The following is a 42,764-nucleotide window of genomic DNA, read 5'->3' as shown; positions in this document are numbered from 1 at the left end:
TGATGCGCACCGGCCCTCCTCGTTCACGCTGTGAGACTCAGTCCCCGAAAGGGCCCACGCGCACGGTCGAGCGCGGACGCGAGGCGAGCTCCTCCGCGAGCTTGCGCACGTCGTCGGACGTCACCGAACGGATCCGCTCGAGCGACTCCGCGACGCTCAGCAGCTCCCCGAACACGAGCTCGGACTTGCCCAGGCGGCTCATGCGCGAGCCCGAGTCCTCCAGGCCCAGCACCAGTCCGCCGGAGAGCTGACCGATGCTCCGGTCGAGCTCGGCCTGCGTGATGCCGGACTCGGCGAGCTTCTCGAGCTCGGACGTCATGAGCTCGGTGACCTGGTCGACCTTCGAGGGCGCGCAGCCCGCGTACAGGCCGAACGTCCCGATGCCACCGTGGCCCGACGCGAACGAGTACGTCGAGTACGCCAGCCCGCGCTTCTCCCGGATCTCCTGGAAGAGCCGCGAGCTCATGCCACCGCCGAGGGCGGCGCTGAGCACCGAGAGCACGAACCGGCGGTCGTCCGTCGCGGACAGGCCCGTGCCACCGATGATGACGTTGGCCTGCTCGACGGTGCGGCGGATCGTGAGCTCGACGCCCTCGATCCCGACGCCCTGCACGTCCGCGCTGTCGCGGCGGGCCCGCGGGGTCCCCGCAGGGTCGAGGTCCCAGCCGCCCGTGGTGAGCGCGGTCGCGACCTGCTCGCACAGCGTGTCGTGGTCGACCCCACCGGCCGCGGCGACGACGAGCGTCTCCGGACGGTAGTGCCACTGGTAGTGCTCCCAGACGGCGCTGCGCGGCACGGCGTTGATGGTGTCGGGCGTGCCGCCGATCGGGCGCCCCAGGGGGTGCCCGGCCAGGACGGCCTGCGCGAACTCCTCGTGCACGACGTCCGACGGGTCGTCGTCGTTCATCGCGAGCTCTTCGAGGATCACGCCGCGCTCGGTCTCGAGCTCGTCCTCGTCGAGGCGCGCAGACGTCACCATGTCGGTGATGACGTCGACCGCCATGGGCAGGTCGGAGTCGAGCACGCGTGCGTAGTAGCAGGTGTGCTCCTTGCCGGTCGCCGCGTTGGCCTCACCGCCGACGGCGTCGAACGCCTCGGCGATGTCCATCGCGGACCGGCGGGCAGTTCCCTTGAAGAGCAGGTGCTCCAGGAAGTGCGTGGAGCCGAAGTGGCCGTCGGTCTCGTCGCGCGAGCCGACACCGACCCACGCTCCGACGGTCGCCGAGCGCAGGCCCGGCATCGACTCGGTGAGGACCCGAACCCCGCCGGGCAGGACGGAGCGACGGATCGTCGCACCGTCCTGCCCGGCGGTCAGCTCACCCTCGGGCGAACCCGAGGGGACGAGCGGAAGGTTCCAGGGCACGTCAGGCGTCGTCCCCGGCAGGTGCCTCGGCATCCGCGGGGGCGTCGTCCGAGCCCTCGACGACCGCGTGCAGCGACAGCTTGCCGCGCGGGTCGATCTCGCCGATCTCGACCTGGACCTTCTGGCCGATCGACAGGACGTCCTCGACGTTCTCGACACGCTTGCCACCGACGAGCTTGCGGATCTGGCTGATGTGCAGCAGACCGTCCTTGCCCGGGGACAGCGAGACGAAGGCGCCGAACGACGTGGTCTTGACGACCGTGCCGACGAAGCGCTCGCCGATCTCGGGGACGTGCGGGTTGGCGATCGCGTTGATCGCCGCGCGGGCGGCCTCTGCGGAGGGGCCGTCGGTGGCACCGATGTACACGGTGCCGTCGTCCTCGATGGAGATGTCCGCGCCCGTCTCCTCCTGGATCTGGTTGATCATCTTGCCCTTGGGGCCGATGACCTCGCCGATCTTGTCCACGGGGACCTTGACCGCGATGACGCGAGGAGCGTTGGGGCTCATCTCGTCGGGCACGTCGATGGCCTCGTTGAGGACGTCGAGGATGGTCAGGCGCGCGTCGCGGGCCTGGGTCAGCGCACCGGCCAGGACCGACGCGGGGATGCCGTCGAGCTTGGTGTCGAGCTGGATGGCCGTGATGAACTCACGCGTACCGGCGACCTTGAAGTCCATGTCGCCGAACGCGTCCTCGGCACCCAGGATGTCGGTCAGCGCTGCGTAGCGCGTCTCACCATCGACGGTGTCGGAGACGAGGCCCATCGCGATGCCCGCGACCGCTGCGCGCAGCGGCACACCGGCGTTGAGGAGCGAGAGCGTCGAGGCGCACACGGAGCCCATCGAGGTCGAGCCGTTGGACCCGAGGGCCTCGGAGACCTGACGGATCGCGTAGGGGAACTCCTCGCGGCTCGGCAGCACCGGCACGATCGCGCGCTCGGCGAGGGCGCCGTGCCCGATCTCGCGACGCTTCGGGCTGCCCACGCGGCCGGTCTCGCCGGTCGAGTAGGGCGGGAAGTTGTAGTTGTGCATGTAGCGCTTGCGCGTCTCCGGGGAGAGCGTGTCGAGCTGCTGCTCCATGCGGAGCATGTTGAGCGTGGTGACACCCAGGATCTGGGTCTCGCCGCGCTCGAAGATCGCCGAGCCGTGGACGCGGGGCAGGACCTCGACCTCGGCCGACAGGGTGCGGATGTCCGCGAGCCCACGGCCGTCGATGCGGAAGCCGTCCGTGAGGATGCGCGCACGGATGAGCTTCTTCTGCACCGAGCGGTACGCGGCGGAGATCTCCTTCTCGCGGCCCGCGAAGTCCTCGGCGAGCTCGGCCTGGATCTCGGCCTTGATCTCGTCGAGACGGTTCTCGCGGTCCTGCTTGTCGGCGATGCTCAGGGCCTCGCCCAGGCGGGCCGTCGCTGCGGCCTCGACCGCGGCGTAGACGTCGTCCTGGTAGTCCGGGAACGTCGGGAAGTCCTGCACGGGCTTGGCGGCCTTGGCCGCGAGCTCCTGCTGGGCCTCGACGAGCACGCGGATGAAGGGCTTGGCGGCCTCGAGGCCCTCGGCGACGACCTCTTCGGTCGGGGCGCCGACGCCCTCGTTCTTGATGAGGTTCCAGGAACCCTCGGTGGCCTCTGCCTCGACCATGGTGATCGCGACGTCGTCACCCACGACACGCCCCGCCACGACCATGTCGAAGACGGCGCGCTCCTTGTCGGAGTACTTGGGGAACGCGACCCACTGGCCGTCGATCAGTGCGACGCGGACGGCGCCGATCGGGCCGGAGAACGGCAGGCCGGACAGCTGCGTCGAGATCGACGCGGCGTTGATGGCCAGGGTGTCGTACGCGTCGTCCGGGTGGATCGCGAGCACGGTGATGACGACCTGGACCTCGTTGCGCAGGCCCTTGACGAACAGGGGGCGCAGCGGGCGGTCGATCAGACGGCAGGCCAGGATCGCCTCGGTCGAGGGGCGGCCCTCACGACGGAAGAACGAACCGGGGATCTTGCCGGCGGCGTACTGCCGCTCCTCGACGTCCACCGTCAGGGGGAAGAAGTCGAAGTGGTCCTTGGGGTGCTTGCCGGCCGTCGTGGTCGACAGCAGCATGGTCTCGCCGTCCAGGTAGGCGGCGGCTGCGCCACCGGCCTGACGTGCGAGGCGTCCGGTCTCGAACCGGACGGTACGGGTTCCGAAGCGACCGTTGTCGATCGTTGCTTCGGTGAATTCGATCTCGGGACCCTCCACGGGTGCCCTCCTCACTCTCGAAGTGCCGCCTTCGGTGCCTGTCGAGGGTGCATCCACTCGACGCTCGGCGGTCTTCGATCGAGGCCCACGGTCTTCCCGCTCGAGGCGGGTTCCGGGAGCCACTACCGAGGACCGAACGAAAGGCTGGCGGCGTGGGTTTCTTACGGGTACTTCACACCGGACCAGCCCGGTCCCGTCCGGGACCGGGCTGAGTCAGGGGGTGTCAGCGACGCAGACCGAGGCGCTCGATGAGGCTGCGGTAGCGGTTGATGTCGACCTTCTGCAGGTAGCCGAGGAGACGGCGACGCTGGCCGACGAGGAGCAGCAGGCCACGACGGCTGTGGTGGTCGTGCTTGTGCTCCTTGAGGTGCTCGGTGAGGTCCTTGATGCGCTGCGTCAGCATCGCGATCTGGACCTCGGGCGAACCGGTGTCGCCCTCGCTCGTGGCGTACTCGGTCATGATGCGCTGCTTGGTGGCAGTGTCGAGGGGCACGGCTCTCCTTGTGGTGTTCGTTGCGCGGCGCTCCAGGGCTTCATCCCTGGGCTCTTCGGCAGGCTTGACCAGCCTCCGCGGCCGTTCTGACGGCGCCCATAGTCTAGCAGGGTTGCCCGGAGCCCCGGCCTGACCTCGCGGGACGGCGAGCCCGGTCCCCTCGACGAGCGTACGACGACGCTGCCTGGGCGTGCGACCTCACTCCCCCAGCAGCCCCTGCCGCCTGGCCTCGGCGACCGCGGCCGTGCGCGAGTCCACGCCCAGCTTCTCGTACACATGGACCAGGTGGGACTTCACGGTCGCCTTCGACAGGAACAGCCGCCGCGCGACCTCGTCGTTCGAGCAGCCCTGCGCCACGAGCCCCAGGACCTCGAGCTCGCGCAGCGTGAGCGAGACGCCCGGTGCCCGCATGCGGCCGAGCAGGCGCCGCTGGACGCTGGGCCCGAGCGCGACCTGCCCGCCCGCCGCGGCGCGGATCGCGGCGGTCAGCTCGTCGGTCGGGGCGTCCTTGAGCAGGTAGCCCGTCGCGCCGGCCTCGATCGCGGCGAGGATCTCCTGGTCGGAGTCGTAGGTCGTGAGGATCAGGACGGGCGGCCCGCCCAGGTGCACGACCTCGCGCGCGGCCTCGGCGCCGCCCATGCGGCCTTCGCCGAAGCGCAGGTCGAGCAGCACGACGTCGGCCTCGAGCCCGGCCCCGACCCGGCGCACGAGCTCCTCGGCCGTGGCCAGCTCGTCGACGACCTCCATGTCGTCCTCGGCGTCGACGACGGCACGCAGCCCCGCACGGACCACGGGGTGGTCGTCGGTCAGCACGACGCGGATGGTCACCAGGCCTCCTGGGGGTCGAGCGGGAGATGGACCGCGAGGGCGGTCCCCTCACCCGGCGAGGACTCGATCGAGAACGTCCCCCCGAGCTCGGCGACGCGCGAGCGCATCGCGGTGAGACCGAAGCCGCGGCGCTCGCCGCGCGCGGGGACGCCCGTCCCCCCGGGGCCGTCCTGCGGCCCGACGGCGGAGCCTCCCTCCGCGGCCGGGTGCGGTGAGGGGAGCGCGAGCGGGTCGAACCCTCGCCCGTCGTCCACGACGTCGAGCGCGACGGCGTCCCCGAGGAAGCTGAGCGTGACGGCGGCGCGCGAGGCTCCCGCGTGCTGCACGACGTTGGCGAGCGCGGACTGCGCGATCCGCAGCAGCGCGGTCTCCACCGGCACGGGCAGCGGACGGGGCTGACCGGAGACGTCGACGGTCACGCGCAGGTCGTCGGCGGCGGCCTGCGCCGTGCGCTCGGCGACGCGTTCGAGCGCGCCGACGAGCGTGGCCGACTCCAGGTCGGCGGGCGCGAGGTCGCGGACGAAGCGCCTCGCCTCGGCGAGGTTCTGCTGCGCGGCGAGCCGCGACCGGGTGACGTAGCCACGTGCGGTGCGTGCCGCCGTCGGGCCGGGGGCGCCCTCGGCGAACGCGCCCGGCTCCTCGACCTCCTCGAGCGCGGCGTCCGCCGCGCGCAGCAGCAGCTCGATCGACGAGAAGCCCTGCGCGAGCGTGTCGTGGATCTCTCGCGCGAGGCGCTCGCGCTCGGTCGCGACCGCGGCCTCGCGCTCCGAGGCCGCGAGGTCCGCTCGCGTGCGGACCAGGTCGTCGATGAGCTCCTGGCGCCCCTGCGACTCGCGCACGATCGTCTCGAACCCCAGGACGACGGCGATCGCGACGAGGCCGCCGAACGTCGGGCCGAGGATCGAGCCCACGAGCTGCTGCCCGCCCAGGATCGCGCCGCCGATCGCGCACGCGGTCGTCGCGGCCACGGCCACGGTCCCCCGGCGCGGCCCGAGCACGTGCATCTCGAGGAACATGAGCGGGAACGCGATCCACAGCGCGACCGGCGTCAGGAGGAGCAGGAGCGCCCACCCCACGACGAGAGCCGCGACCCACGCCCCCACGGGCCACCAGGCGCCGCGCGGGGCGTCGACCGCGGTGTCGCGCACGTTGATCCGCGAGCGCCCCACGCCGTAGACGGCCAGGAGCACCAGGCCGCACGCGAGCGCGCCCCACGCCCCGGCGTCCAGTCCCCCGGTGCTCAGGGCCTCGGCCCAGCGGGAGCCGACGGCGAGGCCCACGAGGGCCACCAGGAGCACGTCGAGCGCGATCTGGAGCCCGAGGGCTGCGGAGATCACGGCGCGAGGCTTCACATCGCCACCCTAGCCACGCGGCGGGCGCGACGTGCCGCGGGCGATCCATCGAAAGGTTGATCCTCGGCCCCGCCTCCCGGCCCGGCAGGAGCATCCACGGGCCCGATCCGCGCGGCGCGCTCCGGCGGGAGGCTGGACGCAGATCGATTCCACGCCAACCACCGGAGGCTCTTGATGTTCGTCGCGCTGCGCGACCTGCGCTTCGCCCGGGGACGCTTCGTCCTCATGTCCACCGTCATCGTCCTCATCACGTTCCTCGTGGGCTTCCTGGCCTCGCTCACCGCGGGCCTGGCCCGCGCGAGCACGTCGGGCGTCACCGACCTCCCGGTCGACAGCCTCGCGTTCACCGTGACCGGTGACGCCAAGCCGTCGTTCACCGAGTCCCAGGTCGACGCCGCGCAGTGGGACGCGTTCGCCGCGGTCGACGGCGTCGACTCGGCCGAGCCCCTGGGCATCGCCACGACGCGCGCCTCGGTCACCGCGGGTACGGACGGCGAGGCCGGCACCACCGCGGCCGTCACCGCGTTCGGCTCGCGCGCGGGCTCAGGGCTCGTGCCCGACGACGCCGAGGCCGCCCCCGGGACCGTGCTGCTGTCGAGCGGCGCGGCCGACGACCTGGGCGCCCAGGAGGGCGACGAGGTCGCGCTGGGCTCCCTGACCCTGACCGTCGCGGGCGTGCTCGACACCCAGGCCGACTTCTCGCACACGCCCGTCGTCTGGGTGGACCTGTCGGACTGGCAGACCGTCGGCGCACGAGGCGGCGGAGCGTCCGGTGACGAGGTCGCGACCGTCGTCGCGATCACCGGGGACCCGAGCGACTCCGCGCTCGCCGCGGCGGCGGACGAGACCGGCACCGCGACCCTCACGCCCATGGGGGCGCGCGCCGCCGTCAGCTCGTTCTCGGCCGAGAACATGTCGCTCACCATGATGCAGGGCTTCCTGCTCGCGATCTCGGCCCTCGTCGTGGGCGCGTTCTTCACCGTGTGGACCATCAACCGGGCCGGCGACATCGCGGTGCTCAAGGCGCTCGGCGCCTCGACCTCCTACCTGCTGCGCGACGCGATCGGCCAGGCGCTCGTCCTGCTCGTGCTCGGCGTCGGTGTCGGGACCGCGCTCGCCGCCGGGGCCGGAGCCCTCGCGGCCCAGGTCATGCCCGTCGTCGTCTCCCCCGCCACGACGCTCCTGCCCGCGCTCATCCTCGTGGTCCTCGGAACGGTCGGTGCCGTCGCGGCGATCATCCGGATCACGCGCATCGACCCGCACGCTGCGCTCGCCGCCCGCTGACGCGCTCCGCTCCTTGCTCCTGAACCTGCTCCTGAAAGGCACACCATGGACCTCATGCTCGATCACATCACCCTCGTCTACCCCGACGGCGAGTCGACCGTCACCGCTGTGGACGACGTCTCCCTGACCGTCCCCGCCGGGACCACGACCGCGGTGCTCGGCCCGTCAGGGTCGGGCAAGTCCTCGCTCCTCGCGGTGGCGGCGACCCTCACGACCCCGACGTCCGGAGAGGTGCGTATCGGCGACGACGTCGTCAACGCCCCCGCCGACGGCGGTCCGACGGCAGGTTCGGCCGTGTCCGCGGACGCGGCGCGGCTGCGGCGCGACCGGATCGGGATCGTGTTCCAGCAGCCGCAGCTCATCGCGTCGCTCACAGCGCTCGAGAACCTCGAGCTCATGAGCCACCTGCGCGGCGAGCGGCCCTCGACGCACCGCAACCGGGCGCTCGAGCTGCTCGAGGCCGTCGGGCTCCGCGACGTGGCCGCCAAGCGGCCCGGCCAGCTCTCCGGCGGTCAGCGCCAGCGCGTCGCGATCGCCCGGGCCCTCATGAACCACCCCGAGGTCCTGCTCGTCGACGAGCCCACGTCGGCACTCGACCACTCACGTGGCATCCAGATCATCGAGCTCGTCACGCGACTGACCCGCGAGACCGGTGCCGCGACCATCGTCGTGACCCACGACGAGGCAACCCTCGACTCGGTCGACGCACGCGTGCACCTGGCGGACGGGCGGCTCGTGGGGGCGGGCGAGGGTGCGGTGGCGCGGGCCTGAGGAGGGCAGCCCTCGCGCCGCACGATCGTTGGGCGTGCAGCCGGAACACGAAACAAGGGTGCAGAGCGAGGCCCCTGATCGCCCGCGTCCCGTCAACCCGTTGCGCGCGCCCCTAGGCGATCCTGCTGATTGCCGGCTCCTTCACCCTGCCGAGTTCCCTCACTGCCAGGTCACGCCCGAGCAGGAACTCGAACCCCCAGACGAACGGGCTGAGAACCGCCATGGCTGCGTAGCTCAGCTGCGCGCCGACGAGCGTGACGAGAGCCAAGGAAGAGATCAACGCCAACACATACAGACCGACTCTCCGCCCCTTGCTTTCCGCTCCGAGCTTCGGCCAGCGCAAGACCGCGAGCCTGAGTGATGCCACCCCCACCGGAGCACCTCCCCATAGTCCTATCGCGGCAACCCCCCACTCGCCGCTCGCGAACCCTATGGTCACCATCGTCAACGAGAGCACAAAGTTACCCACTATGGCGACCTTGCGAGTCTTCTCCGCCTGACGAATGGCTCTCTGCCCTAGCTCGTCGATATTCACCGCTCGATACCGCGCAACCTCATCGTCCCCTCACCTGATGCCACCGTCCGGTCTCTGCTGCCCAGAGATCGGGTCCACGTCAGCCACGATCACCTGGATGAACCCCGGTACCCGTCACGCCGCATCCGGGACGTCGACTCGGATCGTGCTGTCGAGCCTGCCCGGCAAGACGGATGCCCGGCGGTCTCAACCCACCGACGCACCACGCGTACACGCGGAACTCTACTCAGTTCGCGTCGACGCTCGCGGCTCTTCTAGATGCCGGTCGGATAGAACTCGAGGTCGTCTGCAGCGATCTCGATCTCGGTACCGACGGCGCTGACCGGTCCTCCGGCCGGCGGGAGCGCCCGTCGCACCCCGATCGCGTTCTACCCGCCCGAAGGAGTCGCTGCCGCGGATCTCTCAGGAAGTGCTCTGCCGCGCGAGCAACGCCGTCCGTGGGGTGAACGACCCGTACCGTGTGATCGCGTCCTGGACCGACAACACTGGCAAGGCCATGGCGCTCCGCTGGGGCTGGTACAGGCAGGTCAATCACGATCCACGGCTCCAGCATGAGAGGCCAATTCTCTCCCCAGGAGAAACTCCATCCCCCACACGCAAACACCAAGAGCCGCCGCGAAGAGATGCCCCCAGATCATCCCACCAGCGGTAGCAAGGATCAGCGAACCACAAAGGAGTGCTCCATAGCGGAGGCGCCTACCTCCCCTACCCCCGCTCTCCCCCCGCAGCTTTGGCCAGCGTCGAACCGCGCCATGGAAAGTCACGAGCCCTCCCGGCACTCCGCCCCACAGGGCGAGAACAACAAGTCCCCACTCTCCAGAGAAGACCCCCATTGCGGCCACAATAATCGACATCGCAAACGCGACTACAGCACCGACCCTGCGTGTCCTTGCCGCACGCAAGTGCGCCACAGCGTAGTGGTCACGGTCCCTCATCCAAACACCTTCCAATGTTCCCCGTGTGTTATTTGGCCATCGTTATACCTCTATCCAGAACCCACCCCATTGCCAATCGCCCACCCCGAAACTTCGATCATTGCATAGTTAAGATATGGCAGTTCCGAGCCAACCGACCGAAACAACGTCGTTGCGCCGGCGCCTACCCCAAGAGTTGTAACCCCCACTCCGCCAGCACCATAGGAAGCCCACATCGCCTGTTCATTTCCCAGCCTTCCGTTTGCACAGCCATTTACGAACGAGAGGCCGCTCGAGGTCAATCCGGCCGAAGTTACCACCGCCGGTCACATCGACCCAACCCAACGTTGCGGGGCACCAGAACATGAAGGCTTGTGCGCGATCGACGCCGAGTCCTGAAGCGCGCCCCATGAACCTATATGCGAGAAGGACGACGAGACCACTGGCCGCCGCTCCGTAAGCCACGCACCCATCATCGATGACCGGCACAGACCGAAACCCACACCCCCTGCGGGCGGGCCCAAGCCGGCTCTCAGCGAAGATCCAGTCAGCGGTGGTGGCAGGACACGAGAACCAACCAGGACTCTTCTGCAATTCCCCGGCAAGCGCGCCTGGCGCGCATCCGGGCGCGCTCAGCCGAGCAGCGGCTTGGCCCCCACGGCCCGCACGTGCGACGCCACGGCGAGCGCGATCCACACCGCGATCCCCTGGAACACGATCAGGGTCGGGGTGGGGGTGCCCACGAGGAGACAGATTCCCAGCGGGATGGCGCCGAGCACAGCGACGTCGGGCCCCTGCGAGACCATCGACATGGCTCCGGTCGGCAGCGCGCCGGCGGGGGTCGCCATGAGCGGGCCGGACCAGTTGGGCGGCTTGCGGTAGGCGGAGCGGACCGCTGCGGCCCCCATGCCCACCGCGACGACCGCGATGAGCGCCACCCACAGCGGGTCGCCCGTGCTCAGCACGAGCGGGACGATCCCGACGACGAGGGCGAGGAGCGCGGTCAGCGCGGGCACGACCGTGCGCGCCAGCCGGGCGTCGCGCGCGGAGAGCGGCATCATCGCGTCGAGAGCGGGCACCATCTCGGCGGTGCGCGCGCCCTCGGCGCCGAGCTGGGCGCCGCGGAAGCCCGCGACGACGAGCAGCACGAACAGCCCGAACCCGCCCTCGAACGCGGGCACCTGCTGGGCGACGATCACCAGTGCGGTCAGGCCCACGAGCTGGGCGAGCGCCGAGGGGCTGCGGCGCAGGAGCGTGAGGTCTGCCGCGACGAGCGCGGTGACCGGCCCGCGCACGGTCGCGAAGCGTGCGAGCCTGCGGTTCCTGCCTCCGCGCGTCGACCCCGCCCGGCTCAGCGCCCGACCGAGCTCGCGCGTGTCGAGCGACAGGATCGCACCGCCCGCCTGGTCGGCGACCGCACTCTGCGCACGCAAGACCTGGGCGCCCAGCGCCTCGAGACGCCGCCACCACACGACCGCGAGGGCCAGGGCGCCGACGCCGAGCGCCCCGATCGCCCACGCCGGGACGGACAGCTCGCGCAGGTCGGACCAGCCCGCGGCGACGAGCACGACGCCGGCGACCGGGACCGCAGCGATCAGGACGTCGCTCACCCGGGCGGCCGCGGCCGCGACCCGGGTCCGGGGCTGGATGAGCCCGGCGACACCCACGAGCAGCAGGCCCGCTGCGGCGCCGAGGGCCGCGCTGCGACCGGCCACCCCGGGATCACCGCCCGACGCGAGCGCGATCATCGCGAACCCGCCTGCTCCGAGGAGGACCGCCACCGCGACCCCGCGCCAGTAGGACGGGGTCAGCAGCCCTCGACGGTCGACGGGCATCGGGACCCACCACCGCACCCCCGCGCTCCCCGTCCCCAGGGGGCCGAGGCGCACGGCCATGCCGGTCATGAGGGCCAGGAGCGCGACCGAGGCGAGGGCCTGGATCGTGGCCGGGGTCAGCACCGGGGGCCGACCGCCCGCGGGCTCGACGAAGAGCGTCTCACGCAGCACGTTCGCGGCCCCCACGACGAACAACGCCGAGATCGCGACCGACACCACGACGTACGCGACGTCGCCGAACAGCTCGCCCGGTCCGGCGTCGGCACGCGACGCCGTGACGCGCGCGGTCAGGCGCCGGATCTCCCGGCCGGAGAACTCCTCGTCGGGGTCGGTCGTCAGGAGCGGCAGGGGCGCCCGGGGCGGGGTGGGCGGCGCGGGCTCGGGCGACGTGCCTCCCGAGGGCTCGCCCGGGGCAGCGCCGTGCGCACCGTCGTGCGACGCGGGCCTCGCAGCCGCGTGGCCCGACGTCGGCTTCCCGCTCGGGTGCTTCCTGCCCTTGCCGCGCGCCGCGTTCATCGCCGGATCCTCAACGGACCTGGGCGAGCGCTTCGAGCGCCGCCTGGTGCCCCAGGCGCACGCACTCGTCGTCGCCGACCAGGAGCCCGCGGGCTCCGGTGCGCTCGACCAGGTCGGGGTCGTGCGTCGCGAAGACCACCGCGGCCCCGCGACCGGCCTCCTCGACGAGGATGCGGGCCAGGTCGGCGCGCATGCCGGGGTCGAGCCGCTGCTCGGGCTCGTCGAGGACCAGGACTTCGCGCGGGCGGGCGAACCCGGCTGCGAGCAGGAGGCGTCGACGCTGCCCCGAGGACAGCTCGGTCGGCATGGCGCCCGACTGCTCGCCGAGACCGAAGCGGTCGAGCAGCTCGTCGACGACCTCGCCCGCACCCGCAACCCCGTGGCCGCGCGCGGTCAGGACCAGGTGCTCGCGCGCCGTGAGTCCCGGGAAGTAGGCGTCGTCGTCCAGGATCCCGACGACCTTCGCGCGGAAGTCGCGCTCGCGCTCGTCCACGTCTCGCCCGAACGCCAGGACCTTGCCGGACAGGGGCGCGAGCACCCCCAGGAGCGCACGCAGGAGCGTCGACTTGCCGCTGCCGTTGGGCCCGATGATCGCCCACAGCTCGCCCGGCCGGACGGCCAGGTCGACGGGCGCGCACACGGGTGCCTCGGCGTACCCGACGCGCAAGGCTCGGGTCTCCAGGACGGGCTGCCTCTTGACCGACACGGCTACTCCCCCGCCCCGGTCGTGGACGCGCCGACGCCGCCCGGTCCACCTGGCCCGCTCGGCTCGGGGGAGGTCCGCGCAGGCGTCCTCGCGCCCGAGGCGAGGATCACGCGGGCTCGCGCGACGTCGTCGTGCATGGTCTCCACGAGCGCGTCGATCCCGTCGAAGCGCAGCGTGGGGCGCAGGTGCTCGACGAACTCCAGGACGACCTCCTCGTCGTACAGGTCGAGGTCGGTGCGGTCCAGGACGTAGGCCTCGACGCGGCGCTCGACGCCGTCGAACGTGGGGTTGGTGCCGATCGAGATGGCTGCGGGCAGCACGCCGTCACAGTTCCCCGGGTCTGCCGCGAGGAGCTGGGGACGACGCAGCCAGCCCGCGTACACGCCGTCGGCCGGGATCATGCCCGTGATGTCGCCCAGGTTGGCGGTGGGGAACCCGAGCTCGCGCCCGCGCGCGTCGCCGTGGATCACGACGCCGCGCACGCGGTGGTGCCGGCCGAGCAGCGCGGCGGCCTCGCGGACCTTGCCGTCCTCGAGCAGGCCGCGGATCTCGGTCGAGGACCAGCGCCCGCTGGGCACCGCCGGCTCCCCGTCGCCCGACGTGACCGTCCCGACGTCGTCGATCGCCCGGACCGCGAAGCCGTACGTGCCGCCGAGCTCGACCATGGTCGCCAGGTTGCCCGAGTTGTCGCGCCCGAACCGCACGTCGTGGCCCACGACGACGGTCTGCGCGCCGAGCCCGTCGACGAGGTAGGTCCGCACGAACTCCTCGGGCGTCTGCCGTGCGAAGTCGAGCGTGTACTCGACGAGCAGCACGGCGTCGAGGCCCGTGCCCTCCAGCAGCTCCATGCGGTCCGCGATCCCGGTCAGGAGCTCGGGCGCCTGCTCGGGCCGGTGGACCATCGCGGGGTGCGGGTGGAACGTGACCGCGACGGCCTGCGAACCCGACTCGCGGGCGAGCGACACGATGCGGCCGAGCACCTCGGCATGGCCGCGGTGGACGCCGTCGAAGTTGCCGATCGTCACGACCGACGGTCCGAATCCCGGCGGAACCTGGTCCAGGTCCGTCCACAGGTGCACGCGTACTCCTCGAGATGTGTGTGAGGCGGGCCCGCTCACCAGGCCCGACGACGGCGCGCACCCACGGCGCGCCTGGTCAAGGTTGCCACGTCTCGCCCGGGTGTTCCCCATCGAACCGGGGGGCGGTCACCCGTCGGACGGGCTCGGGCTCACGCCGGGGCGAACACGATCACGGGTCTGGCCTTGTGCTTGCCCTCGCGCACGACGTTCTCGAGCAGCGCGACGAGGGATCCGTCGTCGCCGATCGCGGCCGTCGTCGCGTCCTGCGGCGACGGGTCGACCCACTTGCCGTACGACAGCGCGTTGCGCTCCTCGGCGGTCAGGTCGCGCACCGGGAACGTGGCGCGGGCGGCGTCCGCGAGCGGGAGCGTCGCGAGCACGCCGTCACGCTCGACCTGCGCCTCGAGCTCCTCGAGCGTCGCGGCGCCGTCGATCCCGTACCCGCCCACGCGCGTGCGGCGCAGGGCCGTGAGGTGTCCCCCGACGCCGAGGTCCTCGCCCAGGTCGCGCGCGAGGGCACGGATGTACGTGCCCGACGAGCACACGACCGTGACGTCGACGTCGAGCGCGGGAGCGTCGTCGGGCCCGGCCGCAGGGACGGGCCGCACGTCGTGGACGTCGAAGCGCGAGATCGTCACGGGGCGGGCCTTGAGCTCGACCTGCTCCCCCGAGCGGACGAGCGCGTACGCGCGCTTGCCGTCGACCTTGATCGCGGACACCGAGCTCGGCACCTGCTCGATGGATCCGGTCAGCAGCGCGACTCCCGCGTCGATCGCCTCGCGCGTCACGGCCGAGGCGTCCGCGCGCGAGGTGGTCTCGCCCTCGGCGTCGTCCGTGGACGTGGCCGCGCCCAGCCGGATGGTCGCGGTGTACTCCTTGTCCGCGCCCACCACGTAGGTGAGCAGCTTGGTGGCGCGCCCGATCCCCAGGACCAGGACACCCGTCGCCATGGGGTCGAGCGTGCCGGCGTGGCCCACCTTGCGGGTCCCGGCGAGACGGCGCAGGCGCGCCACCACGTCGTGGCTCGTGAGTCCCTGCGGCTTGTCGACGATCACGAGGCCGTCGGGGGCGGTGGGGCGGCGCTCGCGCACCGGCTTCTGGTCCTGCGTCATCGGGGTCCTCGGGGGTCGGGCTCTGCGTCCGGCGTTTTCTGCCGGGCACGCGGCGTGCTCGGGTCGGACGGCGCAACGGCCGGTCCCCGAGCGGGGACCGGCCGTTGCGCGGTTCTCGTCGTGCGGCACCTGCCCGATCGCTCGTGGCGCGGTGCACCGCCGACGTCAGGCGGGTGCGACCTCGTCGGAGTCCGTGTCGTCGGCCGCGGGCTTCTTGTACGGGTCGGCGTCGCCGGCGTACGTGGCCTTCTCGCGCAGCGCGGCGAGCTCGGCGTCGCGACGCGCGGCCTCGTGGAGAGCGACGTCGAGGTGCGCCGCGGTCTCCGGCACGGAGTCGAGGTGGAAGTCGATCGACGGCGTGAGGCGGATGCCGGTCTGCTTGCCGACCTCCGACCGGATGATCCCCTTGGCGCTCTCGAGCGCCGCGGCGGTCCCGGCGCGCTCCTCGTCGTCGCCGTAGACCGTGTAGAACACCGAGGCGCTCTGCAGGTCACCGGTGACGCGCACGTCGGTGATGGTCACGAACCCGAGCCGGGGGTCCTTGATCCGGGTGTCGAGCATCTGGGCCACGATGACCTTGATGCGGTCAGCGAGCTTCCGAGCCCTGGGCTTGTCGACCATGGTCCAGTCCTTTCATCAGGGTGAGCCCCCGGGGTGTCAGCCCCGGCGGGCCCCTTCGGGCGACGTGCACCGACGAACAGCTCCGCCGACGCCCGACCGTGAGGGGTGGCGGGTCGTGGTGGGTCTGGCACGGGCCACCAGGCCCGCGGTAGACCCGCCACCCCTCACGGGTAGGCGTCAGCGGAGAGGTACGTCAGCTACGCGGCTTCTCCCGCATCTCGAACGTCTCGATCGTGTCACCGATCTGCAGGTCGTTGAACGACCCGAGGCCGATACCGCACTCGAAGCCCTCGCGGACCTCCGTGGCGTCGTCCTTGAACCGCTTGAGCGACTCGACCGTGAGGTTGTCGCCGACGACGGCTCCCCCACGCAGGACGCGCGCCTTGGAGTTCCGTCGGATCTCGCCGGAGCGGACGATCGAACCCGCGATGTTCCCGAACTTCGAGGAACGGAAGACCTCGCGGATCTCGGCGGTGCCGAGCTGCGCCTCTTCGTACTCGGGCTTGAGCATGCCCTTGAGAGCAGCCTCGACGTCGTCGATCGCCTGGTAGATGATCGAGTAGAACCGGACGTCGACGCCTTCGCGCTCCGCCAGTGCCTCGACGCGCTCGCCGTACTTGACGTTGAACCCGATGATGATCGCGTTGTCCACGGTCGCCAGGTTGACGTCGTTCTGGGTGATCGCACCGACGCCGCGGTGGATGATGCGCAGCTGGACCTCGTCGCCGACGTCGATCTGCAGCAGCGCGTCCTCGAGTGCCTCGACGGCACCGGAGACGTCGCCCTTGAGGACCAGGTTGAGGGTCTCGACCTTGCCCTGCTCGAGCGCCTGGGCGAAGTCCTCGAGGCTGACGCGCTTGCGGCGCTTGGCCAGGAGGGCTGCGCGCTCGGCGGCCTCGCGCTTCTCGGCGATCTGACGAGCGGTGCGCTCGTCAGGAGCCACGAGGAACGTGTCACCGGCGCTGGGCACGGACGCGAGTCCGAGCACCATGACAGGGCGGGCGGGGCCGGCCTCGGTGACGTTGTTGCCGTGCTCGTCGAACATGGCACGGACACGGCCGTGGGCGGTGCCCGCGACGATCGCGTCCCCGACGTGGAGCGTGCCGGACTGGACCAGGACGGTCGCGACGGCGCCGCGGCCCTTGTCGAGGTTCGCCTCGATGGCGACGCCTCGTGCGTCCTTGTCCGGGTTGGCGCGCAGGTCGAGCGAGGCGTCCGCCGTGAGGAGGACGGCCTCGAGCAGCGCGTCGATACCCATGTTCTGCTTCGCGGAGACGTCGACGAACATGGTGTCGCCGCCGTACTCCTCGGCCACCAGGTTGTACTCGGTGAGCTGCTGGCGGATCTTGGCCGGGTTCGCCGACTCCTTGTCCACCTTGTTCACCGCGACGACGATCGGCACGCCGGCCGACTGCGCGTGGTTGAGGGCCTCGACCGTCTGGGGCATGACGCCGTCGTCGGCCGCGACCACGAGGATCGCGATGTCGGTCACCTGGGCACCACGGGCACGCATGGCGGTGAACGCCTCGTGACCCGGGGTGTCGATGAACGTGATGGGACGCTCGACGCCCTCGTGCTCGTGACGCACCTGGTAGGCACCGATGTGCTGCGTGATGCCGCCGGCCTCGCCGGAGATGACGTCGGTCTGACGGATCGCGTCGAGCAGTCGCGTCTTACCGTGGTCGACGTGACCCATGACGGTGACGACGGGCGGACGAGCCTGGAGCTCGTCGTCGCTCTCGCCCTCGAGCTCGGCGTCCAGGTCGATGTCGAAGGCCCCGAGCAGCTCGCGGTCCTCCTCCTCGGCCGAGACCATCTCGATGACGTAGCCGAGCTCCGCCGCGAGCGAGCCGAACGTGTCCTCGTCGAGGGACTGCGTGGCGGTCGCCATCTCACCGAGGTGGAACAGCACCGTCACGAGGCTCGCGGGGTTCGCGTCGATCTTGTCGGCGAAGTCGTTGAGCGAGGAGCCGTGACGCAGACGCACGACGGTCGAGCCGTTCCCGCGGGGAACCTGCACGCCACCCAGCGAGGGGGCCTGCATCTGCTCGAACTCCTGGCGCTTCGCCCGCTTGGACTTGCGCCCACGAACGGGGCGCCCTCCTGCGCGACCGAACGCACCCTGCGTGCTGCCACGCCCGGCGCCACCACGGCCACCGCCGCCGGGGCGACCGGCGAAGCCGCCGCCACCACCAGGAGCGCCACCGCCACCGGGGCCGCCACCGGCGCCGCCGGGACGACCGGCGTAGCCACCGCGTCCGCCGCCGGCGCCACCGGCGCCACCACCCGGACGACCGCCGGGAGCAGGACGGTCACCGGGGCGACCGATCGAGGTGCGGCCCGGCATCATGCCGGGGTTGGGGCGAGGTGCACCAGGGCGCGGTGCGGGACGGGGGCCACCCGGACGGGGGCCGCCCGAACGCTCCGTGCTGCCTGCTGCGGGGTTCGCGTTCGCTGCGGGGTCCGCGGCCCGCTCGGGGCGCGCACCCGGCCGGGGCATGCCCTGGCTCGAGGCGAACGGGTTGTTGCCCGGGCGCGGGGCGCCGCCGGAACGCGGCATGCCCTGGCTGGAGGCGAACGGGTTGTTGCCCGGGCGCGGAGCGCCGGGACGTCCACCGCCGGAGGCGCCGGGGCGCGCAGCAGCGGGGCGAGGTCCGGGCGCGGGGGCGTTGCCGCCACCGGCAGGCTTGGGCGATGCGGACGGCTTGCGCTCGGCGGCGGGAGCCGGTGCCGGCGCCGCAGGCTTCTTGGCCTCGGGCTTCTTGGCCTCGGCGGCGGGCTCGACGAACGCGGGGCTCGCCGGGGCCTCCTTGGCGGGGGCCGGCGCAGGCGCAGGCGCCTTGGGCGCTGCCGGTGCAGCGGGGGCCGGCGCTGCCGGTGCCGGGGCAGAGGGCGCCGGAGCGGCCTCAGCGGCAGGCTTGGGGGCTGCCGGACGTGCCGGCGCGGGCTTGGCCGGAGCGCTTGCGCTCTCCGTGCCACCGGCCGGGAAGGTGTCCCGCAGCTTGCGGACGACCGGCGGTTCGATGGTCGAGGATGCCGAGCGGACGAACTCACCGAGTTCCGTCAGCTTGGTCATGATGGTCTTGCTTTCCACCCCGAGCTCCTTTGCGAGCTCGTAGACGCGGACCTTTGCCACAACTCTCCTGTCTCGGCCCACCCGAAACAGGGAGGACCGTCTTTAGTGCTGGGTGCTCATCGCTGGGTACTCATCGGGTGCCCATCGGCTTCTAACCCGCTTCCTTGTCGACGATTCGTGCGGTGTTCGTGCGGTACTGGCGCGGTTCGGCCCGCACGGCGCATGGAGCGCCGCCGGCCGGGACCGCCGACTGACGATGACTGGCGATGACTGACGACAGGTCAGACTTCCCTGTCGAGATGGGCTCGGGCTTCGGCGAGGTCCACAGGACCTGCGAGACGCAGGGCCCGGGGGAAGGCTCGTCGACGCTCGGCCAGCTCGAGGCAACGCCGAGCATCGTGGAGCCAGGCGCCGCGCCCCGGGAGCGACCGGCCGACGTCGACGACGAGCCGAGGCTCCGGGACGTCGGGCTGGTCCACCACGAGGCGGAGAAGAACAGACCGTAGGTCACGCTCCCGGCAGCCGACGCACGTTCGAACGGGCGCGTGAGCGCCTGAAGGGTCGTGTGACGGTTGCCGGACCCGTGGCCCAGTCAGGGACAGTCTAGCGCGCCCGCTCACCTGGTGTTACCCGTTTCCGTCACCGGCGCCCGCATCGTCCCCCCGGTTCGAGGCGTCCGCGGTCCGGGGCGCGGACGCCTCCGACTGCTCGACCTCGTCCGAGCGGATGTCGATGCGCCACCCCGTGAGCTTCGCGGCGAGCCGGGCGTTCTGCCCTTCCTTGCCGATCGCGAGGGACAGCTGGAAGTCCGGCACGACGACCCGAGCAGCCCGCGCCTCCGCGTCGACGACGGTGACCGACGTCACACGCGCCGGGGACAGCGCGCTGGCCACGAACTCCGCCGGGTCCTCGCTGTAGTCGACGATGTCGATCTTCTCGCCGTGCAGCTCGGCCATGACGGCGCGGACGCGAGCGCCCATGGGGCCGATGCACGCACCCTTGGCGTTGAGCCCCGCGACGCGCGAGCGCACCGCGACCTTGGACCGGTGGCCCGCCTCACGGGCGATCGCCATGATCTCGACCGAGCCGTCGGCGACCTCCGGAACCTCGAGCTCGAAGAGCTTGCGCACCAGGTTGGGGTGCGTGCGGCTCAGCGTGATCTGGGGGCCCTTCATGCCGCGGGCCACGTCCAGGACGTAGGCGCGCAGACGCTCGCCGTGGACGTAGTCCTCGGTCGGCACCTGCTCGTGCGGAGGCAGGAGCGCCTCGGTGCCGCCCACGTCGACCAGGACCATGCGAGGGTCGTTGCCCTGCTGGATGACGCCCGCCAGGACCTCGCCCTCCTTGCCGCGGAAGGTGCCCAGGATCTGGTCGTCCTCCGCGTCCCGCAGGCGCTGCACGATGACCTGTCGCGCGGTCGCGGTCGCGATGCGGCCGAAGTCCTTGGGCGTGTGGTCGAACTCGGGCCCGAACACCGGGGCCCGGTAGCGACGGACCGGCTCGCCGTCCTCGTCGAGCTCGGGCTCCTCGTCCTCCTCGGCCGGGAGCTCCTCGCGCGCCCAGACCGTGACGTGGCCCGTGCGGCGCTCGAGCTCGACCCGGGCGCGTGCGTAGGCGTCGGGGGTCCGGTGGTACGCAGAGAGCAGGGCCTGCTCGATCGCCGCCACCAGGATGTCGAGGCTGATGTCCTTCTCGCGCTCCAGCAGTCGCAGCGCACTCATGTCGATGTCCATGGATCAGACCTCCTCGTCGTTCGGGGCGTCGGCCCCGGGGTTCGCGTCAACAGCCATCTCCGGGCCGAGGTCCACCTCGAGGGCGCGCTTGAGCTCGACCTGGATCGCTCCGCGGACCACGTCCTCGAGCGCGACGGACTCCACCGCGGCGTCCGTGAGCAGCAGGTTCCCGTCCTCGACGTCGCGCAGACGTCCTTCGACGGTCCCACCGTCCTGCAGGGCGAGACGCACGATGCGTCCACGGGCGCGCTTGAAGTGGCGCAGCTCGGTCAGCGGGCGGGAGGTGCCGGGGGTCGAGATCTCGAGCGTGTAGGCGCCCGGGAAGGCGTTCGACGTGTCCAGCGCGGTGTTGATGTCGCGCGACACCTCGGCGACACGGTCCAGGTCGAGGTTGCCCGGGGCGTCCTCGGGGAGGTCCAGCGTGATGCGGACGACGGAGCGGCTCCCGGCCAGGGTGACGGTCACGTCCTCGAGGTACAGGTCGGCGTCCCGCACCACCGGTTCCACGGCCTGGCGGACCCTGTCCGCCCCGGCCTGCTTCGCCTTGTTCATCTCTCGGTCTCCCGTCGGCTCCCACTGCCCACCGGGCAAGGATTCGACCGGTGTGTTGTTGTACGGGATCAGCCTAACGACTCGCCCGCCAGGAACGTGACATCATCAGCCTCGATGACTCCCGAACCGACCCTGCACCAGCCCCTCCCGACCCACCCGGACGCCTCCTGGGCGTCCGCTTCGTCATGTTTTTCGCGGCGCAGCGGCCCGGGACGCCCTTCGGCGCGACGTGGCGTGGTGGCGATCGTCACGTCCCTCGCGCTGCTCGCCGCGGCCGGTTGCGGCGTCCGGCTCGAGACCCCTCCCCCGACCGAGCCCGTCCCGGACGCCCAGGAGACGCTCCGCCGGGTCGCGGTCGAGGGGGCGCTCCTCGTGGGCGGGCTCGCCGACGCGGCGGTCGCGACGTCGTCGGGCCTGGACCCGGCCGCGCTCGACGCCCTGACGCAGACCGGCGACCACGCCGACCAGCACGTGACCCAGCTCGGCGGGGTCTACGACTCCGGGCTCCCCGAGCCCGAGCCGGACCCCGACGACCCCGACCCGACCCCGACCGACGAGCCCTCGACCCCCGCCTCGGCCACGCCCGCCGAGGTCGTCGAGGCGCTCGCGTCGTCGAGCGCGGCGCTCCGCGACGTCGTCGACCAGACCGAGGACGGGGCGTTCGCCCGTCTGGTCGCCTCGATCGCGGCGTCGCAGGACGCCTCGGCCCGGCGCGTCGCCGCGGCGAGCGGGACACCGCTGCCCGAGTCGCTCGTCACCCCGACGGGGCTGCTGGTCCCCGAGGAGTCGCCGACGGGCCTGAGCGCGACCGACCTGTCGACCATCATCGAGGCCGAGGACGCCGCCGGGTACGCGTTCGAGCTCCGGGCCGCGCTCGCCGACGGCGACGTACGGGCCGCGGCGCTCGAGCGTGCCGTGCTGCACCGCGCGCGAGCCGAGGCCTGGGCGCAGGCCGCGGGCACGGCAGGCGGCGCCCAGGACCCGCGCCGGGTCGCGTACACGGTCCCGACCGACGTCCCGACGGCGGAGCTCGCGATCGAGCTCGAGTCCTCGCTCACCGAGTCGTACGCCGCGCTGACCGCCGACGCGGGCGCGGGGACGCGGCTCCCGCTCGCGGACCTGGCGATCGAGGCGAGCCTCGCGGCGGTCGCCTGGGGTGCGCCCGTCAGCGCCTTCCCCGGCCTGCCCGAGCAGTCGCAGGACGCGCCCACCGCCGGCTGACCCCGCCGGGGACAGCGACGGGCCGGGCCCGGGAGCCTCCAGCGCTCCCGGGCCCGGCCCGCGTCCATCGGTCCCGGCGTCGCCGCCGGGCGGCTGCTCAGGCGAGCAGCGCGGCGACCTTCTCGGTGACGAGGTCGGCGACCTCGGCGACGGGCACCTGCACGGCCTCGCCGCCCTGGCGCGGGCGCACCTCGACGACGCCGTCCGCGAGCCCACGGCCCACGACCACGACGAGCGGCGCACCCAGGAGCTCGGCGTCCTTGAACTTGACCCCGGGCGAGACCTTGGGGCGGTCGTCGTACAGGACCTCGACGCCGCGCGCGGAGAGCTCCGCGGTGAGCGACGCGGCAGCCTCGAAGACCGCCTGGTCCTTGCCCGTGGCCACGACCTGGACGTGCATCGGGGCCACGTGCGCGGGCCACGCGAGGCCGGCCTCGTCGTGGTTGGCCTCGGCCAGGGCGGCGAGCGCACGCGTCACGCCGATCCCGTACGAACCCATGGTCACGACGACCTGCTTGCCGTTCTCGTCGAGGACCGTCAGGCCCAGGGCCTGCGCGTACTTGCGTCCCAGGGCGAAGATGTGGCCGATCTCGATGCCGCGCGCGAGCTCGAGCGGGCCCGAGCCGTCGGGCGCGGGGTCGCCCGCACGGACCTCGGCGGCCTCGATCGTGCCGTCGGCCGTGAAGTCACGCCCGGCGACCAGGTCGAACACGTGCTTGCCGTGCTGGTTGGCGCCCGTGATCCAGCGGGTGCCCTCGACGACGCGCGGGTCCAGGAGGTAGCGCACGGCCGAGTGCGACGACGCGGGGGTCTTGCCCTCCGCAGGCACGGTCACCTGCGGGCCCTGCGGACCGAGCACCTCGGGGCCGATGTAGCCCTTGACGAGCTCGGGGTGCGCGGCGAAGTCCGCCTCGCCCGCGGGCTCGACCTCGGCGGGCTCGACCGCCGCCTCGAGACGCTTGAGGTCGACCTCGCGGTCGCCGGGCAGGCCCACGACGAGCACCTCGCGGCGACCGTCAGGGTGCGTGAGCGCGAGCACGACGTTCTTGAGCGTGTCGGCCGCGGTCCACTCGCGGTCAGGACGCGGGAAGCGCTCGTTGGCGAGCGCGACGAGCGAGTCGATCGTCGGGGTGTCGGGCGTGTCCTCGACGTGCGCCGCGGGGGCGTCGTCGTAGGGCAGGGCCTCGGGAACGGGCGTGACGACGGCCTCGACGTTGGCCGCGTAGCCGCCGGGCGAGCGCACGAACGTGTCCTCACCGATCGCGGTCGGGTTGAGGAACTCCTCGCTGCGCGAGCCGCCCATGGCCCCGGACGTCGCGGCCACGATCACGTACTCGAGGCCCAGGCGCGTGAAGATCCGCTGGTAGGCGGCGCGCTGGTTCTGGTACGAGGCCTCGAGCCCCTCCTCGGTCACGTCGAACGAGTACGCGTCCTTCATGATGAACTCGCGGCCACGGATCAGGCCCGCGCGCGGGCGCGCCTCGTCGCGGTACTTCGTCTGGATCTGGAACAGCGTGAGCGGCAGCTCCTTGTACGACGAGTACATGTCCTTGACGAGGAGCGTGAACATCTCCTCGTGCGTGGGGGCGAGCAGGTAGTCGCCGTCCTTGCGGTCCGTGAGGCGGAACAGGTTCGCGCCGTACTCCTCCCAGCGGCCCGTGGCCTCGTAGGGCTCGCGCGGCAGCAGCGCCGGGAAGTGGACCTCCTGGCCGCCCGCGTCCTCCATCTCCTCGCGCACGATCGCCTCGACCTTGGCGAGCACGCGCAGGCCCAGCGGGAGCCAGGTGTAGATGCCGGGGGCGGCACGGCGGATGTAGCCGGCGCGCACGAGGAGCTTGTGGCTCGCGACCTCGGCGTCGACCGGGTCCTCGCGCAGCGTCCGCAGGAACAGGGAGGTCATCTTGAGGGGCTTGACGGGGGGACCGACCACCCGGCTGGAGGCTGAAGACATGGGCCCGATCCTACCGTCGTGGCGCCCGGTCCCCCGCAGGGTTCCGGGCGCCGCACGCCCCGTCCCCGCTCGCGGCGGTGCGCAGGGCGCGACGAACGGGCACCATGGAAGCGTGCCCGAGCTCCCCGAGGTCGAGGCGCTCGTCCGGTTCCTCGACGAGCGCGCGACCGGTCGCGTCGTCGTCGCGGCCGACCTCGCGTCGATCGTCGCCCTCAAGACCTTCTCCCCGCCCCTGTCCGCCCTGGTGGGCGGCACGGTCACGGGTGCGTCGCGGCACGGCAAGTGGCTCGACCTCGCGGTGCGTCCAGCGACCGCGGGCGCCGGGGCAGGCGGGACGGTCGGGGGCGGCGCGGGCGCCACGGGCACAGCGCCCGACGGCGACCTCCACCTGGTCTTCCACCTCGCCCGGGCCGGGTGGTTGCGTTGGTCGGAGGATGCGCCGACCACGCCCGTGCGTCCCACCTCGAGCCGCGGAGGCGTGCGCGCGGTCCTCGCGCTGCGCGTCCGTCTCGACGACGGCTCCGGGTTCGACCTCACCGAGGCCGGAACGCGCAAGCGGCTCGCGATCCACCTGGTCCACGACCCCGCCGAGGTGCCCGCGATCGCGACCCTGGGCGTCGAGCCCCTGGGGCCAGAGCTCACGCGCGAACGGCTGGCCGAGCTGCTCGCAGCACGCAACCAGCAGATCAAGGGTCTGCTGCGTGACCAACGGCTCATCGCCGGGATCGGCAACGCCTACTCGGACGAGATCCTGCACGCAGCCCGGACCAGCCCGTTCCGCCTGACCCGCAGCCTCGACGCCGACGACGTGGCCCACCTGCACGACGCGATCCGGGACGTGCTCTCCGAGGCCGTCGCGACGTCGTCGGGCAGGCCGGCCGCCGAGCTCAAGGACGCCAAGCGGCGCGGGATGCGCGTCCACGGGCGCACGGGAGAGGCCTGCCCCGTGTGCGGGGACGTCGTGCGCGAGGTCTCGTTCGCGGACCGCAGCCTGCAGTACTGCGCGACGTGCCAGACCGGCGGGCAGGTCCTCGCGGACCGGCGCATGTCGAAGCTCCTGAAGTAGGGCTCAGAACAGGACCGTCGCGAACGTCCCCACCTGCTCGAACCCGACCCGGCGGTACGTCGCGAGCGCCCGTTCGTTGTAGGCGTTGACGTAGAGCGAGACGACCGGCGCGACCTCGCGGCGCGTGAGCTCCACGACTGCGGCCATGCCCGACTCGGACAGGCGTCGGCCCCGGAGGCGAGGATCGACCCACACGCCCTGCACCTGCGCGACGGCGGGCGTCACGGCACCGAGCTCGGCCTTGAACGCCACGACCCGCTCGGACGGCGCGACGCCCGCGAGCGGGTCGCCCGGCCCAGGCGTCTGCGCAGGTGCGCCACCGGCGAGCCGCACGAACGAGCGGCCCGAGGTGATGAGCCCGCGCACCCGCTCCCTGTACGCGTTGCCCCCCGCCGCCACGGGCGAGTAGCCGACCTCCTCGACGAACATGCGCACGCACGCCGGCAGCACCAGCGGGAGCTCCGCGGGGACCGAACGACGGACCAGCGGGTCCGCCTCGACGCTCGGGGCCCGGTCGATCATGAGCGAGGGCTGGTCGTCACGGACGTCGCGCGCGGCGGGCCAGTGCTCCGCCAGACGCTCCCAGAGGCCCAGCGCCGCAGCACGATCGCCCACGATCGACGACGCCCGCCGACCGAAGCGGCGGGCGAGCGCCGCGAAGGCGTCGAGCGCCTCCTCGCGCTCGGCGCCCTGCGCCGGGACGACCGGCACCAGGTTGGCCCCGGCCCAGCAGATCGCGACCAGGGGCCCCTGCGCGGGGAAGCCCCACACCTGTCCCCCGCTCTGGGAGAGCCTGGTCGCCTCGACGATCCGCGAGGCCGCGAGCGCCGACGCCACGGGGTCCACGGCGCACACCGCCAGCGCGGCCGGGACGTCCGCGTCCGTCAGGACCCGGGCGGCCTCCGGCCGGGACCACGGCCCCGGGGGGTGCCAGCGCGCCATCGCCGCGGGCTCAGCCGACGGTGACGACCGGCGGACCGGCCTGCGCGTCGTTCTCCGGCGTCATTGTCTCGGCGATCCGCATCGCTTCCTCGATGAGCGTCTCGACGATCATCGACTCGGGCACCGTCTTGACGACCTCGCCCTTGACGAAGATCTGACCCTTGCCGTTGCCGGACGCGACACCGAGGTCCGCCTCGCGCGCCTCCCCCGGACCGTTCACGACACAGCCCATGACCGCGACGCGCAGCGGCACCTCCATGCCCTCGAGCCCGGCCGTGACCTTCTCCGCGAGCGTGTACACGTCCACCTGGGCGCGGCCGCACGACGGGCACGAGACGATCTCCAGCTTGCGCGGACGCAGGTTGAGCGACTGCAGGATCTGGATGCCGACCTTGACCTCCTCGACCGGCGGGGCCGACAACGAGACACGGATCGTGTCGCCGATGCCCTTGCTCAGCAGCGCACCGAACGCCGTGGCCGACTTGATGGTCCCCTGGAACGCCGGGCCGGCCTCGGTCACGCCGAGGTGCAGGGGCCAGTCGCCGCGCTCGGACAGCAGCTCGTAGGCGCGCACCATGACCACGGGGTCGTTGTGCTTGACCGAGATCTTGAAGTCGTGGAAGCCGTGCTCCTCGAACAGCGACGCCTCCCAGACGGCCGACTCGACGAGGGCCTCCGGGGTCGCCTTGCCGTACTTCGCGAGCAGGCGCGGGTCGAGGGACCCGGCGTTCACGCCGATCCGGATCGAGGTGCCCGCGTCCGCGGCGGCGCGGGCGATCTCCTTGACCTGGTCGTCGAACTTGCGGATGTTCCCCGGGTTCACGCGCACCGCGGCACAGCCCGCGTCGATCGCCGCGAAGACGTACTTGGGCTGGAAGTGGATGTCCGCGATCACGGGGATCTGCGACTTCTTCGCGATGGCCGGCAGCGCGAGCGCGTCGTCCTGGCTCGGCACCGCGACGCGCACGATGTCGCAGCCCGCCGCGGTCAGCTCGGCGATCTGCTGGAGGGTCGCGTTGATGTCCGTGGTCGGGGTCGTGGTCATCGACTGGACGCTCACGGGGGCGTCACCGCCGACGTCGACCTTGCCGACCTTGATCTTGCGCGTCTTGCGGCGCGGCGCGAGGACCGGCGGGGGTGCTGCTGGCATGCCAAGGCTGATGGGTACGCTCACGGACCCAGTATCCCCCGCGCGGCACCCGCCCCGCGCCCGACGACGCCCCTCGCCCCGCTCCGCACACGAACGTTCGCGAGATCTTCACGGGTTCCCGGCGCCCCGGACCGCGGTCGGCCCGGGCGGGCGGGCGGGTGGGTCGGGCGCGGCTCGACGGCGGGTCGGGCGTGGGTCAGGTGATACGGATCGGGTTGACGATGTCCGCGTAGATCAGCAGCACGCCCATGCCGAGCAGGACGACCCACATGGCCAGCCCCAGCGGCACGAGCTTGGCCACGTCGGCGTGCGGGGGGCGCGGGCGCCCGCGGACCTTGGCGACCTGGCGCTTGGCGCCCTCGTACAGCGCGCCCGCGATGTGCCCGCCGTCGAGCGGCGGCAGAGGGATGAGGTTGAACGCGAACAGCGCGATGTTGAGCGAGGCCAGCAGGCTCAGCATGACCGCGACGCGGTCGACCACGTCGACCGAGTCCGCCCCCACGACGTCGACCGCGATCCGCCCCACGCCGACCGGACCCATGACCGAGGCGGGGTCGCGCTCCTCGCCGCCGAACGTCGACTGCACCACGTCGACCAGCTTGGCCGGCAGCGCGACGATGACCTCGGCCGTCCCGCTGACCTGGGCCCAGATGGCCGCGGGCACCGCGCTGAGCGGCTCGGAGACCCGCTCCTGGGTCGGGGCGATCCCCACGTACCCGGCCGGCCTGAGCACGAGCTCGCCCGCGTCGTCGGTCACGTACTGCCCGTCGTCCCCGACGATCGGGCGCTCGACCTCCGTCGGGGTGATCTCGAGCGTGACGCGCTCTCCGTCACGCTCGACCACGAGCGGGACCGTCTCGCCCGCGGCCCCCGTGATCTTGCCGACCAGCGACTCCCACGAGGCGACCGGCTCGCCGTCGAACGACACGATCGTGTCCCCGGGCTCGACCCCCGCCTCCGCGGCAGGGGTCGCCGGGTCGCCCGCGGCGCACTCGTAGTCCGCCGGGGCAGAGGCCGGCGCCACGCACGCAGGCACCGTCGCGACCGTCGTGGTCGCCTGCGGCGAACCGATCCCGACCAGCACCACCGTCATGAGCACGAACGCGATCACGAGGTTCATGAACGGTCCGCCGAACATCACGACGATCTTCTTGGGCACCGACAGGTTGTAGAAGGCCCGCGGCTCCTGGCCGGGCAGGATCTCCTCGGCGCTCATCTCCCGCGCGTCCTGCACCATGCGGCCGAAGAAACCGTTCGACTGCTTCGCCCCCGGGGGCGCCGGCGGGTACATCCCCACGAGGCGCACGTAGCCGCCCAGCGGGATCGCCTTGAGGCCGTACTCGGTCTCGCCCTTGGTCCGCGACCACAGGGTCGGGCCGAAGCCCACGAAGTAGTGGCTGACCCGGACGCCGAACTTCTTCGCCGGGACCATGTGTCCGACCTCGTGCAGCGCGATCGACACGAGGATGCCGACCAGCACGACCAGGATGCCGATCACCGCGGCCATGAGAACTCCGTTCGAGGATGCTGCGAGAGAGAGGGTGACTGTGCGGAAGGGGCGAACCTATCGCCGATTCCTGCGGAACGCCTGAGACCCGCGGAGGTCCCCGGGCGCCCGGCGGATCCTGCGAGCGGCCAGGACACGGCAGGGCTCAGTGCCGTGCCAGGATCTCGTGAGCCCTTGCCCGGGCCCACGCCTCCGCGCCCGTCACGTCCTCCAACGTGACCGCGGCCCGCGAGGTTCCCTCGTGCTCGCCCAGGACGCGCTCCACGGTCTCGACGATGTCCAGGAACCCGATGCGCCCCGCGAGGAACGCCGCGACGCACTCCTCGTTCGCCGCGTTGTACACCGCCGGGTGCGTCGCCGAGGCGGAGGCCGCCGCGCGTGCGAGCCCGACCGCAGGGAAGAGTGCCTCGTCGAGGGGCTCGAACGTCCAGGCCGTCGCGGCCGACCAGTCGCACCCCGCGGCGACCTCGCCCAGACGGTCCGGCCAGCTCAGGCCGAGCGCGATGGGCAGACGCATGTCCGGCGGCGAGGCCTGGGCGATGGTCGACCCGTCCACGAACTCGACCATCGAGTGGACGACCGACTGCGGGTGCACCACGACCGCGATCTCCTCGGTCGGCACGTCGAACAGCAGGTGCGCCTCGATGAGCTCGAGCCCCTTGTTCATGAGCGTCGCCGAGTTGATCGTCACGACCGGCCCCATGGCCCAGGTCGGGTGGGCGAGCGCCTGCTCCGGCGAGACCACCTTGACGTCGTCCCGGGCCCAGCCGCGGAACGGTCCACCGGAGGCCGTCAGCACGAGCCGACGGACCTCCTCGCGACGCCCCGACCGCAGGGCCTGCGCGATCGCCGAGTGCTCCGAGTCGACCGGCACGATCTGGTCCGGACGCCGCCTCGCGTCCTGGACCAGCACGCCGCCCACGACGAGGGACTCCTTGTTGGCCAGCGCGAGCGTCGACCCCGCCCCGAGTGCGGCCAGGGTCGGTCGCAGACCCACGGACCCCGTGATGCCGTTCAGCACGACGTCGGAGCCCGCCCCCGCGAGCTCTGTCGCGGCGTCCGGGCCGACCAGGACCTCGACCGGGCTCGCCGTGCCCGCACCGTGGCGAGCAAGGGCCGCCTCGACCTCGACGGCCCGTGCAGGGTCCGCGACGCCGACCCGTGCGACCCCCAGCTCCAGCGCCTGGCGTGCGAGCAGGTCCGCGTTCGCCCCGCCGGCAGAGATCGCGTCCACGCGGAACCGGTCGGGATGGCGCGAGATCACGTCGATCGCCTGGGTGCCGATGGAACCGGTCGACCCGAGCAGGGTCACGCTGCGCAGACTCATGAGGACATCCTCCCAGGTGCGAGGACCGCCCGAGGCGCGCGGCGCCGTCGGGCGGGCCTCACCTGCGCGTCACTCGACGCCGAGCAGCACCTCGATGGCACGCGCGAAGAACGCGTCCACGGGTCCCTCCGCATAGCCGTCCTTGCCACGGCGCCGCGCGAACGTCGAGGCCCGGATCTCGGCAGCAGTGATGGGCTCCTGACGGTCGAAGTAGGCCACGAGGCGGTCGCACAGGTCGTCGACGTCGTCCATGTCGTAGCCCCACTCGCCGCGGCCCGCAGGGGCGAACCGCTCGCCGTCCGGACGCCCCAGGCGCCCGTACAGGCTGCGTGCCCGCTCGGCCAGCGCGTTCATCCAGGCCTGCTGGCCGTTGACCGCGACGTACTCGGCGCGCTGGCGGGCGATGAAGGCCCCCTCCAGGCGGTCCAGGGCCGCGTCGACCTCGTGGGTGTCGTACCCGCCACGGACCAGGTCGAACATCGAGACCTGGATGTCGGTGCTCGTCAGACGCTCCGGCTTCTTGCCCTCGTAGACCTGACGTGCGTGGTCGAAGAACTCGTCCACCTCTTCCGGGTCGTACCCGTTGCGCACCTTCGAGACGGTGCTGAACAACGCACTCACTCTTCCTCCTCGGCTGCCAGCTGTCCGCACGCACCATCGATGTCACTGCCGCGTGTGTCACGAATAGTGGTCGGAATCCCGTGCCCGCGCAAGCGAGCGACGAACTCGTCCTCCACCTCGCGCTCGCTCGCGGTCCAGATCGAGCCCGGCGTCGGGTTGAGCGGGATGGGGTTGACGTGCACCCAGCCCGAGCCCCGAGCCGTGAGCTTCTCGCCCAGCAGGTCGGCACGCCACGCGTGGTCGTTCATGTCCTTGATGAGCGCGTACTCGATGCTGACCCGGCGGCCCGTGACCTCGAAGTAGTTGCGCGCCGCGTCCAGGGTCTCGTCGACCGACCAGCGCGTGTTGATCGGGACGAGCTCGCTGCGCAGGTCGTCGTCGGGCGCGTGCAGCGAGAGCGCGAGCGTCACCGGGATGCCCTCGGCCGCCAGCTTGTTCATCGCCGGGACCAGGCCCACGGTCGAGACCGTGATGTTGCGGGCCGACATGCCCAGCCCCTCGGGGGCCGGCGCGACGAGCTGGCGGATCGTGCCCATGACCGCCTTGTAGTTGGCCATCGGCTCGCCCATCCCCATGAAGACGAGGTTGTTCAGCCGCGCCGGGCCGCCGGGGATGTCACCGTCCGCGAGCGACTTCGCCGCCGAGCGCACCTGCTCCACGATCTCCGCCGTCGACAGGTTCCGCGTCAGGCCGAGCTGGCCGGTCGCGCAGAACGGGCACGCCATGCCGCAGCCGGCCTGGCTCGACACGCACAGCGTCGACCGGTTCGGGTAGCGCATGAGCACCGACTCGACCTTGGCCGCGTCGAACAGCTTCCACAGCGTCTTGACGGTCGTCCCGCCGTCGGCCTGCATCACGCGCGCCGGGGTGAGCAGCGTCGGCATGAGGTTCTCCACCAGCAGGTCACGCGTCGCCTGCGGGAGGTCGGTCATGTCCTCCGCGACGTTGGTGAAGTGCGAGTAGTAGTGCGTCGCGAGCTGCTTGGCCCGGAAGGGCTTCTCACCCAGCTCGACGACCGCCGCCTTGCGCTCCTCCGGGGAGAGGTCGGCGAAGTGGCGCGGGGGCTTCCCACGACGGGGCGCCGACATGACGAGCGGCAGCGGCTTCGATTCGACGGACGGACGAACAGACATGGAGGATCCAGAGGTTGAGCGGGTGGAACAGGTCAGCGCACCACGTCGTCGGACGACGCGTCAGGTGCGCTCGTGCGAGCGTGCCGGCGCGTTCTCACGCAGCCCGGCACGCGCGCGTGCGTCCGCGCCTGCCCTCCTGGGGACGTCTCAGAGCGAGACGGAGAGCAGCAGGTACACGAACGGAGCGGTCAGGAGCATGGAGTCCAGGCGGTCGAGGATCCCGCCGTGCCCCGGCAGGAGCGACCCCATGTCCTTCAATTCTAGGTCGCGCTTGATCATCGACTCCGCCAGGTCGCCCACGGTGGCCGTGAGCGGCACCATGACGCCGAGCAGGACACCGATCACGGGACTCACACCGAGCCCGTAGACGGCCCCCACGACACCGATGGCCGTCGCCAGCACGAACGAGCCTGCCAGCCCCTCCCAGCTCTTCTTGGGACTGATCGACGGAGCCAGCGGATGGCGGCCGAACAGGACCCCGGCCACGTACCCGCCGACGTCGTTGGAGACCGCCAGCAGGATGAACAGGAGGACCTGGATCCTGCCGTTGACCGGGTTCGCGAGCATCATCATCACGAAGCCCGCCATGAACGGCAGGTACGCCGTCGCGAACGTGCCCGCCGCGGCGTCGCGCACCGCCGCCGTCCCCGAGCCGTCGATGACCCGCCAGACCACGACTCCTGCCACGGTCAGGACGAACGAGACCATCAGGGCCTCGGGGCCCGAGTAGTACGACGAGACCAGGATCCCGACCGCCCCCACGAGGAGCGGCAGGAGCGGCAGGTGGATGTCGCGGCGCAGGAAGGCCTGCTTCAGCTCCCACAGCGCCGCGCCGACCGCGGCGGTCGCGAGCAGCACGAACGGCTCCGGCCGGAAGGCCAGCGAGGCCCCCACCAGGACGAGCAGACCGACCCCGACGGAGATCGCCTTGGGCAGGTCGCGTCCGGCCTTCGGCGTCCGCCGGGGCCTGGACGCGACCGCATCACTTGTCATCGGTGCGTTCAGACTTCTGCATCAGACCTCGAGGAGCTCGCTCTCCTTGCCGGCGAGCAGAGCGTCGATCGTGTCGACGTGGCTCTTGGTGAGCACCTCGAGCTCCTTCTCGGCGCGCGTGCCCTCGTCCTCGCCGGCCTCGCCGTCCTTGACGATGCGGTCGAGCTGCTCCTTGGCACGACGACGGATGTTCCGCACCGAGACGCGGGCGTCCTCCGCCTTGCCCTTCGCCAGCTTCACGTAGTCGCGGCGACGCTCCTCCGTCAGGACGGGGAGCACGACGCGGATGATGTTGCCGTCGTTGCTGGGGTTGACCCCGAGGTCCGAGTCACGGATGGCCTTCTCGATCGCGCTCAGCGCGGTCTTGTCGAAGGGCGAGATGACGATCGTGCGTGCCTCAGGGGTGTTGAACGAGGCGAGCTGCTGCAGGGGCGTCGGAGCGCCGTAGTACTCGACCGTGATCTTGTTGAACATCGCGCCGCTCGCACGTCCCGTGCGAATGTTCGCGAAGTCCTCCTTGGCGACCTCGATCGCCTTGTCCATCTTCTCTTCGGCCTCGAGGAGGGTCTCGTCGATCACCAGTGCTCCTTCGTCGTGCGTAGCTGGGCTAGCCGTCCTGCGCCGCACGGGGCGGCGCACCCGGGACGCGGCGCGACCCGGGTCGTTCGTCGTCGTCCGGTCAGCTCGTCGTGACCAGTGTCCCGATATTGTCCCCCAGCAGCGCGCGGGTCACGTTGCCCGGCTCGCCCATCCCGAAGACCCGCATGGTCACGTCGTTGTCGCGGCACAGGCTCAGCGCCGTGGCGTCCATCACGGCCAGGTCGTTGACGAGCGCGTCGGTGTACGTCAGGTGCTCGAGCTTGACCGCGTCCGGGTCGGTGCGCGGGTCCGCCGAGTAGACGCCGTCGACGCCGTTCTTGCCCATGAGGACCTCCTGGCAGTGCGTCTCGAGGGCGCGCTGGACGGAGACCGTGTCGGTCGAGAAGTACGGCATGCCGGCGCCCGCGCCGAAGATCACGACGCGCCCCTTCTCCATGTGGCGGATGGCACGCAGCGGGATGTAGGGCTCGGCGACCTGCCCCATGGTGATGGCGGTCTGCACGCGCGTGTCGACGCCGGCCTGCTCGAGGAAGTCCTGGAGCGCGAGGCAGTTCATGACCGTGCCCAGCATGCCCATGTAGTCGGCGCGGGCACGGTCGAGGCCACGCTGCGAGAGCTCGGCACCGCGGAAGAAGTTGCCACCGCCGACGACGATGGCGACCTGGACGCCCTCGCGGACGGCCTCGGCGATCTCACCGGCCACCCGCTGCACGACGTCCGGCGCCAGGCCGATCTGTCCGCCCCCGAAGGTCTCCCCCGAGAGCTTCAGCAGTACCCGACGTGCGGGGGTCTTGGTCTCGATCTTGTCGCCCATGTGCCGAGCCACCTGTCCTTCGTCGTTCCGATCTCCCGGGGTCTGCCCCAGGACGTACCGGGGGCGGTCCTGCTCGTCGTCCCCGGGTGGTGCATGTGCACCGTGGACCCCCAGGGTCCCGGTGCGCGGTGGCCCGGTCCGCGCGAGCGCGGACCGGGCCACCGGTGGAGTGCGTCAGGCGCCGACGCGGTACCGCACGAACTCGGTGACCGTGCCACCGACCTCGGCGAGGACCTGGCCGACGGTCTTCTTGGGGTCCTTCGCGAGCGGCTGGTCGAGCAGCACGACGTCCTTGAAGAACCCGTTCAGGCGACCCTCGATGATCTTCGGCAGCGCGGCCTCGGGCTTGCCCTCGTTGCGCGAGGTCTCCTCGGCGATGCGACGCTCGTTGGCGACGACGTCCTCGGGGACGTCCTCGCGCGACAGGTACGTCGGGGACAGCGCGGCGATGTGCTGCGCGATGTCCTTGGCGACGGCCTCGCCCGCGGCGTTCGTCGCGACGACGACACCGATCGACGGCGGCAGGTCCTTGGCGGTGCGGTGCAGGTACGCGGTGACGCGCTCCCCGGCGATCCGCGTCGCACGACGCAGCACGACCTTCTCGCCCAGCGACGCGGCGGTGTTGTCGATCACGAGCTGGACGGACTCACCGTCGGCGTCCGCAGCGAGAGCCGCGTCCGTGTCGGCAGCACCCGAGTCGGCGACGGCCTTGAGCACGCGAGCCGCGAGGTTGAGGAAGTTCTCGTTCTTCGCGACGAAGTCCGTCTCGGAGTTGAGCTCGATGAGCGTGGCGACCTGGCCACCCTCGGTCTCCGCGATGTCGACGGCGACGAGGCCCTCGGAGGTCGAACGGCCCTCGCGCTTGGCGACGCCCTTCAGCCCCTTGACACGGATGATCTCGAGCGCCTTCTCGGAGTCGCCGTCGGCCTCGTCGAGCGCCTTCTTGACGTCGAGCATGCCGGCGCCGGTGCGCTCGCGCAGTGCCTTGATGTCGGCTGCGGTGTAGTTCGCCATGGTGGTGTCCTTACCTGTCTGGGGTCCCGGGGCTCCCCGGGGAGAACGTGGAGCGGGCGGTGCGGCGGGGGGGGGGGGCCCCCCCGCGTCCGGCGAGCCCGAGGCGGATCCGCTCACAGGCCCTGCGCGACGCGGAAGTAGACCTGGTTCCAGCGGACCTGGTCACGGAAACCGCGGCGCGTGGTGCTCTCGTCGATCACGAGCAGCTCGGTGCGCGCCATCTCGGCGAACACCTCGAACGCGTCGATGCCCGCGGCGGTCGAGAGCACCGTGTGGTGCGCGCCGCCCGCGGTGAGCCAGGCCTCGGCCGACGTCACGAAGTCGGGTCGCGGCTCCCACACGGCACGTGCGACGGGCAGGTGCGGCAGCGGCGCGCTCGGCGGGACGACGTCCACGACGTTGGCCGTGAGGCGGAAGCGGTCGCGCATGTCGGCGAGCGAGACGACGACGCCCACGCCGGGGTCGGCGTCGAACACCATGCGGACCGGGTCCTCCTTGCCGCCGATCCCGAGCGGGTGGATCTCCACGCGCGGACGCGACGTCGTCAGGGACGGGCAGACCTCGAGCATGTGGGCGCCCAGGATCTTCTCGCTGCCGGGCGTGAGGTCGTACGTGTAGTCCTCCATGAGCGACGCGCCGCCGGGCAGCCCCTCGCCCATGACCTTCGCGGCGCGGACCAGCACGGCCGTCTTCCAGTCGCCCTCGGCACCGAACCCGTAGCCCTTGGACATGAGCCGCTGGACCGCGATGCCGGGGAGCTGGCGCAGGTCGCCCAGGTCCTCGAAGTTGGTCGTGAACGCCTTGGCACCGACCGACTCGAGGAACGTCTCGAGGGCGATCTCCTGGCGGGCGGCATAGCGCAGCGACTCGTGCCGGTCGCCGTCCTTGCGCAGCTCCTCGGCCACGTCGTAGAGGTCCTCGTACTCGGCCACGACGGCGTCCACGTCCGCCTCGGAGACGGCGTCGACGGCAGCGACGAGGTCGTTGACGCCCCACGTGTTCACGCTCACACCGAAGCGCAGCTCGGCCTCCGTCTTGTCCCCCTCGGTCACGGCGACGTTGCGCATGTTGTCGCCGAACCGGGCCAGGCGCAGCTCGTGCGTCGCCGCCCAGCCCGCGGCCCCGCGCACCCACGACCCGACACGTGCCGTGACGGCCGGGTTCGACACGTGCCCGACGACGGTCGTGCGCGCCACCCCGAGCCGCGTCGCCATGTACGCGTACTCACGGTCGCCGTGCGCGGCCTGGTTGAGGTTCATGAAGTCGAAGTCGATCGAGTCCCACGGGAGCTCGACGTTCGCCTGCGTGTGCAGGTGCAGCAACGGCTTGCGCAGCGCGTCGAGCCCCCCGATCCACATCTTCGCGGGGCTGAACGTGTGCATCCACGTCACGACGCCGAGCACGCGGTCGTCCGCGTTGGCGTCGAGCATCGCGCGCCGGATCGACGAGGCGTCCTTCAGGACGGGCTTCCAGACGACGTTCGCCGGGACGTCGGCGGACGCGTCGAGGGCGCGCGCGACCTCCTGCGACTGCTCCGCGACCTGGCGCAGCGTCTCCTCGCCGTACAGGTCTTGGCTGCCGGTGAGGAACCAGATCTCGCGGTCCGCGTAGGGCTTGCTCATGGGGTCCACATCTTTCGTGTCGGTGGGGTCGGCCCCCGCGTCGGTGCGGGGCCGGGTGTACGGGTGAGGGGATGCGCGCTGACGCGCCGCCCGCCGCGCGTCAGCGCGCGGGCGGCTGACCGTAGACGTGCTGGTAGCGCGTGTAGAGCGAGTCGACGTCGGACTGCTCGATCCGGGTCGGGTCGCCGAGCTGGCGGCTGACGTGCACGGTCCGGGCGACCTCCTCGCACATCACGGCCGCCTTGACGGCCGAGCGGGCGTCCTTGCCGATCGTGAACGGCCCGTGGTTGCGCATGAGCACCGCGGGGCTGCGGGACTCGCGCAGGGTCTCGACGATGCCTCGCCCGATCGAGTCGTCGCCGATGAGCGCGAACGGCCCCACCGGGATGTCGCCGCCGAACTCGTCGGCCATCATCGTCAGGACGCACGGCACGGGTTCGGCGCGCGCGGCCCAGGCCGTCGCGTACGTCGAGTGCGTGTGCACCACCCCGCCCACCTCGGGCATGTGGCGATAGACGTAGGCATGGGCCGCGGTGTCCGACGACGGCGCACGGTCCCCCTCGACGAGGTTCCCGTCGAGGTCGCACACGACCATCGACTCGGGTGTGATGTCGTCGTAGGACAGGCCCGACGGCTTGATGACGAGGAGGTCACCACGGCCGTCCGCGCCACCGGGACCCTCGGCGGCGCGCACGCGCTCGGACACGTTGCCCGCCGTCCACACCACGAGCTCCCAGCGGGGCAGCTCGGCGTGCAGCGCGGCCACCCGCTCCTTGGCGGCGTCGACCGCGGCGCGCAGGTGGGCGGGCACGCCCGGCGGCGGGGCCGTCGGGCTTCCGGCAGGGTTGCCGGGACCGGTCGAGCGGGACGGGTCGGCGGCCCCGGTCGGACCGCCCGGGCCTGCGGAGCCGGTCGGCCCGCTCGCCTCGGTCGTCGTGGGCAGGGTGCTCATGAGATCTCCTTCGTCGGGGTCAGAGCGCGTCGACGGCGGCGCGCTCGACCGCGAGGCCCGCGTCGTAGCGGTCGAGGTAGGCGGCGAAGCCCGCCGCGTCCACCGGGTCGGGCCTGGCAGTGTCCAGCTCGGCCGTCGCGAACACGTGCTCACGGAGGTAGGTGTCGAGGTCCTGGTCGTTCCCTCCGGTCACCGAGCGTGCGTAGGCGGCGAGCACCGCGATGCCCCACGCACCGCCCTCGCCCGCTGTCCGCCCCACGGTCACGGGCGCGCCGATCGCCGCGGCGAGCAGCCGTTGGGCCACGCCCTCGGTCCGGAAGATCCCGCCGTGCGCGAACATCGCGTCGAGCGCGACGCCCTCGGCCGCGAGCACGCGCATGCCCAGGGCGAGCGTGCCGAACGCGCTGTAGACCTGCGTGCGCATGAAGTTGGCGAGGGTCAGCCTGCTGCCGGGCGTCCGGACGACCAGGGGGCGCCCTTCCTCGAGCCCGGTGATGGGCTCACCCGAGAGGTAGTTGTACGCGAGCAGCCCACCGCCGTCCGCGTCGCCGTCGAGAGCGGCGCGCAGGATCGCGCCGAACACGTCGTCGGGCGCCGCGGGGGTGCCGAGCGCGGACGTGACCTCGCCGAACAGGTCGGCCCAGGCGGCGAGCTCGCTCGCCCCGTTGTTGCAGTGGACCATCGCGACGAGGTCGCCCGCGGGGGTCGTGACCAGGTCGAGCTCGTGGTGGCGGGCGGCGAGGGCGTGCTCGAGCACGACCATCGCGAAGATGCTCGTGCCGGCGCTGACGTTGCCCGTGCGCGGCGCGACCGAGCTCGTCGCCACCATGCCCGTCCCGGCGTCACCCTCTGGGGGGCAGAACGGCACGCCCGGGCGGAGGGCGCCCGTGGGGTCGAGCCAGGCCGCGCCCGCGGGGGTCAGGCTCCCGGCGTCCTGACCCGCGACGAGGACCTCGGGCAGCAGGGGCTCGACCGCGAGGCCGGGTGCGCGCGTGGCGACGAGCCCGTCGAACGCGTCGAGCATGCGGCGGTCGTACGTGCGCGTCGCGGGGTCGACGGGGAACATGCCGGACGCGTCGCCCACCCCGAGCACCGGGCGGCCGGTGAGGGCGCGGTGGACGTACCCGGCGAGCGTCGTGAGGGACGCCACCCGGGCCACGTGGGGCTCGTCGTCGAGGATCGCCTGGTACAGGTGGGCGACGGACCAGCGCAGCGGGACGTTGTGGTCGAACAGCTCCGAGAGCTCGGCCGCCGCCTTGCCCGTGGTCGTGTTCCGCCAGGTCCGGAACGGGACGAGCTGCTCGCCGTCGGCGTCGAACGCGAGGTAGCCGTGCATCATGGCGGAGACGCCGATCGCCCCGAACGTCGTCGGGCGTACGCCGTACCGGCGCTCGACGTCGGCGACCAGGTCTGCATAGCAGTGCTGCAGCCCCTCGCGCACCGCGTCGAGCGAGTAGGTCCAGGTGCGGTCGAGGTACTCGTTCTCCCACGCGTGGCTGCCGCTCGCGACGGGGGTCCCGTCCGGGCCGACCAGGCACGCCTTGATCCGCGTCGAGCCGAGCTCGATCCCCAGTGCGGTGTTCCCGGCGACGACCGACTCCCTCAGGTCGACCACCTCGTCCTGCTGCACCATTGCTGTCTCTCCTCGTCGCATCGTCGCGCTCGGCTACGTCCTGGCGTGAATGTTAGCGCTCACACGCGATGTTTCGCCACCCCGTCGACGGCCTGTCGGGAGGATCGAGGTTCTCGAGGGCGCTGAACGGCGTCCCGCCGCGGGAGCGCGCCCACGTCTCGAGCGCGGCGCGCGGGCGGTTCAGGCGGGCGGCGGCGCCGGGCGCCTCAGGTGCGCGGCGCGGCCGAGCTCGCCCGGGTCACGAGGACCGGGGGGATCTGCGCGGACTCCGGGGTCGCCCCGGCGAACGCGTCGAGCAGCAGCGCCATGCAGCGGCGCCCCAGCTCGTCGAAGGGCTGACGGACGGTCGTGAGCGGTGGGATGAAGTGCGCCGAGCCCTCGACGTCGTCGAACCCGACGACCGACACGTCGCGCGGGACCACGACGCCCGCCTCCCAGAACGCCTGCAGGACGCCCAGCGCCAGGTGGTCGTTGCCCGCGAAGACCGCGCTCGGCCCGTCCCCCGCCTGCACGCGCCGGGCCAGGTCGCGCCCGACCTCGTAGCCCGCGTCGGACGACCACGTGCAGCGGATCATCTCGCGCTCGGCCTCCGGCACCCCGCGCGCGGCGAGCGCGTCCCGCCACCCGCGCGCGCGTTCGCGCGCGTCGAACCAGTCGAGGGGGCCGCTCAGGTGGACGACCGTCCGGTGCCCCAGGTCGAGCAGGTGCTCGGTGGCCAGCCGCGCCCCCAGCCGTTGGTCGACCGCGATCGGCAGGATGCTCGCGGCGCCGGCGTGCGGGCCACCCCCCGGCGTCTCGCCCGGCTCGCGGGCCGCGATGAGGATGACCGGCACCGCGGCCCGGAACGAGTCGACCGCCGACGCGACGTCCGTCTGGGGCGCGATGACCACGATCCCCTCGACGGCCTGCGCCATGAAGTGCTCGAGGACCGTGTTCATGGTCTCCGCGTCGTAGCTGCGGATCGTCGCGACGGACACGAAGTAGCCGTGCTCGCGCGCCGCGCCCTCGACCGCGATGAGCGTGCTCGTCGGCCCGTACAGCGCCGAGCCCGTCGTCACGACGCCGATGGTGCCCGAGCGCGCCGTGACCAGCGCCCGGGCCGCGCTGTTGCGTCGGTACCCGAGCCGCGCGATCGCGTCGAGGACCCGCTCCCGCGTCTCCGGGCGCACGCTCGGATGGTCGTTGAGGACGCGCGACACCGTCTGGTGCGACACCCCGGCGACCTCGGCGACGTCGGACATCGCGGGGGGCCGGGTCCGTCCGTGCTCGCCGTTCATCGTTGCGCCTCGAGAGCCGCGGCGAGCTCCTGCGACCGGTCGCGGGCCGCCTCGAGGGCCGAGAGGAACGCGGCCCGGACCCCGCCCGCGTCGAGCTCCCGCAGCGCGGCGACCGTGGTCCCTCCGGGCGACGACACCTTCTCGCGCAGGATCACGGGGTGCTCGCCCGTCTCGTCGAGCATGCGGGCCGAGCCGAGCACGGTCGCCGTGGCGAGCTCGAGCGCGACGGCCCGGGTCAGCCCGAGCAGCACGCCCGCCTCCGCGAGCGCGTCCACGACGTAGAACACGTAGGCGGGGCCGGAGCCGGACAGCGCCCCGACCGCGTCCTGGTCCTTCTCCGCGACGCGCACCACGAGCCCGGTCTCGCCCAGGAGCCGCTCGACCAGGGCGACGTCGTCGTCGCTCGCGGCCGAGCCGCCGCTGACCGCGCTGACGCCCGCACCGATCACCGACGGGGTGTTGGGCATGACGCGCACGACCGCCGTCCCGGCCGGGAGCCGGTCCTCGTAGAACCGCGTCGAGAGCCCGACGACGACGCTCACCACCACGGTCCCCTCGCCCAGGTGGGGCGAGACCTCCGCGAGCAGGGCGGCGACGTCCTTGGGCTTGACGGCGACCACGACCACCCGCGCCCCCCGGACGGCCCCGGCGTTGTCGGTCGTCGTGGTCGCACCGTAGCGCTCCCCCAGCTCGTGGCCCCGCTCGGGGCGGCGCACGGTCGCGACCACCTCGGACGCGGGCCAGCCGGCGCGCAGGGCTCCGGCCAGCACCGTCTCCCCCATGACGCCGGTCCCCAGGACCGCGAGCCGTGGGGCGGGCCCCGGGGTGAGCTCCTCGTGGGTCGTCGTGGGCGTCGAGGACATCGTCGTTCCTGCTTCCTGGTCGTGCGTCCCGGTCCGTCGGCCGGTGCCCGCCGAGGGCCGACGAGCCCGGTGCGCGGGGAGCACCTGACCTGGTGCGCCCCGCTGCGCCGTCGCCGACGGTACCGCGGCTAGAGCGGGAACGCGGTGAAGAACTTCTCGATCTCGTCGACCGGTCCGGTCGCCTGCAGCACGACCGTGCCGTTGCGCCAGGTGACGGTCGACGTCCCCTCGGTCTCTGCGACCGGGGTGACGACATAGGTTCCCACGACCTCGCCACCGACCTCGACGTCACCCTCGGACGCGGGCTCGCCGCCCGCGTCGACGGCGGCGGCGACCAGGTCGTCGTACGCCTCCTTCGCCTCGTCGTCGGTGCCCCACTGCCCTGCGAGCACCGTGACGAGGATCGCATCGTCCCCTTCGGCGTCCGCGTACGTCAGCGCGTGCGCCTCGATCACCCCGGCGTCACCGTAGTCGTCGGTCGGGGCCTCCTCCCGGAGCGCGAACTGCAGGACGCTCGCAGGCAGCGCCTTCGCGAGCTCGGTGGTCGCCGACCGCTCGACCGGCTCGATCGTCGGTGTCGCGGGAGGTGCGGTGACGGTGACCTCGGCGGGCTCCTTCTCCGCGCCCCCCGAGGCGAACCCCGGCCAGACGAACGCGAGGAGGAGGACGAACCCGACCAGCAGGCCGACGAGGAGCACCAGGGCGACCAGGCGCCGTCGTGCGAAGACGTCCGACGAGGGACCGCGGTGGTGACGGCTGTCCCTCAGGCCCGGACGGTCCTGGGACGGTGGACGCGGCCGCCCCGTCTGCTGGCTCATGGCACTCTCCTCGTGGCGACGCTGTGAAGGCGCCAGAATAGTGTGCGCCCGCACGCGTCCGTGGGAGCCGCGCTGGTCAGTCCCCGTCGAGGTGGACGTCCCGCCGCTCCGCCCGTTCCTTCATGCGCTGCGTCGCGACGGCGACCAGCACGCCGATCACGGCGAGGTCGAACAGGATCTGGACCATCGTGATGACGCGCGCAGCCTGCCCGACGGGGTGGACGTCCCCGAACCCGACGGTCCCGAGCGTGACGACC

Annotated in this window: 37 protein-coding genes (1 of these 37 only partly in view); 4 read left to right on the top strand and 33 right to left on the bottom strand. The window is 72.2% G+C overall.

The features are described from left to right. Positions 1 to 37: 37 nt before the first annotated feature. The 5 genes from H9623_RS00965 to H9623_RS00945 all read right to left on the bottom strand — a co-directional run bounded on the left by H9623_RS00965 (position 38) and on the right by H9623_RS00945 (position 6,269). A complete protein-coding gene (locus H9623_RS00965) occupies positions 38 to 1,363 on the bottom strand; it encodes a M16 family metallopeptidase (RefSeq protein WP_193718215.1) in 1,326 nt (441 codons plus the stop codon). Between the two features lies 1 nt (position 1,364). Beyond that, the gene (locus H9623_RS00960; protein ID WP_193718214.1) at positions 1,365 to 3,596 is read right to left on the bottom strand and encodes a polyribonucleotide nucleotidyltransferase; all 2,232 of its coding nucleotides are present in this window, start codon (positions 3,594 to 3,596) and stop codon (positions 1,365 to 1,367) included. Positions 3,597 to 3,819: 223 nt separating this feature from the next. Then, on the bottom strand, positions 3,820 to 4,089 hold the full coding sequence (gene rpsO / locus H9623_RS00955) for a 30S ribosomal protein S15 (RefSeq protein WP_030150575.1): 270 nt from the start codon (positions 4,087 to 4,089) through the stop codon (positions 3,820 to 3,822). Between the two features lie 198 nt (positions 4,090 to 4,287). After that, complete coding sequence (locus H9623_RS00950; RefSeq protein ID WP_193718213.1) at positions 4,288 to 4,917, bottom strand: LuxR C-terminal-related transcriptional regulator; 630 nt, start codon at positions 4,915 to 4,917, stop codon at positions 4,288 to 4,290. Continuing rightward, positions 4,914 to 6,269, bottom strand: a complete 1,356-nt coding sequence (locus tag H9623_RS00945; protein ID WP_193718212.1) for a sensor histidine kinase — start codon at positions 6,267 to 6,269, stop codon at positions 4,914 to 4,916. Before H9623_RS00945 ends, H9623_RS00950 begins: the two co-directional genes overlap by 4 nt. Before the next feature lie 174 nt (positions 6,270 to 6,443). Here H9623_RS00945 and H9623_RS00940 point away from each other — a divergent pair, with 174 nt between their 5' ends. Together H9623_RS00940 and H9623_RS00935 are read left to right on the top strand one after the other, a co-directional pair. Beyond that, positions 6,444 to 7,553 (top strand): ABC transporter permease, encoded by a 1,110-nt coding sequence (locus H9623_RS00940; protein ID WP_193718211.1) that lies wholly within the window; start codon positions 6,444 to 6,446, stop codon positions 7,551 to 7,553. Positions 7,554 to 7,607: 54 nt separating this feature from the next. Further along, the gene (locus H9623_RS00935; protein ID WP_227747947.1) at positions 7,608 to 8,324 is read left to right on the top strand and encodes an ABC transporter ATP-binding protein; all 717 of its coding nucleotides are present in this window, start codon (positions 7,608 to 7,610) and stop codon (positions 8,322 to 8,324) included. 112 nt (positions 8,325 to 8,436) lie between these two features. Here H9623_RS00935 and H9623_RS00930 read toward each other — a convergent pair whose 3' ends face one another. The 10 genes from H9623_RS00930 to H9623_RS00885 all read right to left on the bottom strand — a co-directional run bounded on the left by H9623_RS00930 (position 8,437) and on the right by H9623_RS00885 (position 21,003). Beyond that, on the bottom strand, positions 8,437 to 8,859 hold the full coding sequence (locus H9623_RS00930) for a hypothetical protein (protein ID WP_193718209.1): 423 nt from the start codon (positions 8,857 to 8,859) through the stop codon (positions 8,437 to 8,439). Between the two features lie 1,546 nt (positions 8,860 to 10,405). After that, positions 10,406 to 12,124 (bottom strand): DUF6297 family protein, encoded by a 1,719-nt coding sequence (locus H9623_RS00925; RefSeq protein ID WP_193718208.1) that lies wholly within the window; start codon positions 12,122 to 12,124, stop codon positions 10,406 to 10,408. Positions 12,125 to 12,134: 10 nt separating this feature from the next. Continuing rightward, entirely contained in the window at positions 12,135 to 12,830 is a 696-nt protein-coding gene (locus tag H9623_RS00920) for an ABC transporter ATP-binding protein (protein WP_193718207.1), read from the bottom strand. 2 nt (positions 12,831 to 12,832) lie between these two features. Beyond that, positions 12,833 to 13,909 carry a bifunctional riboflavin kinase/FAD synthetase gene (locus tag H9623_RS00915; protein WP_193718206.1) on the bottom strand — a complete coding sequence of 359 codons (1,077 nt, stop codon included), beginning with the start codon at positions 13,907 to 13,909 and terminating at the stop codon, positions 12,833 to 12,835. Positions 13,910 to 14,058: 149 nt separating this feature from the next. Beyond that, entirely contained in the window at positions 14,059 to 15,021 is a 963-nt protein-coding gene (gene truB / locus H9623_RS00910) for a tRNA pseudouridine(55) synthase TruB (RefSeq protein ID WP_193718205.1), read from the bottom strand. Between the two features lie 165 nt (positions 15,022 to 15,186). Then, positions 15,187 to 15,642, bottom strand: a complete 456-nt coding sequence (gene rbfA / locus H9623_RS00905) for a 30S ribosome-binding factor RbfA (RefSeq protein WP_193718204.1) — start codon at positions 15,640 to 15,642, stop codon at positions 15,187 to 15,189. Positions 15,643 to 15,835: 193 nt separating this feature from the next. Beyond that, complete coding sequence (infB, locus tag H9623_RS00900) at positions 15,836 to 18,778, bottom strand: translation initiation factor IF-2 (protein WP_193718203.1); 2,943 nt, start codon at positions 18,776 to 18,778, stop codon at positions 15,836 to 15,838. A 221-nt stretch (positions 18,779 to 18,999) separates the two neighbouring features. After that, positions 19,000 to 19,197, bottom strand: a complete 198-nt coding sequence (locus H9623_RS19880; RefSeq protein ID WP_321575205.1) for a YlxR family protein — start codon at positions 19,195 to 19,197, stop codon at positions 19,000 to 19,002. 147 nt (positions 19,198 to 19,344) lie between these two features. Continuing rightward, positions 19,345 to 20,451 (bottom strand): transcription termination factor NusA, encoded by a 1,107-nt coding sequence (nusA, locus tag H9623_RS00890; RefSeq protein ID WP_193718201.1) that lies wholly within the window; start codon positions 20,449 to 20,451, stop codon positions 19,345 to 19,347. A gap of 3 nt (positions 20,452 to 20,454) precedes the next feature. Beyond that, entirely contained in the window at positions 20,455 to 21,003 is a 549-nt protein-coding gene (locus H9623_RS00885) for a ribosome maturation factor RimP (protein WP_227747946.1), read from the bottom strand. A gap of 237 nt (positions 21,004 to 21,240) precedes the next feature. Here H9623_RS00885 and H9623_RS00880 point away from each other — a divergent pair, with 237 nt between their 5' ends. Continuing rightward, positions 21,241 to 22,224, top strand: a complete 984-nt coding sequence (locus tag H9623_RS00880) for a DUF4439 domain-containing protein (protein WP_193718200.1) — start codon at positions 21,241 to 21,243, stop codon at positions 22,222 to 22,224. 97 nt (positions 22,225 to 22,321) lie between these two features. Here H9623_RS00880 and H9623_RS00875 read toward each other — a convergent pair whose 3' ends face one another. After that, complete coding sequence (locus H9623_RS00875) at positions 22,322 to 24,175, bottom strand: proline--tRNA ligase (protein WP_227747944.1); 1,854 nt, start codon at positions 24,173 to 24,175, stop codon at positions 22,322 to 22,324. A gap of 112 nt (positions 24,176 to 24,287) precedes the next feature. Here H9623_RS00875 and H9623_RS00870 point away from each other — a divergent pair, with 112 nt between their 5' ends. Beyond that, on the top strand, positions 24,288 to 25,241 hold the full coding sequence (locus tag H9623_RS00870) for an Fpg/Nei family DNA glycosylase (protein ID WP_193718199.1): 954 nt from the start codon (positions 24,288 to 24,290) through the stop codon (positions 25,239 to 25,241). Positions 25,242 to 25,244: 3 nt separating this feature from the next. On the opposite strand, the gene H9623_RS00865 is transcribed toward H9623_RS00870, so the two are convergent. From H9623_RS00865 to H9623_RS00785, 17 genes are all read right to left on the bottom strand, one after another. Then, positions 25,245 to 26,183, bottom strand: a complete 939-nt coding sequence (locus tag H9623_RS00865) for a GNAT family N-acetyltransferase (RefSeq protein ID WP_193718198.1) — start codon at positions 26,181 to 26,183, stop codon at positions 25,245 to 25,247. Between the two features lie 10 nt (positions 26,184 to 26,193). Beyond that, on the bottom strand, positions 26,194 to 27,333 hold the full coding sequence (ispG, locus tag H9623_RS00860; protein ID WP_193718332.1) for a flavodoxin-dependent (E)-4-hydroxy-3-methylbut-2-enyl-diphosphate synthase: 1,140 nt from the start codon (positions 27,331 to 27,333) through the stop codon (positions 26,194 to 26,196). 196 nt (positions 27,334 to 27,529) lie between these two features. Continuing rightward, on the bottom strand, positions 27,530 to 28,840 hold the full coding sequence (locus H9623_RS00855; RefSeq protein WP_193718197.1) for a M50 family metallopeptidase: 1,311 nt from the start codon (positions 28,838 to 28,840) through the stop codon (positions 27,530 to 27,532). A 145-nt stretch (positions 28,841 to 28,985) separates the two neighbouring features. Continuing rightward, positions 28,986 to 30,167, bottom strand: a complete 1,182-nt coding sequence (dxr, locus tag H9623_RS00850) for a 1-deoxy-D-xylulose-5-phosphate reductoisomerase (protein WP_193718196.1) — start codon at positions 30,165 to 30,167, stop codon at positions 28,986 to 28,988. A 69-nt stretch (positions 30,168 to 30,236) separates the two neighbouring features. Then, on the bottom strand, positions 30,237 to 30,788 hold the full coding sequence (locus H9623_RS00845) for a DivIVA domain-containing protein (RefSeq protein WP_193718195.1): 552 nt from the start codon (positions 30,786 to 30,788) through the stop codon (positions 30,237 to 30,239). Further along, positions 30,785 to 31,921, bottom strand: coding sequence for a 23S rRNA (adenine(2503)-C(2))-methyltransferase RlmN (rlmN, locus tag H9623_RS00840; protein ID WP_193718194.1), 1,137 nt, complete (start codon positions 31,919 to 31,921; stop codon positions 30,785 to 30,787). The genes H9623_RS00845 and rlmN overlap by 4 nt, the downstream gene beginning before the upstream one ends. A gap of 147 nt (positions 31,922 to 32,068) precedes the next feature. Beyond that, positions 32,069 to 32,914 carry a phosphatidate cytidylyltransferase gene (locus H9623_RS00835; RefSeq protein WP_193718193.1) on the bottom strand — a complete coding sequence of 282 codons (846 nt, stop codon included), beginning with the start codon at positions 32,912 to 32,914 and terminating at the stop codon, positions 32,069 to 32,071. Positions 32,915 to 32,935: 21 nt separating this feature from the next. Then, entirely contained in the window at positions 32,936 to 33,493 is a 558-nt protein-coding gene (gene frr / locus H9623_RS00830; protein ID WP_193718192.1) for a ribosome recycling factor, read from the bottom strand. Positions 33,494 to 33,593: 100 nt separating this feature from the next. Next, the gene (pyrH, locus tag H9623_RS00825) at positions 33,594 to 34,328 is read right to left on the bottom strand and encodes a UMP kinase (RefSeq protein ID WP_193718191.1); all 735 of its coding nucleotides are present in this window, start codon (positions 34,326 to 34,328) and stop codon (positions 33,594 to 33,596) included. Positions 34,329 to 34,502: 174 nt separating this feature from the next. Beyond that, positions 34,503 to 35,342: a translation elongation factor Ts gene (gene tsf, locus H9623_RS00820; protein WP_193718190.1), complete on the bottom strand. Its 840-nt coding sequence runs from the start codon at positions 35,340 to 35,342 to the stop codon at positions 34,503 to 34,505. Positions 35,343 to 35,455: 113 nt separating this feature from the next. Further along, positions 35,456 to 36,964 (bottom strand): L-arabinose isomerase, encoded by a 1,509-nt coding sequence (gene araA / locus H9623_RS00815; RefSeq protein WP_193718189.1) that lies wholly within the window; start codon positions 36,962 to 36,964, stop codon positions 35,456 to 35,458. A gap of 100 nt (positions 36,965 to 37,064) precedes the next feature. Then, entirely contained in the window at positions 37,065 to 37,916 is an 852-nt protein-coding gene (locus H9623_RS00810) for an L-ribulose-5-phosphate 4-epimerase (RefSeq protein ID WP_193718188.1), read from the bottom strand. A 19-nt stretch (positions 37,917 to 37,935) separates the two neighbouring features. After that, the gene (locus H9623_RS00805; RefSeq protein ID WP_193718187.1) at positions 37,936 to 39,549 is read right to left on the bottom strand and encodes a xylulokinase; all 1,614 of its coding nucleotides are present in this window, start codon (positions 39,547 to 39,549) and stop codon (positions 37,936 to 37,938) included. A 206-nt stretch (positions 39,550 to 39,755) separates the two neighbouring features. Then, complete coding sequence (locus H9623_RS00800) at positions 39,756 to 40,826, bottom strand: LacI family DNA-binding transcriptional regulator (RefSeq protein WP_227747943.1); 1,071 nt, start codon at positions 40,824 to 40,826, stop codon at positions 39,756 to 39,758. Continuing rightward, a complete protein-coding gene (proC, locus tag H9623_RS00795) occupies positions 40,823 to 41,689 on the bottom strand; it encodes a pyrroline-5-carboxylate reductase (protein ID WP_193718186.1) in 867 nt (288 codons plus the stop codon). Before proC ends, H9623_RS00800 begins: the two co-directional genes overlap by 4 nt. 128 nt (positions 41,690 to 41,817) lie before the next feature. Further along, entirely contained in the window at positions 41,818 to 42,507 is a 690-nt protein-coding gene (locus tag H9623_RS00790) for a hypothetical protein (RefSeq protein ID WP_193718185.1), read from the bottom strand. Positions 42,508 to 42,583: 76 nt separating this feature from the next. Beyond that, positions 42,584 to 42,764: the final stretch of a potassium channel family protein gene (locus H9623_RS00785; RefSeq protein WP_227747942.1), read on the bottom strand. Its footprint extends 347 nt past the window's final position; only the last 181 of its 528 coding nucleotides appear in the window; the start codon falls outside the window, past its right edge — the gene reads right to left on this strand; the stop codon is at positions 42,584 to 42,586.

It is taken from the genome of Oerskovia douganii (assembly GCF_015142735.1).
In the GTDB taxonomy this organism is placed as follows: Bacteria; Actinomycetota; Actinomycetes; order Actinomycetales; family Cellulomonadaceae; genus Oerskovia; species Oerskovia douganii.
Note: the sequence above shows the minus strand (reverse complement) of the source record. Positions and strands in the feature narration are given on the sequence as shown.

Coding starts and splice junctions, on each gene's coding strand:
- H9623_RS00940 (WP_193718211.1), top strand. CDS start 6,444: ATGTTCGTCGCGCTGCGCGACCTGCGCTTCGCCCGGGGACGCTTCGTC.
- H9623_RS00935 (WP_227747947.1), top strand. CDS start 7,608: ATGCTCGATCACATCACCCTCGTCTACCCCGACGGCGAGTCGACCGTC.
- H9623_RS00925 (WP_193718208.1), bottom strand. CDS start 12,124: ATGAACGCGGCGCGCGGCAAGGGCAGGAAGCACCCGAGCGGGAAGCCG.
- truB (WP_193718205.1), bottom strand. CDS start 15,021: ATGACGCAGGACCAGAAGCCGGTGCGCGAGCGCCGCCCCACCGCCCCC.
- rbfA (WP_193718204.1), bottom strand. CDS start 15,642: ATGGTCGACAAGCCCAGGGCTCGGAAGCTCGCTGACCGCATCAAGGTC.
- nusA (WP_193718201.1), bottom strand. CDS start 20,451: ATGGACATCGACATGAGTGCGCTGCGACTGCTGGAGCGCGAGAAGGAC.
- H9623_RS00885 (WP_227747946.1), bottom strand. CDS start 21,003: ATGAACAAGGCGAAGCAGGCCGGGGCGGACAGGGTCCGCCAGGCCGTG.
- H9623_RS00875 (WP_227747944.1), bottom strand. CDS start 24,175: ATGTCTTCAGCCTCCAGCCGGGTGGTCGGTCCCCCCGTCAAGCCCCTC.
- H9623_RS00865 (WP_193718198.1), bottom strand. CDS start 26,183: ATGGCGCGCTGGCACCCCCCGGGGCCGTGGTCCCGGCCGGAGGCCGCC.
- ispG (WP_193718332.1), bottom strand. CDS start 27,333: ATGCCAGCAGCACCCCCGCCGGTCCTCGCGCCGCGCCGCAAGACGCGC.
- H9623_RS00855 (WP_193718197.1), bottom strand. CDS start 28,840: ATGGCCGCGGTGATCGGCATCCTGGTCGTGCTGGTCGGCATCCTCGTG.
- dxr (WP_193718196.1), bottom strand. CDS start 30,167: ATGAGTCTGCGCAGCGTGACCCTGCTCGGGTCGACCGGTTCCATCGGC.
- rlmN (WP_193718194.1), bottom strand. CDS start 31,921: ATGTCTGTTCGTCCGTCCGTCGAATCGAAGCCGCTGCCGCTCGTCATG.
- H9623_RS00835 (WP_193718193.1), bottom strand. CDS start 32,914: ATGACAAGTGATGCGGTCGCGTCCAGGCCCCGGCGGACGCCGAAGGCC.
- pyrH (WP_193718191.1), bottom strand. CDS start 34,328: ATGGGCGACAAGATCGAGACCAAGACCCCCGCACGTCGGGTACTGCTG.
- tsf (WP_193718190.1), bottom strand. CDS start 35,342: ATGGCGAACTACACCGCAGCCGACATCAAGGCACTGCGCGAGCGCACC.
- araA (WP_193718189.1), bottom strand. CDS start 36,964: ATGAGCAAGCCCTACGCGGACCGCGAGATCTGGTTCCTCACCGGCAGC.
- H9623_RS00810 (WP_193718188.1), bottom strand. CDS start 37,916: ATGAGCACCCTGCCCACGACGACCGAGGCGAGCGGGCCGACCGGCTCC.
- H9623_RS00805 (WP_193718187.1), bottom strand. CDS start 39,549: ATGGTGCAGCAGGACGAGGTGGTCGACCTGAGGGAGTCGGTCGTCGCC.
- H9623_RS00800 (WP_227747943.1), bottom strand. CDS start 40,826: ATGAACGGCGAGCACGGACGGACCCGGCCCCCCGCGATGTCCGACGTC.
- proC (WP_193718186.1), bottom strand. CDS start 41,689: ATGTCCTCGACGCCCACGACGACCCACGAGGAGCTCACCCCGGGGCCC.
- H9623_RS00790 (WP_193718185.1), bottom strand. CDS start 42,507: ATGAGCCAGCAGACGGGGCGGCCGCGTCCACCGTCCCAGGACCGTCCG.